This is a genomic window from Pseudohongiella sp. (assembly GCF_011050365.1).
Lineage (GTDB): Bacteria > Pseudomonadota > Gammaproteobacteria > Pseudomonadales > Pseudohongiellaceae > Pseudohongiella.
The window spans coordinates 115344-173014 of record NZ_DRFV01000009.1; the positions used below are offsets into that span (position 1 = coordinate 115344).

Sequence of the window (57671 nt, forward strand, 5' to 3'; positions counted from 1 at the left end):
TGCCTGCACAAATTTCTCGCCGACAACGGCGCCCATGGAGCCACCGATAAAACCAAACTCGAACGCCGCCACGATCATCTCGACCGACATCACCTGACCTTGCACCACGATCAGCGCATCACGTTCGCCGGTGCTTTTTTGTGCCGCAGACAGGCGGTCCTTGTACTTTTTCAGATCCCTGAATTTCAGAATATCAACGGGTTCGATATCCGTGAACAGTTCCTGCTGCCCTTCAGCATCGAGAAACAGTTCCAGGCGTCGCCGCGCGGTGATACGCATGTGGTGGTCGCACTTGGGGCACACTTCCTGGTTACGCTCCAGATCCGGCCGGTACAGCACCGCCTCGCAGCGCGGGCATTTCTTCCACAGGCCTTCAGGCACACTGGACTTCTGCTTGCCATTGCCTTCAGGGGTGGTACTGCTGTTTCGAATCGATGGGAGGATCTTGTTAATCCAGCTCATAATTGGGTCCTGTCCTGCTTAATCCTGTTGCTAACTATAACATTTCCGGCGTGTTTTTACCGGTTAGTGTGTCTGGTATCACTGATATTGGCCGGACTCAGGCTGATTCACTGTCCAATGCCTGTCGAATCGAGGCAATCAGCGCCGTACTGTCTGCGATCAGTCCGGCATCACGGGCTGCGGTTTCACTCAGCTCGCCAATCTTTTGCACCAGCGCACTGCCCACGATTACGCCGTCGCTGACCGCAGCCATGGCCAGCGCCGAAGCGGTATCCTTGATGCCGAAACCCACCATGATCGGCAGGTCAGTTGCGCTGCGCAGCCCGGCGACACGTTGCGCTATCTCACCGGTATCGCTGAGGGCGGCACCGGTGACACCTTTCAGCGACACATAATAGATGTAGCCCGAGCTGTGCTCGCAGATCGAAGCAATACGTTTGTCGGTGGTCGTTGGCGCTACCAGGAAAATCACATTCATGTCCCGCGGACGTGTCAACGCCAGCAGGCTCTCCGCCTCACTGACCGGCAGGTCAACCAACAGCAGACCGTCCACGCCCGCTTTCGCCGACTGCTCGACAAAAGCCTGGTAACCCATGGTTTCCACCGGATTGAGGTAGCCCATCAGCACTACCGGGGTGTTGTTGTCCTGCTCACGGAATTGGCGGACCACGGAAAATACCGTATCCAGCCCGGCGCCATTGCGCAGGGCGCGCTCAGCGCCCAACTGGATGATGGCACCGTCTGACGACGGGTCGCTAAAGGGCATGCCCAGCTCGATAATGTCGGCGCCATCCTGCACTAACTGGTGCATCAGGCTGACCGTGGTATCACCATCCGGGTCGCCAGCCACTATGTAGGGAATCAGGGCTTTGCGTCCCGCCGCCTTCGCGGCAGCTATACAAGAATCTATCCGGCTCATGTCTTTTCCTTTGGCGCCCTTTAGCGTCCTTTTAACGTCGTTCCCGTCCTGATATCAGGCCTTAGATGGTAATGCCATCAATGTCGGCGACAGTATGAATATCCTTGTCACCACGCCCGGACAGGTTCACCACAATGGTCTGCTCCGGTGACATGGTAGCGGCCAGTTTGCAGGCATAGGCAATCGCGTGAGCTGATTCCAGTGCCGGGATGATACCTTCCAGTCGGGTCAGGGCACGGAATGCATCCAGCGCTTCAGTATCGGTCACCGAGACGTAGTTGACGCGCTTGATGTCTTTCAGCCAGGAGTGCTCGGGACCGACACCGGGATAATCCAGACCGGCAGAAACCGAGTGGGTTTCCACGATCTGGCCGCGTTCGTCGCTCATCACGTAGGTGCGGTTGCCGTGCAGCACACCGGGCTTGCCGGCAGACAGTGGCGCCGCGTGGCGACCGGTCTCAACCCCGTCACCGCCCGCTTCCACGCCATACATGGCAACCTCTGAATCCCGCAGGAACGGATGGAACAGGCCTATGGCGTTGGAGCCACCGCCGACACAGGCCACCAGGGCATCAGGCAACTTGCCGTATTCTTCCAGTGATTGCGCGCGCGCCTCACGGCCAATGATGGCCTGGAAATCACGCACCAGCATTGGATACGGGTGCGGCCCGGCCACAGTGCCGATGATGTAGTAGGTCGAATCGACATTGGTGGCCCAGTCGCGCAGCGCTTCATTAAGAGCATCCTTGAGCGTGCGCGAGCCGGAAGTCACCGGTATCACATTGGCGCCCAGCAGCTTCATGCGGTACACGTTGGCAGCCTGACGCTGGACGTCCTCGGCCCCCATGTAAACATGACACTCCAGCCCCAGACGCGCAGCGACTGTGGCACTGGCAACACCGTGCTGACCGGCACCGGTTTCGGCAATGATGCGTGGTTTACCCATGAACTTGGCCAACAGAGCCTGTCCAATGGTGTTGTTGATTTTGTGCGCGCCAGTGTGATTCAGGTCTTCGCGCTTGAGAATGATCTTCGCACCACCGTATTTCGCGGTCAGGCGCTCAGCCAGATACAGCGGCGACGGCCGGCCGACATAGTGCTTCATGTCGTGGTCGTACTCTTGCCAGAATTTGGGGTCCTGTGACAGTTTGCGATACACCTGATCCAGCTCTTCTACCGCAGCCATCAGGGTTTCGCCGACAAATACCCCGCCGTAGCGACCAAAATGGCCAGCTAGGTCGGGACCGCTGAACAGATCCTGTTCGGGTGTTGCTACTGTCTCAGATACGGACACGATTTACCTCGTTGAAAAATGCCTGTAAACGTTGCGGGTCTTTGATACCCGGCTCTTTTTCCACACCACTGCTCAGATCCAGCGCCCAGGGGTGCACTTCTTTGATGGCGCGCGCTGCGTTGTCCTGCGTCAGACCACCGGCCAGTACGATCGGCAGCGGGCTGCGATCGACACAGTGGCGAGCCACCGTCCAGTCGAATCTTTTACCGGTGCCCCCGGCCTGCTCCGGATCATAGGAGTCAAGCAGGATGGCTGACGCCTGCCGGTGAGCCTTCATGGCAACCATCGGATCAGTGCCCGAGCGCACACGAACAGCCTTCATGTAAGGCATGGCAAATGACTGACAAAAATCCGGTTCTTCTTCGCCGTGAAACTGCAGGCAATCTAGGCGCAGGCAGGCAAGCACATCATCCACCTGTTTACGCTCCGGATTGACAAACAGACCGACCAGGCTGACAAAGGCGGGCACGGCTGCGCGAATGGCCTGCGCCTGTTGCAGGTCGACCCCACGGGGGCTGCCGGCATAAAACACCAGACCCAGCGCATCGGCGCCAAGCTGGGACGCCAGACGGGCATCCTCGGGCCGGGTTATACCGCAGATTTTCACACGCGTACGTCTTTGCACCGGATCTCCTTCACCAGTCAGGCAAACGCTACTATCAATTTCAAGGCGTAGGATTTTATCAGAGTTCATCGTCGACTGCTTAACCAAAGCACGACCAATGCGGGTCTGGCGCCTATAAAAAACAGGGGCCCAATGGCAACACCGGCAAACCGAAGCGTTCGGGGTATCCAACATTGACCAGGTACAATCCATCGGGCCTGGCCGTCACTGCATTCTGAGTGCGATCCCGGGTCGCCAATACCTGTCTGACCCAGTCAGACGGCTGGCGACCGGCGCCCACTTCCAGCAAGGCGCCGGCAATATTGCGCACCATGTGCAGCAGAAAGGCGTTGGCTTCGACCTCCAGAACGATAAAGCGGCGCTGACGGGTGACGCTGATTTCATTGATGCAGCGCATCGGCGTGCGCGACTGGCAGCCGGCGGCGCGAAAGGCACTGAAGTCATTCTCCCCCAGCAAGTGCTGGCCGGCCTCGTGCATCGCGGCCACGTTCAATTCATCCTTGACGTGCGTCAGTTGTTGAATGAGGGCCGTGGGTTTGATGGCACCGGTGTAAATGACATAACGGTAGCGACGGCTGAGTGCGGAGTGGCGGGCATGAAAGTCATCAGTCACCACACGTGCCCACTGCACCCTGACCTGGGGCGGCAGATGACTGTTGGTGCCACGAATCCAGGCCTTCTCGCCGCGATCGACGCCTGATTCGAAATGTACGACCTGGCCGCTACCATGTACGCCGGCATCGGTGCGGCCGGCACAGTTAACGGTAATGCTCTGGTCGGCGACATGTGACAACGCCTTTTCCAGTGCCGCCTGCACAGTGGCGATAGCCGGCGCGGACTGGCGTTGCCAGCCATGGAAGGCGGCGCCGTTGTATTCGACGCCCAGAGCAATTCGGGTGGTTGCAGTCATGATGGTTCGTCAGGCCTGATGTCAGAGCCTTTCCAGCAGGGATTCGGCAGTGCTGCGCTGGGCTTCGGTGCCCTCTTTCACGACTTCCGCCAGAATTTCACGGGCACCATCGCTGTCACCCATGTCGATGTAGGCGCGCGCCAGGTCAAGCTTGGTTGCGGCTTCATCACTGTCAGACAGGAAGGCGAAATCTTCATCATCGTCCTCCTCGTCAGCATCGAAGGAGTCTTCGTTTGACATAAAGGCCAGGTCATCAAAATCGTCTTCGATAGTGTCATCACCAGCGTTGTCTGCGGTTTCGGGCTCCGCTATCGATCCGGTTTCCGGTTCCGGTTCCGGTTCCGTTTCTGGCTCTGGCTCTGGCTCTGGCTCTGGTTCTGGTTCCGGCTCTGGTTCTGGTTCCGGCTCCGGTTCTGGTTCCGGCTCTGGCTCTGGTTCCGGCTCTGGTTCTGGTTCTGGTTCCGGCTCTGGCTCTGGTGCCGGCGCCACCGAATCCGTGTTGTCAGACGCGACATCATAAATGTCGTAGTCCGAATCGCTATCGGTCACTGTTGCTGTGTCGGCATCGGGCCAGGACAATTCATCATCGTCTTCGTCGATTGCGGTCAAATCATCCGGTTCAGCGGCTTCATCGTCGGCATCACCGATATCTTCTTCCAGATCGAGATCGGTGTCGCCCCAGTCAGGTCCTTCGTCATCGTCATCATCAGCACCCGTGCTGTCGCCGGCTTTCGGTGTCACGGCGGCGGCAGAGTCGGGCGACGCCGTTTCAGCAAACGGGTCATCAGCATCAGGATCCACTTCCAGGGTATCGTCCAGCGCAAACTCGTCGTCAAAAGTGCTATTTTCGTTATACGCCATATCGTCAGACACCGGCTCATCCAGTGTCAGATCACTCGCCTCACCTTCCACCTCATCATCTGCCGACTCTTCGTCAAACGTACCCGAAGGCGTGTAAGTGACGCCATCGTCATCCTGATCTGCTTCGCTGTCAGCTCTGGCTTCGTCCGCCTTCTCGTCCGCTTCGTCGGCGGCAGCCGCCGCAGCCGCGACGCCAGAAAACAGCAGTTCATCGTCGCTGTCGTCGCCCAGCGACATATTGTCATTTTCACGCTGCGCACGCTGTTCATCAGTGAGGCCGGCGCGGTTGCGGCGCATCAGTACCAGTACCAGCAACAACACCAGCACCGCGGCGGCGGCCAGCAAAGCCCACGTATTGCTGATCAGCAAATTGAAAAAGCGTTCTACCGGGCCGGCATCGGGCGCCATGGTGATTGTTGTGGTCTGTTCCTCGTCAGTGCTGACCGCGGGGTCAGTGGCAGCGGATTCAGCCTCGGCCAGCTGTGCCTGCAACTGGGCCAGCTCTAGATCACGCAGACGGATTATTTCCTGGGCAGATGTGATTTGCTGTTGCAACATCGCCAGGCGGGAATCAAGTTCGGTGTTTTCCAGGTCGAGCCGGTCCAGCTCTTCCTCACGCTGCGCCATACTGTCTTCCAGCGCATCAAGCTGTTCATCATTGCGGGCGATGGCCTGTTCGGCAGACTGCGTGCTGGCGGCGGACGCCGACGCATCGGCGGACTCCTGCGTATCATCGTCAGCCGTCACCACGCGCAACTGGCCCTGCTGGGTGCCCGGCGCGGCCGCGCCCGGACCGGCGGTGACCGGCTCACTGGCCACAGCACCCGGTTGCCGGAATTCAACATTCTGCCGGGTCACTTCGGCGATGGCCTCGGCGGCTGCCAGCCGACGGATTTCATTGAGTTCCGGTACCCGCAGCACTTCGCCACGCTTGACCCGGTTGATGTTGTTGCCCAGAAAGGCATCGGGATTAAGACGCTGCAGAGCCAGCATGGTTTGCTGAACACTGACCGAGTCGTCCGGTCGCGCACGCAAGGCCAGTTCCCAGAGGGTATCGCCGGCATTGACCGTCAGTGTGCTGGCATTGGCAAGATCGTCCGGGGCTGCAAGTGGCGCGGGCTGAGCAGATTGATCCTGATCTTCAGCCTCGGCGGGGGCTATGCCGGACGTGCTGCCGGGGTCGTCTGATGCCGTGTCAGTCTGCGCTGCGACAACCGCCGCCGGCTCTGGCTCAGTACCGGTTTCGCCCTGGTCATCAGTGGCAACGTCGGTTGCCGGCTCAGCGTCGGGTGCTGCCGGTTCAAACACCGATTGCACCGGCGCGGCGCTGAGCTGTTGGTCGCTCTGGGCACTGAAGGCGGGTGATTCCAGTCGCAGGGTGTACTCGGTCAGTACCCGCCCCGCTGGCCAGCGTGTATCCAGCACCAGATTCAAAAAAGGCTCTTCGATGATCACCGGGCTGCTGATGCGCAGGATGGGAGCGCCGCCAGCGAATTCGACCGTGATATTGAGATTGTCCAGCACCGCAATGCGCTCGGCATCAAAGCGCTGAAAATCGGCGGCGGAGGCCACCATGGCGGAGATATCGGCGGTGGTCAGACCCTCGCTATCCAGGAGCTGAATGCTGGCCTGGAGCGGTTCGCCGGCAGCAGACTCCAGAGTGATATCACCCAGGCTGAGCGCATGAACCTGCGTGACTGCGGACAGCAGCAACGCAGCGATGATTGGCAACAGCCTTTTAACCATATTATTTTCCTTTAAGCGGCTCTGGGCAGTTTTCCTTTACGCGGCTCTGGGCAATTTTCTTTTACCCGGCTCTGGGCAGTTTTCCTTTACCCGGTTTTGAGGCAGTCATTGCGAGGGCCGGCGCTATCGCTCCGGACCCTCGCAAGTATTCATGATAAGTAGTCTTTTATCAACACCTCGGCGATCTGGATGGAGTTCAGCGCCGCGCCTTTGCGTACGTTGTCACCCACGATCCACATATCAATGCCGTTGGGGTGGGATATGTCCTTGCGGATACGACCCACCAGTACCTCATCCTTGCCGGCGGAGTCACTCACGGCGGTGGGATAACCACCATCCTTGCGCTCATCCATCAGTTTGACACCCGGCGCATTGCTCAGCAGCGCTCGCACGTCTTCCACGCTGATCGGCGTTTTGGTTTCCAGATGCACGGCTTCGGAATGCGAGAAGAACACCGGCACACGCACACAGGTGGCGTTGACCTCAATGCTCTGGTCGAGGATTTTTTTGGTTTCCCAGGACATTTTCATCTCTTCCTTGGTGTAACCGTTTTCCAGGAACACATCGATGTGCGGCAGCGCGTTGAAGGCAATCTGCTTTGGATAGACACTGCATTCCGCCTCTTTGCCATTGAGCAACGCCGCCGTTTGCGCGGCCAGCTCTTCTATCGCTTCTTTGCCGGTGCCTGACACCGCCTGATAGGTCGACACATTGATACGGGTGATGCCCACTTTGTCATGAATCGGCTTCAGTGCCACCAGCATCTGAATGGTGGAGCAGTTCGGGTTGGCGATGATATTGCGTTTGGTGTACTGCGCAATCGCTTCCGGGTTGACCTCGGGCACCACCAGCGGAACATCTTCGTCACGGCGGAAATGCGAGGTATTATCGATGACAATACAACCCGCCTTGCCTGCTTTCTCGGCGTACATTTCGGAAATGTTGCCGCCAGCCGAAAACAGGCCAATCTGCGCCTGCGAAAAATCAAAGTCAGCCAGATTCTGAACCGTGACCGGCTTGCCGCGGAACATCACTGTGCTGCCGGCAGAACGCTCACTGGCCAGCGGGAACAATTCGCCCACCGGGAAATTGCGCTCTTCCAGAATACTGATCAGGGTCTCGCCTACAGCGCCTGTTGCGCCCACTACCGCTACATTATAAGTCTTCATAAAATTCTCCTAGTAAACCCATGGCAGGCCTTTGGTTCCGGCCCTCAATCACGCTGCTGTCACTGAGCTGGCACTCAGGCCGGTGGATTGAAGTACCATGGTGATTTTTCCCGCCACCGGGACTCGAAGCCATTGATGGCATCGGCGTCTTCCAGGGTCAGGCCAATATCGTCCAGACCGTTCAGCAGGCAATGCTTGCGGAACGCGTCCACCTCAAAACTGATGGTGCTGCCATCGGGCCGGGTGATGGTTTGCGCCGGCAGGTCCACAGTCAGTGTGTAACCTTCGGCGGCAGTCACCTCTGTAAACAGCTCATCAACAATTTTCTTATCAAGAACAATGGGAAGAATGCCGTTCTTGAAACAATTGTTGAAGAAAATGTCGGCAAAACTGGGCGCAATCAATACCCGGAAACCGTAGTCGTCCAGCGCCCACGGCGCGTGCTCACGGCTGGACCCACAACCAAAGTTTTCACGCGCCAGCAACACGTTGGCACCTTTATAACGCGGCTGATTAAGCACAAAATCCAGGTTCAGTGGACGTTTGCTGTTATCCGCATCGGGTTCGCCCTTGTCGAGATAACGATGTTCGTCAAACAGATTGACACCAAAACCGCTGCGCTTGATCGATTTCAGGAACTGCTTGGGAATAATAAAGTCAGTATCAACATTGGCACGATCCAGCGGCAACACCACGCCGGTTTGTACATCAAATTTTTTCATAGTCTTGGTCTCAAAATTCTGGAGCTCAAATTCGCTTGCGATCTCTTGGTCTTGCCGCAGCTGTTGCCGCAGCCCGGGGCGCTCAGTGAGCGCGATCGGATTCCAGCAGGATATCGCGCACATCAACAAAGTGGCCATGGATGGCCGCGGCGGCTGCCATCGCCGGACTGACCAGATGGGTACGCCCGCCAAAGCCCTGACGACCTTCGAAGTTACGGTTGGACGTCGACGCACAATGCTTGCCTGCCGGCAACTGGTCGGCGTTCATGGCCAGGCACATGGAGCAGCCCGGTTCGCGCCATTCCAGACCCGCCTCGACAAAGATCTTGTCCAGGCCTTCAGCTTCCGCCTGCTTTTTAACCAGCCCGGAACCGGGCACCACCAGCGCCAGCTCAATCGTACTGGCGACCTTGCGGCCCTTGACGACGGCGGCTGCAGCACGCAGATCTTCAATGCGTGAATTGGTGCAGGAGCCGATAAACACCACATCCAGCTTGATGTCCTTGATGGCGGTGCCGGGCTTCAGACCCATGTATTTCAGCGCCTGACGGATGCTCTCGGCGCGGCCACTGTCAGCCTCCTGATCCGGGTCGGGCACCACACCGGTGACCGGCGCAACCATTTCCGGTGACGTGCCCCAGGTGACCTGGGGAATGATGTCGGCAGCATCCAGCACCACCACGCGGTCGAATTGCGCATCGTTGTCACTGGTCAGTTGCAGCCAGGCTTCAGCGGCTTTGTCGAACATCTCGCCCTTGGGAGCAAACGGACGGCCCCGAATGTAATCCACCGTGGTCTGGTCCGCAGCAATCAGGCCCGCACGGGCACCGGCTTCAATCGCCATGTTGCAGATGGTCATGCGCCCTTCCATGCTCAGTGAACGAATCGCTTCGCCGCCAAACTCGATGGTATAACCGGTACCACCGGCAGTGCCGATGTTACCGATGATGGCCAGCACAATATCCTTGGCGGTGACGCCCGGATTCAACTGACCATCCACCCGTATCAGCATATTCTTCATCTTGCGCTGAATCAGGCACTGGGTCGCCATCACATGCTCTACTTCCGAGGTACCAATACCGTGCGCGAGTGCGCCCAGCGCGCCGTGGGTGGAGGTGTGGGAATCGCCACAGACGATGGTCATGCCCGGCAGTGTGGCGCCCTGCTCTGGCCCCACAACGTGCACAATGCCCTGGCGCTCGTCGTTCATGTCCAGCTCAAGGATGCCAAATTCACGGCAGTTATCATCCAGGGTTCGCACCTGAATGCGTGACACCGGATCCATGATGCCTTCCAGGCCGCGGCTGCGCTCACTCTTGGTGGTCGGAATATTATGATCCGGCGTGGCCAGGTTGGCATCGGCGCGCCATGGCTTACGCCCGGTCAGACGCAGTCCTTCAAAGGCCTGAGGCGAAGTCACTTCGTGAATCAACTGGCGATCTATGTAGATCAGTGCCGTGCCGTCATCACGCTGTTTGACCAGGTGAGAGTCCCAAAGTTTGTCGTACAAGGTTTTTCCAGCCATGAATAGTTCCCGATTTAACCTGTCAAAAAACAACTGTTAATAATTAATCAAAATTCTAACTTAATTACTTAACCCAATGATAAATCTAAATTACCGGCGTTGAGCAGCGTACATCAAAGTTCTGTGCCCGGTGCCGCAGCAGGTGATCCATCAGCACAATGGCCAGCATCGCTTCAGCGATCGGCACCGCGCGAATGCCGACACAGGGGTCGTGACGCCCGGTCGTCACCACTTCCACCGGATTACCTGCGACATCAATCGCACGTCCCGGCAGGCGCAGACTGGATGTCGGTTTCAGTGCAATATGCGCGACGATATCCTGTCCGCTGGAGATACCGCCCAGCACCCCACCGGCGCTGTTGGACAAGAAGCCTTCCGGCGTCATTTCATCACGATGCTCGGTGCCTTTCTGGCTGACCGAATCAAAACCGGCGCCGATCTCTACACCTTTGACGGCATTGATGCTCATCAGTGCGTGTGCGATATCCGCATCCAGCCGGTCAAACACCGGCTCGCCAAGCCCCACAGGTACACTTGACGCCACCACGGATATCCGGGCGCCGATGGAATTACCTTCCTTGTTCAGCGCCGCCATGTAAGCTTCCATCTCCGCTACCTTGCCGGCATCGGGACAGAAAAACGCATTCTGCTCCACCTGATCCCAGTCAAACTGCTCAGCTTTGATCGGGCCCAGCTGGCTAAGATAGGCGCGTACCTGCACACCGAACTGCTGCGCCAGATACTTCTTGGCGATGGCGCCGGCGGCCACCCGCATCGCGGTTTCGCGCGCCGATGAGCGCCCGCCACCACGGTAGTCACGGAATCCATACTTCTGCTGGTAGGTATAATCAGCATGAGCCGGCCTGAATATATCCTTGATATTACTATAATCTTTTGATTTCTGATCGGTGTTTTCGATCATCAGTCCAATCGGCGTACCGGTGGTTTTGCCCTCGAACACACCGGACAGAATTTTCACCGCATCGGCTTCTTTCCGTTGCGTGGTAAACCGCGACTGTCCCGGCTTGCGACGATTCAGATCGCGCTGCAGATCTTCCTCTGACAACGCCAATCCCGGCGGGCATCCGTCAACAATACAACCCAGCGCCAGACCATGACTTTCGCCAAAACTGGTGACCGTGAACAACTTACCTATGCTATTACCGGACATGTGTCGGAGCCCCAGCGCGAGATTACAGAAAATTTCAGCGTGTCGAAAAGGCGCAAATTATACACGAATTCAGCGTTCGGCACGAATCAGCGCATCACGGGCAATGGCCAGGACACCTTCGCCACCGCTGTCAAACTCCAGCCAGGTGACCGGCCACTGTGGATAACGCTGGTCCAGCAGGCTCCAGGTAAACCCCAGCTCCAGTACCAGCACGCCGGCAGGCGTCAGATGTTTGCTGGCCTGTCGCAGTATCTGTAAAGGAATGGCCAGACCATCCTCATCGGACAGCAAACCCAATGCCGGCTCTCGCTGGTATTCCGGTGGCAGCTCTGCCACCTCCTCTGCCGATACATAGGGCGGATTGGAGACGATCAGGTCATAAGCGCCCGACACGTCAGCAAACAAATCCGAGCACACGATTCTGACCCGATCCTGCAGCCCGTGCCGGATGATATTCTGCTGCGCCACGGCCAGTGCATCGGCAGAGATGTCTGCCAGATCGACCCGGGCTTCGGGAAACACCAATGCGGTCGCGATACCAATACAACCACTGCCGGTGCACAGATCCAGCACCCGTGAGGGTGGCGCGCTGAGCAAAGGCTGATACTGCTGCAGAATCAACTCCGCAATTGGCGAGCGCGGCACCAACACACGCTCATCGACGTAAAACGGCAGACCGGCGAACCAGGCCTCGCCCAACACATAGGCCATGGGCAGCCGCTCATCACAGCGTCGCCGGGCCAGCGTTTCGATGCGCTGCCACTCAGCTGTCGTCACCTGCCGCTGCGCCACCGCCTGCTGGCTGCTGTCATCATCACCAAATGGCAAACCCAGCACGGTGAACACCAGATACACCGCTTCATCCCAGGGGTTGTCCGTACCATGGCCATAATACAGCCCGGCGTCTTCAAACATGCTGCAACTTTGCTCAACACAGGCTTGTACATTCATTGTCGGTTTCCTGCTGCATCGCGCGTGCCTGACGGCGATGCTAAAAATCACTTTACGCTTGGGCAGCGATATCGTAGGGTATGTCTCCTTTTTTGACCAAGCCCTTTTAACCAGCCCCCTATAAACTACACAGGACTGAATCGCTGTCATGACCATTGAAACAGCCTACAGTGAAATCATCAGCGCCATCGGCGAGGACCTCTCGCGTCCCGGCCTGCGCGACACCCCATTGCGCGCAGCCAAGGCCATTCAGTTTCTGACCCGCGGTTACCAGCAGGACATTGATGAAGTTATCAACAATGCGCTGTTCCCGTCTGAGTCCGAAGAGATGGTGATCGTCAAAAACATTGAATTATATTCCATGTGCGAGCATCACATGCTGCCTTTTATTGGCAAATGTCATGTCGCCTATCTGCCCAAGGGCAAAGTCATCGGGCTGTCCAAGATTGCCCGCATCGTTGACGTATTTGCCCGTCGCCTGCAGATCCAGGAAAACCTGACCAAGGAAATCGCCGAGGTGATCGTGCAGAAGACCGGTGCCGGCGGCGCAGCCGTGATCATCGAAGCCCAGCACATGTGCATGATGATGCGGGGAGTGGAGAAACAGAACTCGGTGATGACGACCTCGTGCATGCTGGGCGCCTTCCGCAGCAGCCAGAACACACGCAACGAGTTCCTGTCGCTGGTGCAGCAGCGCTAGGGCCGCAGCACCATCTCGATGCGCTGACCACAGGGGCCGGGGCGACAGACTGGGGCCAGCGGCCCCAGGCCCTGGGCCTGCAGGCGATCCGCATCAATACCGGAGGCAGCCACCCGGTCCACTACCGCTTGCGCGCGTTGCCTTGAGCGCGCCTGCAGCTCGCTTAGCGAACCGCTGTCCTGCAGATGCCCGACAATATAAACCTCGAGCAGGGCGTCACGGCCAAGCACATCCACAATCAGATCGATACCGTCGACATTGACCAGCTCATCGCTGTCATTGAAGCTCAGGTCGGTGATAACCACGGCCCGCTCGCGCGCCAGTCGTTGCTCCAGCGCTTGCGGGGTGGTATTCAGGCCTTCGCGTTGCTCAGCCGCCAGCTGCGCCGGCAGTTCCAGGAAGTCGATATGGGCATACATGCGACGGTTGGCCCGTGTCACCACATAGAGAGCCGCGTAACCATTGATCTGTTCCCGCTCCCGCATACTCTGATAGGTGCTGGCCGAATAGAACTGGTTGGCTTCCGGTCCGTACAGAATGCGGTTGTCAAACACATCATTGGCCCAGAAATTACTGCTGCCGCACCCCCTGCCCTGACAGCTGAACAACGCCTGCTGCCCCTGTCTCAACAATTGATCTCGATAGAACCGGAAAACTTCATCGGTGAGGAAACCACCGGGAATTTCATAGGTGATCCGGTACAGGTGCCCCTGAAAACGCTCTGACCGGCTTGGCGCTACCGTACCGGCAGCCCGCTGCATGCGGCCCAGTGGCAGGTTATAGACGGTTGATGGTTGTTCCCGGTAGTCAACAATAGTGGACCCGGGGAAACGCTCAACGCCAGGGTAGTCCGATGACCCGGCGACGTCGGCATGCACCAGCGTCGAGCTCAGGGCCAGCAGCGCAGCCAATAACAACCCGCGCAAACAGTAATCAAACATCTTTTGCCTGCTTGTCGACGACATCGGTGACACCCATCTCGGGACCGGTGTCGGTGTCGGCCTCAGCCCCGGGTTCGGCGGGCGTTGCGGTCTTGATGTCAGCAGTAGTCTGTGTTGTCGAGGCGTCCGACGCTACCGGCTTGCCGGTGAAAGCTTTGGGAGTTTTGCTGGTAGACCTGGTGGCGCGCCGTGCTGCCGATTCCGCCATGACTTTGGCTGCAGATTCGGCAGCGGTTTCGCTGCCTGCTGCCGGTGTCTGTTGTGCTGCCGGCTGCGAAGCAAAATCGGCGGTATCGGCGGTGGTCACATCATCGACTTCGTCTTCATTCGCCAGCGGAAACTGTGCAAACGGAAACGGTTTTTCTTCGCTGTTATAGGTCAGGAATCCGAGAATCTGGGACACATACAGCGTCAGGCTGCTGCCCAGACGGCGCAGATTGACATTGTCATCACCGGTAATCAGGCTGAACAGAATCTGCGCCAGCATCAGTACCAGCAGGATAACACCGGCCACATAGAGCGCCAGCACAAAGCCGGCCATGAACAGCACGCGCAACCACGCTGAAGGTTTCTTTAGATTTTCCACATAGTCGTCAGACATGTCCCGGGCTCCTGTTGTGATCTTTGTCGCCAAACTGACACCAGGTGTTACTTCAAGCTGTCCCTGTCAATTCAGCGTTTTACTTTGGTGTGCCTCGTACTCTACATCCAGCGCGCCTTCACCCAGCATCAGGGCCGAGATAACCTGGCTGACCGGTTTGCCTTCATAAACAATCTGATATAAACCCGACGCCAGAGGCATGTAGATGCCCAACTCGTCGGCCTTTTCCTTGACCAGTTTCAGGGTGTTGACACCTTCTGCGACCTGCCCGATCTCGGCCACGGCCTCCTCCAGCGATTTGCCCTGCCCCAGGGCAAAGCCTACACGAAAATTGCGACTCAGCGAAGACGAACAGGTTACGATCAGATCGCCGACGCCGGACAGGCCCAGGAATGTCATCGGGTCCGCTCCCAGCTCCCGGCCAAAGCGCGCCATTTCGGTCAGGCTGCGGGTAATCAGCATACCGTTGGTGTTTTGTCCCATGCCCATGGCTGAAGCAAGACCCGCAATGATGGCATAGATGTTCTTTAATGAGCCGCCCAGTTCAACGCCGAACATGTCGTCATTGGTGTAGACCCTGAAATACTCACTCTTTAATACGTCACGCACGCGGTCACGGACCATGTCATCGTTACTGGCGATTACCGTGCCGGCGAGGTTGCGCCTGGCAATCTCACTGGCCAGATTGGGTCCGCTGAGCACACCGATACGGGCGCCCGGTGCTTCCTCGCGCATCACCTGGCTCATCAGCAGAAAACTGCCTGCTTCGATGCCTTTGGTCGTGCTCACCAGTATGGTATCGGCAGTCAAAGCGGGCAACATTTTTCGCACCACCGTGCGGAAATAGGCGCTGGGCACAGCGACAAAGACCAGGCGGCTGCCACTGACCGCCTGCTCGATATCAGCGGTGGCATGCACGTTCTCATCCAATTGGTAACCGGGCAGGTAATGCGGGTTTTCGTGGGTCCGGTTGACCTCGTCTACCAGGTCGGGGTTACGCATCCAGAAGTTTACTTTATAACCGTTGGCGGCGACGATATTGGCGATCACTGTGCCAAAACTACCGCCTCCCAATACGCTGACTGTATGCGTGGGCATTTCCTGTCTCCCGCTCGAAAGTCCGTTCAGTGTTCAGAATACCCGATTGAGGCCGTCCAGCGCCGCAATGCGATAGGCTTCTGCCATGGTCGGGTAGTTGAATGTGGTATTGAGGAAATACTTCATGGTGTTGGCGGCGCCTTGCTGCTCCATGATGGCCTGGCCAATGTGGACAATCTCCGAGGCCTGGTCACCGAAACAGTGGATGCCGAGAATTTCCAGGGTCTCGAAATGGAAAATCAGCTTCAGCATGCCCACCTGCTCGCCGGTTATCTGGCCACGCGCGGTGTTGTTGAAGAAGGCCTTGCCCACTTCATACGGAACCTGGGCAGCGGTCAGCTCCTGCTCGGTCTTGCCCAGCGTGCTGATCTCGGGGATGGTATAGATTCCCGAGGCGACACGGTCAATGGCGACAAACTCATCAGGATCCACGATGGCGTTGCAGGCGGCACGGCCCTGATCGTAGGATGCGCTGGCCAGCGAGGGCCAGCCGATAATATCGCCGGCAGCGTAGATGTTCTCCTGCGCCGTCTGATATCGCTCATTGACCTGCACCTGCCCGCGCGCATTGACCTTGATACCCAGCTTGTCCAGCCCCATGCCATCGGAGTTACCGGTTCGACCGTTGGCCCACAGGATGATGTCGCTTTTTATTTTCTTGCCTGAGGCCAGGTGAGTAACAACGTATTTGTCGTTGTACTCAATGGACTCATATTCTTCGTTGTGGCGGCTGCGCACGCCTATATCACGCAAGTGATAACTCAACGCGTCGGATATCTCCCAATCAAGGAAGGACAGCAGCGATTCCGCGGGATTGATCAGTTCCACCTTGCAGCCCAGGCCACCAAATATGGACGCGTATTCACAACCGATGACGCCGGCGCCAATGACAGTGACTTTCTTGGGTGAGTGATCCAGCGTGAGTATCTTGTCGCTGTCAAACAGGCGCGGGTGCGTGAAATCGACACTCTCCGGCCGGTACGGGCGCGAGCCGGTGGCAACAATGAAATGCTCGGCTTTCAGCGTCGGCCCTTTGTTGCCCAGCTTGATGGTATTGGCATCGAGGAAGGTCGCATGTCCGCGTATCACTTCAACATCATTCTTCTCGTAGTAATTGCTGCGCAGATACACCTGCTCGTCAATCACCCGGTCAGCGTGACACATGATTTCCTGAAAACTGGGTTTGTGCAGTGTTGCGAACTCGCGCAGCAAAGGGTTGGAGCGAAACTGCATGATCTGTTTGACGTAGTGGCGCAGTGCTTTCGACGGGATCGTGCCCAGGTGCGTGCAGTTACCTCCTACCTTATCGCGGTCGGAAATCAACGCCACGCGCCTGCCGTGCTTTGCTGCGTTGATCGCCGCGGATTCGCCAGCCGGACCGCTGCCGACCACAATAATATCGTAGGAATTCTTTGCCATTGTCCAGACTGCTCCTGTTGTTACTACTTCGACACTTCCTCGCACTTGGCCGGGCTTCCGCCACACAGCTCACAAGTGCCTTCAACACCGGCATTGTTCAGGCCGCCGCAGGAACCCTTGATGGGCTCGCGACCGAGCAGCACACCCACTGCCATACCTCCGACGACCATCAGCATAATTACAAAACTTGCGATCAAGGTTGTCATGTCCATCCCTCCAGATTGTTGTCAGGTCACACGTCGTCGTCCGACAGATAGTTTGCAAAGCGTGCTGTATAACGACTGTCGAATCCCTCGTCATCACGGCGTTTGGTAATAAAATAGGCCGCCAGGTCCAGGCGCTGTGCCAGCTCGTGAGCACGCTCAGCCCCCATCACCATGAAGGCGGTGGCCAGCGCATCCGCCATGATGGCGGTATCCGTAATCACGTATACCGCCGCCAGGTCGTGGCTGACCGGGCGACCGGTGAACGGATCAATCTCATGCGAGAATCTTACACCATCCTGTTCAAAAAAATTGCGATAATCTCCTGATCCGGCGATGGCAACCGATTGTCCGTCAATCACAATGATGTCATGCACCTCCGGTGCACCCTGCCCCGGCTTCTCAATCGCCGGCACCCAACTGCTACCGTCCGGCTTGATGCCGCGGATGCGCAATTCGCCACCGATCTCGATAAAATAACTTTCCTGGCCCACGGAATCCAGATAATCAGCGATGACATCTGCACCATAACCTTTGGCGATCCCGCTGAGATCAACGCGCACATCGCGCAGCTTGCGCAATTGCGGCGGCTGCTGACTCACCTCCAGATAACGATAACCGGTCTGTTCGCGCAATTGCGCGATTTCGACATCGGTTGGAATGCGCGGCGAGCCCGCCATCTCCTGCACCGGACCGAAGCCCCAACGATCAACCAACGGGCCCACGGTGACATCAAAATAGCCTCCGGTCAGCTCGCTGACCACCTGCGCCTGCGCCATGACATCGGCAAGCTCAGGGGAAACATCCATCCATTGACCGACCCCGAAACGATTGAAACGGGACAGCTCCGAATCCGGAGCATACGTCGACATCAATTCACGATCAATGCGATACAGACGCTGTTCAATGCCCTCGGCCAGCTCACTGTCCGAGACAGCCTCCGGAAACCCGGCAACCAGGACACTGTAACGGGTGCCCATGGTGTTGCCGTCAAGTTGATAAACCTCAGCCGGGCTTTCCGGACCCAGCCACAGCCAGGCCAGGAACAGACCCATAAATGCCAGGGTAAAACTGAAACGACGAAGGTACTTCAGATGGTACTTCAAGCACACTCTCCGACCACAGCCTGTTAACCAAAAAAGAGGGGAGCAGGACTGTCAGCACAGCACCCTTGCTCCCCCGGTTTACGTCCTGGATCCAATAAGTGCCACCCGGGTGGCACAGCATGAATCAGGAGAACTCATCCAGTGCGATATTTTCGTCTTCCACGCCCAGATCTTTCAGCATCTTGATACAGGATGCGTTCATGATGGGCGGTCCACACATGTAGTACTCACAGTCTTCCGGCGCCTCATGATCCTTCAGATAGTGATCTTTCACCACGTTGTGAATAAACCCGGTGTAACCGGTCCAGTTATCTTCCGGCTGCGGCTCTGACAACGCGACATGCCAGACAAAATTATCGTGTTCTTCGGCAAGCTTGTCGAAATCCTCCACGTAGAACATTTCTTTCTTGCTGCGTGCACCGTACCAGAACGATATCTTGCGCTTGCTGTTGAGACGGCAAAGCTGATCAAAGATATGTGAACGCATTGGTGCCATACCCGCACCACCACCGATAAAGACCATTTCGTTATCGGTCTCTTTAGCGAAGAACTCACCGTAGGGACCAAACACCTTGATCTTGTCACCCGGCTTCATGTTGAAAATATAGGACGACATGATGCCCGGCGGGTAGTTGGTGCGCGGTGGCGGTGTTGCCACGCGGATGTTGAACTTGATGATGCCGAACTCTTCCGGATAGTTGGCCATGGAATATGCACGGATGGTGGTTTCATCGCACTTTGAGGTCAGGTTAAACAGACCAAATTTTTCCCAGTCATCGCGGAAGCGCTCTTCAATTTCAAAATCCTTGAATTGCACTTCATGCGGTGGGATCTCCAACTGCACATAACCACCGGCGCGAAAGTCGACGACCTCGCCTTCCGGGATCTTCAGCACCAGCTCTTTGATAAAGGTCGCCACGTTGTGGTTGGAGATAACCTCGCATTCCCACTGCTTGACGCCAAAGAACTCAGGATCTACCTCAATCTTCATGTCCTGCTTGACGGCTACCTGGCAAGACAGGCGCCAGTTTTCCTTGGCTTCACCCATGGTAAAATGACCGGCTTCCGTTGGCAGCATGGAGCCGCCTCCGTCAAGCACCTGGCATTTGCACTGCGCACAGGTACCACCGCCGCCGCATGCTGAAGACAGATAAATACCGGCATCGGCCAGCGTGTTGAGCAACTTGCCACCGGCAGGCACGGTGATGGACTTGTCCGGATCACCGTTAATTTCGATTTTTACATCACCGGAGCTGACCAGCTTGGCCCGGGCAGCAAGAATCAACATCACCAGCAACATTACCACGACGGTAAACATCAATGCGCCAGCTACAATCGTTGTGATATCCATTATTTCTGAAACCTTTTCACTTCAACGTGGGTTACAAAATTATTTAAAGCGACAGACCACTGAAGGACATAAAGCCCAGTGACATCAAGCCAGTGCTGACAAACGTGATACCCAGACCACGAAGACCTGCCGGCACATCACTATATTTCATTTTTTCGCGAATACCGGCCAACAGCACAATCGCCAGCGCCCAGCCGAACCCGGCGCCAATACCGTACACAACACTTTCCGGGAAAGTGTAACTACGCTCAACCATGAACAGAGAGGCACCCAGAATGGCACAGTTCACAGTGATCAATGGCAGGAACACGCCCAGCGCGTTGTAAAGCGCCGGCACAAACTTGTCCAGGAACATTTCCAGAATCTGCACCATGGCTGCAATTACGCCGATGTAACACAGAAAGCCAAGGAAACTCAGATCCACATCAGGCAGACCGGCCCAGGCCAGCGCGCCATCTTTGAGCAGGTAATGGAAAATCAGGTTATTGACCGGCACAGTAATGGTCTGCACAACCACAACAGCAATACCCAGGCCAATCGCAGTCTCCACTTTCTTGGACACCGCCAGGAACGTACACATGCCCAGGAACAGCATGAGCGCCATGTTTTCCACAAACACGGCGGTGACAAAAAGACTCAGATAATGTTCCATCAGTGCGCCCCCTTCTGTGCCGTATGCGGCGCCATGACAAACTCATCTTTCTCGACTTGCTCAGCGTATTTGTTACGCAGAATCCAGATAAAGAAACCGATGATGAAAAACGCACTGGGCGCCAGCAGCATCAGGCCATTGGGCTGATACCAGCCACCATTGGCCACCGTTGGCAACACCGTGAAGCCGAGCAGCGAACCCGAACCAAACAGTTCACGCAGCGTACCCACCACAATCAACACCACGCTGTAACCCAGACCGTTGCCGACGCCGTCTATAAAGCTGGGTATCGGAGGATTTTTCATGGCAAAGGCTTCGGCCCGACCCATGACAATACAGTTGGTGATGATCAGACCCACAAACACACTGAGCTGCTTGCTGATTTCGTAGGCAAATGCCTTCAGGAACTGGTCCACCAGGATCACCAGCGAGGCAATAATGGTCATCTGGATGATGATACGGATGCTGCTGGGCATCTGATTACGAATCATCGAGATAAACAGGTTGGAGAACGCGGTCACTGTGGTCAATGCAATACACATCACCAGGGTGACGGACAGGCTGGTCGTCACCGCCAGCGCCGAACACACGCCCAGAATCTGTAATGCGATCGGGTTATCCGCGAATATCGGCTTGATCAGAATTGTTTTGTTCATAGACATTGTTTAACCCTCTTCAGCTCCGCACTTCATTTCGCAGGAAAGGCGCAAAACCGCGCTCCCCGAGCCAGAATTCGATCATGTTCTCAACGCCGCGGCTGGTCAGCGTTGCACCTGACAAAGCGTCAACCTGGTGCTCACCCTGACCACCACCTTTTACGACACGGAATGCCACTTCATTGTCTTCGTTGTAGATCTCTTTGTCCGGCCATTGTGCCTGCCAGCGCGGATTGCTGATCTCGCCGCCCAGTCCCGGTGTTTCCTGATGATCATAGAAACCGATACCGCGCACGGTGTTGCCATCACTTTCCAGTGCCAGATAGCCGTACATGATTCCCCACAACCCATAACCACTGACCGGAATGACCACACTCTGGTACTCGCCCTGGTCATTCTGAATCACGTAAACCGTGGCGTAATCGGCTCGGCGGCGGATGGATGCAACATCTTCACTGCCACTGAGCGCTTCGGATATGGCCGGGTCGTTCTTTGCTGTCTGCTGATCGTAGGTCTGGGGATTCAGCCCCAGCTCCTGCATCTCTTCCTCGGTCAGATAGCGCCCTTCATCCAGATCCACCATACGCGGCGTGAACTCTTCGAACATGCCAGCCACATCGGCATTGGTATGCACGTTGGGATCAAACACACCCGCAGCGATCAGGATGTTCTTGTTGCGATCCAGTATCTCGTTGGCGGTCTGCATGGGCTTGAGGATAACGGCCGCGCTTGATATGACAATCGAGCACACCACACACAGGCCAAGTGCCACCTTCAGGGTATTCTTTACGGAGTTCACATTAGACGACATTGCGGGCAATCCTCCGTTTGATATTGGCCTTCACGACAAAATAGTCGATCAGCGGGGCTGACAGGTTGGCGAACAGAATGGCGAGCATCATACCTTCTGGATACGCTGGGTTCAGCACTCGGATCATCACCACCATGAAACCGATCAGCAGACCGTACACCCATTTGCCGGTATTGGTCATGGAAGCGGACACCGGGTCGGTTGCCATAAACACCATGCCAAAGGCAAACCCGCCCAGCACCAGATGCCAGTACCAGGGCGTGGCAAACGCCGGATTGCTATCAGAACCAATCAGGTTGAGCAGGGTCGAGAAAATCACCATACCCAGGAAGGTGCCGAGTATGATGCGCCAGGATGCAATCCGGGTGATCAGCAGCACCGCGGCGCCGATCAGAATCGCCAGCGTTGACACCTCGCCGATGGAGCCTTGCATACGTCCGATGAATGCGTCCATCCAGGTCAGCTGTTCACCGGTTGCCGCCATCAGTGCCGGCAGGCCGTCGGTCGCGATCTGGCTCAGCGCCGTGGCACCTGAGAAACCGTCTACTGCGGTCCACACCGAATCACCCGAGATCTGCGGCGCATAGGCAAAGAACAGGAAGGCACGGCCGGTCAGTGCCGGGTTGAGGAAGTTCTTGCCGGTACCGCCGAACACTTCCTTGCCCACAATAACACCGAAGGAGATACCCAGGGCCGCCTGCCACAATGGCAGTGACGCCGGCACAATCAGTGAGAACAGGATGGAGGTGACAAAAAAACCTTCGTTTATTTCGTGGCCACGCTTGACGGCGAACAGCACTTCCCAGAAACCACCAACGATAAAGACCGTGGCGTAGATAGGAATGTAATGCACGGCGCCGTACCAGAAGTTATCCCAGATACTGTTCGGGTCATTGCCCGCCAGCAGGCCCAGAATCGCCCCGCGCCAGCCATCAAGCCCTTCCAGGCCCATGTTGATTATGGCCATATTGGCCTGATAACCGACATTGTACATACCGTAGAACATGGCCGGAAAAGCACACAGCCAGACCGTGATCATGATACGTTTCAGGTCGATACCATCACGCACGTGAGAACCGGCCACTGTGACCTTGCTCGGACTGTAAAAAATGGTATCCACCGCTTCATACAGTGCATACATTTTTTCGTACTTGCCGCCCTTTTCGAACTGCGGCGCTAAATCATCGAGTATTTTGCGCAGACCCATGTGTCAGATTTCCATTAAGTCTCTTTTTCGATTCGCGTGAGATTGCCACGCAGAATCGGACCGTATTCGTATTTACCCGGGCACACATAGGTGCACAGACCCAGATCATCTTCGTCCAGTTCGAGAGCACCCAGACTCATGGCGGTTTCAATATCGCCAACAATCAGGGAGCGCAGCAACTGGGTAGGCAGGATATCCAGCGGCATGACTGTCTCGTAAGTGCCAACTGGCACCATGGCGCGCTCGCTGCCATTGGTGGTAGTGGTCATGTCAAGCTTCTTGCCCCTGAACAGGCTGCTCAGGTAAATACCCATATTCGAATGCCGGTTGGCACCCGGCGACAGGTAGCCGAACATTGGCCGCTGCCGACCTTCAAGCAGCACGACCACCTGCTGGTGGTGTCGCCCTAAAAAATCTTCCGGTGCCGCTGCCTTGCGGCCCGCCAGCACAGAGCCACTGACAACTCGGTTCTCGCCGTCTTTCAGCTCACCTTCTGTCAGTTCGGTGAGACTGGCACCCAGTCGCGTGCGCAGCAGGCGCGGCTGTTTGACCTGAGGACCGGCCAGCGCAAAAAAGCGCTCTGTCCACAGTTTGCCGGTGGCGAACAGTTTCCCGCTCGCGATCACGTCCTGGAATCCCATGGTCCAGACCCACTTGTTAAGACTGACCGGATCCAGAAAGTGGATGTGAGTACCACTCAAACCTGAAGGATGGGGTCCGGAAAAGGCTTCAATGACAACGTTATCGGCAAAGGCTTCGTTTGCCAGACCCTCAAAGCTGCCATCCCGGTGACACAGGTACACCTTGCCTTCGGTCAAACGGGCCAGCACATTCACCCCACGGACAAAATCCTGCGAATATTCGCGGGCGACCACTTCAGGGTCCAGCGCCAGCGGGCTGCTGTCCATCAGGTTGATGAAAATGGAGTCGGGCTTGGTCTGCGGATCGGGCACCTTGCTGAACGGGCGGGTACGCAGCGCCGTCCACAGCCCGGATGCCACCAGATTTTCCACCACCTTGTCGCGCGCCAGCGACGCGATCTCGGCGTCCGGGTAGCTGGCGAAGGTGACGGCATCGTCATCGGCGTCGTCCAGCTCAATGACCAGCGACAGGAATACCCGTCGCTCACCCCGGTTGATCGCTTTCACAACACCGGTACCGGGCGCGGTATAAACCACGCCTGGTGTCTTCTTGTCAGTGAAAATGGTTTGTCCCAGTTTGACCCTGTCGCCTTCCTTGACGTCCATCGTAGGCTTCATGCCTATGTAGTCTTGTCCCAGGACCGCCACCGTACGAACCGGTCCGGCGTCATGAATCGCCTGCTCCGGAGCGCCATTGATAGGTAAGTCCAACCCGCGCTTAATTCTGATCATTCATCAGGCCTAGTAATAATTTTCAGGATTAACAGTTGTTTGTCATGCATGTGCATCGCAACGCTTGCTGCGCCGCTGTTTTTGAGAGATATCTCTACCGATAAAGAGTGATTGGCGATGGCCGCCAACGATCGGCACAGGTATCGGCAGGTGCCGTCAAAACGCGCCCAAATTATAGACGCAAGCACGCTGATTTGCCAGCATTTTTTATTGCTGGAAAATCAACCGGCACCCGATTATCCGAGCGCCGGTTGCTCCGGATCACGCCTCGCGCGGATAGATCCGGTAGCTGACGCCGGCCATTTTGTAGACCATGCGCACTACCTGGTTGCAGTAGCCGAATTCATTGTCATACCACAAGTACAACACACAGCGGTTGCCATCAACAATGGTGGCAGTCGAATCCACAATAGCCGCCTCGCGCGAGCCGACAAAGTCGCTGGACACAGCGTCAGGGTCCTGGGTATAGCTGATCTGATCCTGCAGCGGCGAGTGCAGCGCCAATACACGCAGGAACTCGTTGATTTCCACTTTACTGGTCTCAGTGCCCAGGTTGAGCATCAGGATGGCCATCGACACATTGGGGATGGGGACCCGGACCGCGTTTCCGGTGAGCTTGCCGGCCAGCTCGGGCACAGCCTTGACCACAGCCTTGGCAGCACCGGTTTCGGTCAACACCATATTCAGCGCAGCACTGCGGCCGCGGCGGTTACCGGTGTGGTAGTTGTCGATCAGGTTCTGGTCATTGGTGTAAGCGTGTACGGTTTCCACGTGGCCACTGACCACGCCAAACTTGTCATTGAGCACCTTCAGGACCGGCGCGATCGCATTGGTCGTGCACGAGGCTGCCGTGATGATGGTGTCGTCCGGGCTGATCTGGTCATGGTTGATGCCGTAGACGATATTCTTCAGGTTGCCCTTGCCCGGCGCGGTCAGCATCACCTTGCTGACACCTTTGGACTTCAGGTGCAAAGACAGACCTGCCTCATCACGCCACTTGCCGGTATTGTCAATAACCAGTGCATCACTGATACCGTACTGCGTGTAGTCAATGTCATCAGGGCCGTTGGCGTAAATAATGTGAATGACATTACCGTTGGCAATCAGGCAGTTATTGTCCTCGTCAATACGAACGGTACCCTGGAAGGCCCCGTGTACCGAGTCGGTTGTAAACAGGCTGGCACGCTTGATCAGATCGCCTTCCTGGCCCGGGCGCACGACCACGGCGCGCAGACGCATGACCTCGCCGGTGCTGGTGCGCTCGATCAGCAGGCGGGCAATCAGACGCCCTATGCGGCCAAAACCGTACAGCACAATATCCTGCGACTTTTCACTGGGCGGTGTTTTCACGCCGACCAGATACTTCAGCTCGTCAGCGACGTATGCATCCACATCAGGCGCCTTGCCACTTTGCTGCAGCTCCATGTATTTGACGGTGAGCTTGCCCAGGTCGAGCTGGCAATGCCACAGATCGAGCTTGGCCAGCGCCATCAGCACGGGGTGACTTTCAAACTCGGACATCTCGTTGCGGCCAACCTGCCGCACGAACCGATGAGACTTCATGATACTGGTCACAGATTTGTTATGCAGCGCGCGGCCGTATATGAATACGCCGACGTTGCGCTCGCTGTACAATCGCCCCACCACAGGAATCATTTCCTGGGCGAGCGCCTCTCTCTGCTTCCAATCACTGAAATAATCGTCCGGGCTGGGTCGTGTCACGTGGGGTACCTGTCTGCTCGTCGAGTGAATTAAAGAACGCGTGTCACGCCGCTGAATTTACTCAGTGACGACACCGGCTCTGAAGACGGCGCATATTATCTTGTTATTGACGCGTCGGTGCAACTTTATCGGCCGCTTTGGCGGCGCTATTTATACGTTTGTCATCAGGCTATTCGTTGCCTGCGGGCAACACGGCCGGTTGGGATTAAACGGCGATTGTGCCAGAATACGCGCCCACTGCCATCATCAAGCCCGACACCATGCCTGCATTCGATATTCTACACCCCAAACTGCCTGCCGCCAGGCACACCGTGCAGTGGCAACCGCTGCCCGACAGTCAACTCAGCCTGGCGCTGGTGCAGGCTGCCCGACAGGCCCCCGGTCCCGTCCTGGTGATCACCAACAGCAGCGAGGAGGCTGAGCAGTTGCGCCGCGAGCTGCAGTTTTTCAGCGCTGGCGACGACACGCAAGAGCTTCCGGTCTACACCTTCCCCGACTGGGAAACCCTGCCTTACGATACGTTTTCGCCACACCAGGACATTGTGTCCGAGCGCCTCAACGCCCTGTATCACCTGCCGGACATGCGCCGCGGCATTCTCATCGTTCCGGTCAACAGCGCCATGCACCGTCTGCCACCACAAGCCTATGTGCAGGGCAACAGCCTGCAACTGACCACTGGCGAGACCCTCAACACCGATGTGCTGCGCCAGCGCCTGGTCGATGCCGGTTATCAGTATGTTGATTCAGTGTATGAGCACGGTGAATTCACTGTGCGCGGCGCCATCATGGACATCTTCCCGATGGGCAGCAAACTGCCGTATCGCATCGACCTGTTTGATGACGAGATTGAATCACTGCGCATTTTTGATCCGGAAACCCAGTTGTCGCTGGAAAAAGTGCCCGCTATCCGCCTGCTGCCGGGCAAGGAGTACCCGCTGGACGAAAGCGGCAGACGCGGTTTTCGCACCCGGTTCCGGGAACTGTTCGATGTCGACACCCGCGACTGCAGCTTGTACCAGGATATCAGCGAAGGCATTCAGAGCGCGGGCGTGGAATATTACCTGCCGCTGTTCTTTGACCATCTGAGCCATCTGTTTGAGTATCTGCCCGCCGATACCCTGATTGTGCGCAGTCGTCAGCTGGAACCGCCGGCGCTGCGCTTCTGGCAAGACATCGAATCGCGCTACGAAGATCGCCGCTATGATCGGCAGCGCCCTATTCTGGCGCCCGCGACCCTGTTCCTGTCGCCTGAAGATGTGTTCCGCCACATCAAGAATTTCAGCAGTATCACCTTGCAGGACAGCGACAGCCAGAGCACGGCCAGCAACAGTGACTTTCCCAATCTGAGCGCTGACAACAGCCGTGCCGAGCCCATGCAGGCTCTGCAGACCTGGCTACTGGAACACCCGGGATATCGTGTACTGGTCTGCGCCGAAAGCGCCGGTCGACGTGAAGTAATGACCGAGCTGCTCCGCACTGCGGGGCTCAGCCCGGTACCGGTGGACTCCTGGCGTGATTTTGTTGACGGCAGGCAGCCTTTCGCGATCTGCATTGCCTCGCTGGACAAGGGCCTGCTGTTGCCATCAGAAAAACTGATGATGATTACCGAAACGCAGCTACTGGGGCGCAAGATCGCCCAGCGCCGTCGTCGACGCCGGGCCCAGGATAACACTGACTTCATCATCAAGAGCCTGACCGAGCTGCACCTGGGTGCGGCGGTGGTGCATATCGATCACGGTGTTGGTCGTTACTGCGGACTGCAGACACTGACCATCGAAGACGAAACCGCCGAGTTCCTGACTCTGGAATACTCCAATCAGGCCAAACTGTATGTGCCGGTGGCATCATTGCACCTGATCAGCCGGTATGGCGGCGCCGATCCCGAGCTGGCACCATTGGACAACCTGGGCAGCGACCAATGGCAGAAAAACAAACGCAAAGCCGCCGAAAAAATTCGCGACGCCGCTGTTGAGCTACTGGATATTTATGCCAAGCGCGAATCGCGTGGCGGTTTCCCCTTTCGCTGCGACGACATCGACTACGACAAGTTTGCCGCCAGCTTCCCGTTTGAAGAAACGCCTGATCAGCTTGATGCCATCAATGGTGTCATCGCCGACATGCAGTCGGCGCGCAGCATGGACCGACTGGTGTGTGGTGATGTCGGCTTTGGCAAGACCGAGGTCGCCATGCGGGCCGCTTTTATCGCTGTGCAGAATCACAAGCAGGTGGTCATGCTGGTACCCACCACTCTGCTCGCCCAGCAGCACCACGACAGTTTCCGTGACCGCTTTGCTGACTGGCCAGTCAATATTGACCTGATCTCACGCTTTCGCTCGGGCAAGGAGCAGGATGCAACGCTGGCCAAAATTCGCGACGGCAAGGTCGACATCATCATCGGCACCCACAAGCTGCTACAGAACTCGATCAAGTATAAGGATCTGGGCCTGCTGATCATTGATGAGGAACACCGTTTTGGTGTGCAGCAGAAAGAGCGCATCAAGGCACTGCGCGCGGAAGTCGATATTCTGACGCTGACAGCAACACCGATACCGCGCACGCTCAACATGGCGATGTCCGGTGTGCGCGATCTGTCGCTGATTGTCACGCCACCGGCCAAACGCCTCTCGGTGAAAACCTTTGTCCGCGAACAGCAGGACAGCCTGGTCAAGGAGGCCATCCTGCGCGAGCTGCTGCGTGGCGGCCAGTTGTTTTATCTGCACAATGAAGTCAAAAGCATTGAACGCACTGCTGAGCATATCCGCACGCTGGTGCCCGAAGCCCGGGTTTGTGTGGCGCATGGCCAGCTTCCCGAGCGCGAGCTGGAAGTGATCATGGCGGACTTCTATCACAAGCGTTACAACATCCTGGTGTGCTCAACCATTATTGAAACCGGCATCGATGTACCCAGCGCCAACACCATCATTATCGACCGCGCCGACAAGCTGGGCCTGGCGCAGCTGCATCAATTACGTGGCCGGGTCGGACGCTCGCATCACCAGGCCTACGCCTACCTGCTGACGCCGCCGCAAAAGGCCATGTCCGGCGATGCGCTAAAGCGTCTGGATGCGATCACCGCCGCCAACACATTGGGGGCCGGTTTCACACTGGCCAGTCATGACCTGGAGATTCGCGGTGCTGGCGAGATTCTGGGTGAAGAACAGACCGGCCACATGCAGAAGATCGGCTTTACGCTGTATACCGAAATGCTGGAAGAAGCGGTCAAAGCCATTCGTGAGGGGCGCACACCCAATATTGATCTGGTATTGCAAAGTGGCAGTGAAATCAATCTGCGCGTCCCGGCACTGATCCCGGAAGATTACCTGCCCGACATCCACACCCGCCTGATCATGTACAAACGCATCGCCGGTGCCCGTGACGATGAGGAGCTGCGTGACCTGCAAATAGAAATGATAGATCGCTTTGGTTTATTACCCGATGCCGCCCGCATCCTGTTCTCGGTAACCGAACTCAAACTGCGCGCCGAAGCCATGGGCATCAGCAAGATTGACGCCAGCGCACAAACCGGACGTATCGTGTTCCGGCAACACACCACTGTGGACCCGTTGTCGATCGTGCAACTGGTACAAAAGCATTCGCGCATTTACAAGCTGTCAGGACCCACACAGCTGGGCTTTACCCACGGACAGGAGAAAGCGGTCGCCCGTATCGAGTTTATCAACAAGACGCTGGACCAGCTGAGGCTGACTAAGTAACGTCGGACCCCGTCGCTGTTTTCGGAGATCGCTGCGTCGGCTCGTCCGGTCCACGCCGCAGGCGGTCGAAATACACCCGGGCGGCGGCGGTCACCTTGCCGGAGAGCAGGAAGGTGACTGTCATGGTGGGCACGGCCATCAGGGCGTACGCCGAATCAATAATGGCAAACACTGCCTCCAGCGGAATAATGGCGCCCACCAGCACCAGCAGGGTGTAATAATATTTATAACTGTCCTGCAGATGGGCACCTATCAGGTAACCAAGACACTTGGCACCATAATACCAAAAGGTGAACATGGTACTGGACGCAAAAATCAACACCACAAAAGCGATCAGGTAGGCGCCGATATTGCCGGGCAGAACCTGCGAGAATGCCATTGCGGTCATGGTGACACCGTCGGTCAGACCGTCCTGCCACACGCCGGTCACCAGGATCACCAGCGCGGTGCAGGTACACACGATCAGGGTATCAATCACCGGCCCCATCATCGCCACCAGGCCTTCACGCACCGGCTCTTCGGTTTTGGCAGCGCCATGCGCCATGACTTCGGTGCCAATACCCGCTTCATTGGAGAACGCGCCGCGCATGACACCGATAGTCATGACACCGACGAGACCGCCTCCCACCGCCTGCGGCGAGAACGCCTCGCGCACAATCAGCCAGAGATAACCGGGCAACTCACTGACGTGCACGGCCAGCACCAGCAAGGTCATCACCATGTACAGCACCACCATCGACGGTACCAGACGGACGGCGACATAACCGACGCGCCTGACACCACCAAAAATGACCGACGCGACCAGGGCTGCCGCGAACAAACCAAATATCAGGTTGAAAACAAAGGAATCGTTGCTCTCAACCAGGCCGGCAGGCACAAACACCACTTCACGCATCACCTGTGTGAGCTGATTGATCTGCACAATTGGCAAGGTACCGATCAGCGCCGCCGCCGCAAACATGGTTGCCAGCCAGTGCCAGCGCTTACCCAGTCCCTCGCGGATGATATACATGGGGCCGCCCTGCACCTGGCCCAGGTTATCCTTGCCGCGGTACATGACGGCCAGGGTGCAGGTGAAGAACTTGGTCGCCACCCCGACCACGGCGGTCACCCACATCCAGAACACGGCACCGGGGCCGCCCAGACCAATGGCCAGCGCCACACCTGCGATATTGCCCATGCCCAGCGTGCCTGACAGCGCGGCCGACAGTGCCTGCAGGTGACTCAGGTCACCCGGATCATCCTTGTTGTCGTAACGGCCGGTCAGAATGGCAATGGCGTGCGGGAAGTAGCGATAGGGCTGAAACCGGCTGATCAGTGCAAAATACACACCGCCACCGACCAGCAGAATGATCAAGGGCATGCCCCACAAGAAACCCGCCAGCGCCTGCAGGCTCTGTGTCATAAAATCCATGTCCGATTCCGCCCTTGTTGTTTGAGTTTTTACAATGGGTTGTACTTGATTCTTTTAGAGTACCAGACTCTCTCCGTCCTGAAAAACCAACGCGCCATTTTACATCGCCAGACAATCTGCCGACATGCCCGACATTGACTAGCCATAGCGGCTGAGCAAGAATAGTCATCCCGGAAGGAACCCTGAAGTACAGGCTCACTACACCAAGCGACCGACGCATTCCAGGCCCACGATGGAAAATAACCGAATATTGATCATTGATGATGACCCCGACGTCAGCCAGACCCTGCATGACATGGCCGAAGCCCTTGGCTTCGAGGTTATCACCACCGACAGCAAACTGTCCTTTTTTGCACAATTGGCACTGTTCGAACCCGGTATCATAATTTTTGATCTGGCCCCACTGGATCAGGATAACCTGGCACTGGTGGAGCAACTGGCAGACATAAACGACAAGGCGCAACTGGTGATTGTCAGTGGCGTGAGCAATGAGTCGCTGAATGTGATTGCAAAAAACGCGAATGATCGCGGACTGAGGTTGCTGGGTATTTTGCAGAAACCGGTGCCGGTCGCTCGCATGCGTCAATTGCTGACCCTGTACCTGAGCGCTGATCAGCGCAAGACACCGGCGGGCAACAATTGGCAGCAACAACTCGACAACAGCGACTGGATGCCTACCCAGGAAGATCTGATCGATGTTATCGAAAACGATCTGCTCACCCTGAATTATCAACCCAAACTGGACTGCAGCACCGGCAACCTGCTTGGCTTCGAGGCCCTGGCGCGATGGGACGTGCCGGGCAAGGGCAGTGTGACACCTGATGTGTTTGTGCCGCTGGCCGAGAGCAGCCACCTGATGAGCGTGCTGACCTGCAATATTGCAAAACACGGGCTGTTATGGCTCAGCAAAATTCAGCGGTCGCCGATTCTGTCCAATTGCAGCCTGCAGCCTGAATATTCACCGGACAAACTGACGTTGGCGCTCAATCTCAGCGCCCGATGTCTGGAGGATACCGACATGCCTGACAAGCTGGCGGAAATCTGTCATCAGTTCCAGGTGGACCCGGCCAGCGTCATCCTGGAAATCAGTGAATCCACTGTCATGCATAACCCCGACAAACTGCTGGAGATTCTGACGCTATTTCGTGACAAGCACTTTCAATTGTCGATTGATGACTTTGGCACCGGCTTCTCATCCATGCTCCACCTGGTGCGACTGCCCTTTACCGAACTCAAGATCGACAAGTGCTTTGTTGGCAAGGCGGACGTGTCAGAAGAAGCGCGCGCAATCATCAAATCCAGCGTCGACCTGTCAAAAAGCCTGGGTATCAGATCGGTGGCGGAAGGCGTGGAAAGCCAGTCAATCAGGCAGTTTCTCACTGAACTGGGTTGCAATGCCTTTCAGGGCTACCTGATTTCCAAACCGGTCAGCGAAGACAGTCTGCTAGTGTGGAGCAAGCAGTATTGCGAGTCCCTGCATTAGCAGCCGGTTGTTCCGGTGCAGACTGTCATACGCGAAGGCGGGCCCAGGGTATGGACTCTTTCGGCAGCGCTTTGCTCAGCAAGGGGCCCTGCAGCTCTTCACAGGCCAGCGTTCGCAGCATGCGCAAACCGGCACTGTTCCTGACGCCGTCGGCGACTGACACCAGGCCACGAGAGTGAATCAGTTTGACCATGGCCGCCAATTGGCGCCGCTGGTCACTGTGCACCAGTGCGGCTTCAATGAGCTTCGCGGAAAACTTGATGCCATCCACCGGCATCATGAACATGTCCTGCACGGTTGAGCCGCCATCTCCGAAGTTCGACACCACTACCGATACATGATGGCTCTGCAATCGTTGCAGATACTGCACCGTTTTTGCGTCCGCGTTACGCAGTGATTTTTCGCTGACTTCAATGGCAAGCCAGCCCGGTTTGTACTTGCGCTTGATGGACTCCGCCAGTGCATACGCCAGCACCGGTGCGCTCAATACATCATTGATGGTGACGTCTACCGTCACGCGGAACTTGAGGTCCTTTTTTGCCCACTCCTCGGCATCGGTAAACGCCAGTTTTAACATCCAGGCACAGAAACCCTGAATGGCGGGGACTTCCTCCAGCATGGCCTTGAAGTCCTCCAGCTGTAGCTCTCCGCGTCTCGGGTGCTTCCAGCGCACCACTCCCTGCAATGCCGAGAAATACCCCGTGCGGGTATTCAAGCGTGGCTCGTAATGCAAGGTGATCTCATGGTTTTCCATGGCCGCCTGTATTTGCAGACTGCTGTAGCGCTCACCCAGATTGTGAATGGCATCGACAGTCGGGCTGGCCTGGAATTCCTCATTACTCCGGTGCGCTGCTATCGCCATCTTCGCGGCGTTGTCGAGCAGGGATTGGGGCTCGACTTCACGGCCCTGTACACGTTTGCGATGCAGTCCGGTAGTCGCCGTCAGACTGTACTCCTCGCCATCAAGTTTGATGGGAGTCGCCAGCACTTCCTTGACCAGCTTCTGCACATCAGATATTTCCCGGCCCTGCCCGGCCTGAATGCCCAGCAGCTCGTTGCCCGACAACTGGCTGACATAAGCACCCGCACCCAGCCTGGTCTGCAACTGCTCAGCCAGCGAGCGCACCAGCTGATTGACGGTATCCTGACCTGCGCTTTGACGAATTTGGTCGAGATTGTTGAGCCGGACGTTAAGCACATCCAGGTCCTTATCCGTCAGACTGCCGGACTTGAGCACTTTTTCCAGGTGTTTGATGGTTGCTTTGATATTAGGCAGGTCAGTGCCGGCAACCTGATGCTGAGCTGCGTAGAGTTCCGCCTGTAGCCATTTAATCAGCCGTTGCAGCAGCCCCCCTGACAGTCCTGCGACGAACAGGCCCGTGGTTCTGACCCAGAACGCAACACCAACATTGTCAATGCCGGCAAACACACCACCCGGACTCATCAAGACGGCACATACCAGTGCCGTGACCGTCGCCACAATCGGCCCGCTAACCAGTCCGACCAGAAAAATCACCAGCGCTATCCAGCTGCCGAAATCAGACGGCAAACCGCCGCCGAGAAAAGCCAGTCGCATCAGTATCGCGATGTAGACCCACAACACGATGCACACCAATATCTGCAGCTCCGCCGAGAGCCGGTAGAACTCGCCAAAGGCGGTATTGACCATGCTGATGTAACGCCGGGTGCGGGCCATAAAGAATCAGTTGCTCCCTGCTTTCGTGTTCACCGTGCCGGATTGACTAACCCGGGCCACTAAGCAAGAATGGTAGCTCACCTGCACGCAAGGCTCCAATGAAGAATTCCGTCGTTCACGCATATCCAATGCCCTCTTTTCTTCGTCTGATGCTGATCGCCCTGGCACTGGCGGCCGCCGTGCCTCCGGCAATGGCACAGGACGGCAACCGGTGGTATCAGATTGAAGTCACCGTGTTTGCCCATGAGAACAGCAATATTCTTCAGGAACAATGGCCTGCTGACGCTCCGGCGCTGAATGACGCGGCGCGAACACGCGAGCTGGACAGTTTGCTGCAACACCTGACGCCGGATGACTGGGCGACGCCGCAACCATCCACACCGGACAATACCGCAGCCGATGCAGCCCGGCCCGCAGCCGGGACACCACCGCTGTCAGCGGGCCCGGAAGCATCGCGCAGCAGTGACTATCGGCTGCCGGATACAGAACGTGACGCTTTTGTTGCCCTGCCGGCATCCGACCATGATTTTACCCAGACCAATCGCGCCCTGAACCAGTCGCCGGACTACCGGGTTCTGACTCACCTGGCCTGGCGCCAGCCCGTGATGCGCGCCGACGCCGCGATACCCATTGCTATCGTTGGCGGGCGCCGGTTCGACGATCAACACGAGCTGGAAGGAACGCTGACAATCCGCTTCAATCAGTCACGGGACCGGGTCATGCTCGATACCGATCTGACACTGACACAGTTCAGCACCCAGCCGCCCGATACCGGGGCTTTTGACGCGCAAGCCTTTGGGTCTCAAACCGCCGACAGCAACACACCGCGTCAGTTCTTCGCGTCCCGGGTGTTCCCCATGCAAGACTCCCGCGCCATGCGCAGTAATGAATTCCACTACCTGGATCACCCGGCCATCGGCGTACTGGTGCAAGTGTTCCCCTATGAGCCGCCGGCGCCGGTCAGCTCATTTCGGGAAACCGGCTTGCCGCAGTAAGCAGCAAACGATGAATCTGATCCATGCCCTGAGCCAGAACTGCGCGAATAGCGGGCATGGTAATGACATCGTCCGACAGACCGGCGGCCCAGTTCACCGACAGACACACACTGGCGTAGGCCAGTCCCAGCTCACGCGCCAGCGCTGCCTCCGGCATGCCGGTCATACCGACCATGTCGCAGCCATCATTCTGCAGACGCCTGACTTCGGCGATGGTCTCCAGTCGCGGGCCCTGCGTGGCGCCATAAACGCCGTGCGGCCATACCGGCAGTTGCAGCTGACCGGCGCTCGCCAACAACAGCTCACGCAGCTCATGCGAATACGGTCGGGTAAAGTCGATGTGGGTAACACTGGCCGTGAACCGGTCAGCAGACTCGATATCAACTGCGTCGCCATCAAAAAACGTGTGGGCGCGGCCACTGGTGTAATCAATGATCTGCTCGGGCACTGCAATCACACCCGGCCCCATCTGCCGGTGGATGCCGCCCACCGCATTGACCGCCAGTACCGAGGTCACACCCAGCTCGCGCAGGGCGAACATATTGGCGCGATAGTTGATACGATGGGGAGGCACCGTATGGCCTTCGCCATGGCGAGGCAAAAAATGCACGGTGCCGGCAACTCCGGGCAAATGACCACAGGCAATATCAACGGCGGTGTCCTGGTAAGGCGTTTGCACTCCGGCAATGCGCTTAACCTCAAAACCGGGCAACTGATTGAGGCCCGTACCGCCAATAAACGCTAACATAAACCGTCTCCTTTTCTCAGGCGGCAGTATACCAACGAAAACCCGACAGTGGTGTTGACAGCATGCGCAAAACTATTCCTAAAATGGCTACTTCGACGTATCGGTCACGGAATACCCGATGAAACGACTTTTGAAGCTGCTTTGGCACCAGCAACAGCGACTGCCCGACGGACTGTCCCGCGCGCTCTACAAGCAGATGCGGAAACGCGGTTACGCGCCCGCGTATGAGTTCAGGACCGATTTTTATGGTCTCCAGTATGACGGCAATCTGAGTAACAACATCGATTTTGCCATCTATTTTTATGGCGCGTTTGAAAAGCCGCTGCTGTATTTCATGCGCGATGCCTTGCACGCCATTGCCGGCTACGAAGGTGTCTTTGTTGATGTCGGCGCCAACGTAGGGCAACACTCGCTGTTCATGTCGCAACGGGCCAGGTCTGTCATCGCCTTTGAACCCTATGCGCCGGTGCGGGAGCGCCTGGCACGCCAGATTCGACTGAATACGATTCGCAATATTACCGTGGAACCTTTGGGGCTGAGTGACGAGACGGCCCACCAGGCGTTCTACGCACCCACCGGCGACAACGCCGGTATCGGCTCATTTGATGTCAGCACCACCGATAAGGGCAACACCTTGCTTGGCGATCTCCACGTGATCCGGGGTGACGATTATTTTACCCGTAACCCGCCCGACTACCTGCATCTGATCAAGCTGGACGTGGAAGGTTATGAAAAGCCGGCTTTGCAGGGCCTGCAGAAAACCCTGCAGCGTTACCGGCCGCTGATTATCTGTGAATTGACCTACGGCAACGCACTGTCGTTCAAGAGCCGTGACGAAATCGTGCAGTGCCTGCCGGAAAATTATGTGTTGCTGCAGTTCAACAAGCGCAAGTCAGATGGCAGCAAGGACAGGCGCAAAGACGGTCGCTCGAGAATCAGCGGCGCTTATGACCTGATTCCGTACGAGGGACCGCTGGACAAGGGCCAGGATGACCTGATCGCCTGTCCGCTGGAGTACCGGCAGACGATTCCCCGCGTTGGACAGTAGGTGCTCCTCTAAGCGCCTCTCCGTTCGGACGACGGCCCGGCCAGCGGGTAGCAGGGCCTTGTGCAACCGTCGAGGGGAGTTGGCATCTCGCCGACTTGCACGAGGGACGGGGATCGGAGGGAACGCTGGGAACCAATCAGGCCATGTTTTCTTCTTTGCCCCTGCACCCGATCAGCGGGAGGACTGTCTGAGTCCCGAGCCCGCGGAGCGAGCGAGGTCGAGTTCCGCCCCGCCGGGTGCAGGGGCAAAGAAGATGGTCGGTTCACAGTGTCCCTCCGATTCCCGGCCCGCCCTCGATTAAGATCCATGAACTTTCAGCTGGCCGGGCCGCACTCAAACGAAGCCGGCAGTTTCAATTCTGCTGCCGGGCGTACCAAACAAAAAAAGGCCACCTGAAAGGTGGCCTTTTGTGTTTGGTACGCCCGGCAGGAATCGAACCTGCAACCCCCGGCTTAGAAGGCCGGTGCTCTATCCGATTGAGCTACGGGCGCAAAGCAGGCTCTGCTCCGCTGCTGACAACCCGGCCTGTCTCCCTGCCGGAGAGCAGACCTTTGCGGGATGCGCTGGGAATATGGGGTGGCTGATGGGGCTCGAACCCACGACAACCGGAGTCACAGTCCGGGGCTCTACCAACTGAGCTACAACCACCATAAATCAACTGTCGATCGCTTTGACTATCTGTTGGTAAGGTCTTGTCGACCCAGTACGTTTGCGAAATTGGTCGGGGTAGAGAGATTCGAACTCCCGACATCCTGCACCCAAAGCAGGCGCGCTACCAGACTGCGCTATACCCCGATCTCGCCCCGAAAACATACCATCGTCATCGCGAGGTCGGCATAATACTCATGGCGGGCATCTCCGTCAACGATTGATTGGAATTTCTACTCCCTTTCAATACGCCAGCTGCTACCATCAGCGCCGTCTTCCACCACCACTTTCATGGCATTGAGTTTGTCGCGAATCTCGTCCGCCAACGCCCAGTTTTTGTCCTGCCGGGCCTGCCGTCGCTGAGCAATCAGGGCGTCAATTGCGTCAGCATCCACGTCATCTGCGCTGCTACGCAAAAACGCATCAGCCGAGCCCTGCAACAACCCGAGCACTCCACCCAGTTTCACCAGCAATCGCGCGAGTTCACCGGCATGGACAGGGTCCAGCTCACGTACCTTGTTCAGATCACGCGCCAGATCAAACAGCACGGCAACCGCCTCCGCAGTGTTAAAATCATCATTCATGGCCTCACGGAAAGCTTTTTCGTACTGACTGTTGGTCAGGGCCCGGGCTGATTCGGCGTCGGCAGCACGCACGGCCAGGTACAAGCGTTCCAGTGACGCCGCGGCCTTTTCCAGCCCCTGATCGGAATAATTGATCGGGCTGCGATACTGGCTCGCTACCAACAGGTAACGCACCACTTCGGCCGGATATCTGGCCAGCACGTCGCGCACGGTAAAAAAGTTACCCAGCGATTTGGACATTTTTTCATTGTCGACACGCACCGGACCATTGTGCATCCAGTAATTGGCAAAATGTTTACCGGTAGCCGCTTCCGACTGGGCAATCTCGTTTTCGTGGTGTGGAAACATCAGATCAGAGCCACCACCATGAATGTCAAACGACTCACCCAGGCAGCAGGTCGACATCGCCGAACACTCAATGTGCCAGCCCGGCCGGCCGTAACCCCAAGGCGAGTCCCAGCCCACCTCTTCATCTCTGGCGGCCTTCCACAGGGCAAAATCACGCGGATCACGTTTCAGTTCGCCGACCTCGATACGGGCGCCGGCGAGTAATTCTTCCGGGTCCTTGTTGGACAACTTGCCATAACCCTCGAACTGACGGACCGCGTAATACACGTCGCCGTTGCTGACACGATAGGCATAATCCTGTCTGATCAGCTTCTCGATCATGGCTATGATCTCGGTAATATGTGCCGTGGCCCGCGGCTCTTCATCAGGCTTCAGCACAAACAGCGCGGCTTCGTCTTCGCGTGTGGCGGCAATAAAGCGTTCAGTCAGATCGGCAAAATATTCGCCATTCTCTTTCGCACGACGCAGGATCTTGTCATCGATATCGGTGATATTGCGCACATAGTTGACGTCATATCCCAGGTAGCGCAGGTAACGCACCACCACATCAAATGCAACGAACATGCGGGCATGACCAATGTGACTGTAGTCGTACGTGGTCAGGCCACAGACGTACATGCTCACCTTGCCCGGCTGCAGGGGCTGAAAGCGCTCCTTCTTGCGGGTCAAGGTATTGTAGATCTTTAAATCGTTGCTAATCATCCTGAAATCTTCGCCCATGAGTCGCGCAGGCTGACCGTGCGGTTGACCACCAGTTTGCCTGGCGCGCTGTCCACACGATCAACACAAAAATAACCTTCCCGCTCAAACTGAAAACTTTCCTCCGCTGCCGCGGAGGCCAGTGAAGGCTCTGCCAGGCAACCAGTCAACACTTGCAGAGAGTCCGGGTTCAGACAATTCTTGAAATCTCCCGACGCTTTGTCGTCGGGGTTTTCATTCAGGAACAGTCTGTCATAAATACGTACTTCCGCCGGCACCGCTGCGGCAGCCGGCACCCAGTGAACCACGCCTTTGACCTTGCGGCCGACCGGGTTCTGTCCCAGCGTCTGATCATCGTAGCTGCAGCGCAGTTCAACGACCTCACCGGCATCATCCTTGACCACCTCGTCACAACGGATCACATAAGCGCCCCGCAAACGCACTTCAGACCCTGTGGTCAGACGTTTGAAACCCGGTGGCGGGACTTCTTCAAAATCACTGCGATCAATAAAAAGCTCATTACCAAACGGCAGTTCACGGTGCCCGATATCTTTTTTAGGATGCCTGGGCAGTTGCAGTATCTCGTTTTTGTCCGCCGGATAATTCGTCAGGGTAACTTTTAACGGACGCAGTACACACATGGCACGCGGGGCATGGGTATCCAGATCTTCCCGGATGCTGTGCTCCAGCATGCCGACATCAACGATGCTCTCACTGCGGCTCATGCCGATCATGTCGCAGAAGTTGCGAATGCTGTGCGGGGTAAAGCCGCGACGACGCAGTCCGGACAAAGTGGGCATGCGCGGATCATCCCAGCCCGAGACCAGGCCAAGCTCTACCAACTCTTTTAGCTTGCGCTTGCTCATCACCGTGTAGTTGATGTTCAGCCGCGCAAATTCGGTCTGCTGTGGCAACACATAGTCAGTGTCCGGCGTTTTATTGCCCAGTGCGATACAGGCCGAATTCAATGACTCATCCGGCAGGGCCTGCAGAATCCAGTCATACAGTGGCCGGTGATCCTCAAACTCCAGGGTGCACAACGAGTGTGTGACATGCTCCAGGGCATCGGAAATGCAATGTGCATAGTCGTACATCGGGTAAACTTTCCAGGCTTCACCGGTTTGGTGATGGTCGATGCGGCGGATGCGGTAGATGACCGGGTCACGCATATTGATATTGGGTGAGGCCATGTCTATTTTTGCCCGCAGGCTGTAGCTGCCGTCAGCAAACTCGCCGGCTCGCATCCGCGCAAACAGATCCAGACTGTCGTCGATGCTGCGATCGCGCGACGGACTGTCACGACCAGGTTCGGTGAGGGTGCCGCGATATTCACGGGCCTGTTCCGGCGTCAGACTGCACACGTAGGCCTTGCCCAGGCGAATCAGCTCAACGGCAAAATCACACAGATACTGGAAATACGCTGACGTGTAACGCACATCGCCCTGCCAGCTGAAACCCAGCCAGCGTATGTCCTCGCGAATAGCGTCGATATACTCCTGACTTTCTTTCTCGGGATTGGTGTCATCAAAACGCAGATTGCAGGCGCCCTGATAGCCCGCATCCAGGTATGACTGCGCCAGACCAAAATTCAGGCAAATCGACTTGGCATGACCGATGTGCAGAAAGCCATTGGGCTCCGGCGGAAAACGAGTCTGCACACGACCACCGTGTTTGCCCGCCGCCAGGTCCTGATCCACCATATGCCGGATAAAATGTGACGGACCCCTGCTGTCAATCTTGTCAGCGTTCGCGGGCATTTCAGCGTGATCGGTTTTACTGGCGTCTGTCATAGTGGCAATTCTGCTTTCTCAGGAGGCTTAAAGCCATTAGTATACGTTTAGTGGCCTTTATCATCTACAACTAACCCGAATACAAAATACAAAATACAAAGAGTACAGAGCATCATGATTGTTTTTAAAACCAACTACGGCGACATCCAGATTGAACTGGATTTTGCCAACGCCCCCCTGTCAGCAGCCAATTTCCTGGCCTATGCCCGTAGCGGCTTCTACGATGGCACCATCTTCCACCGTGTTATCGACAACTTCATGGTTCAGGGCGGCGGCTTCAGCTCGGGCATGGAGCAAAAGGACAATGGCGAACCGATTCAGAACGAAGCCGACAACGGCCTGAAGAACGAGATTGGCACACTGGCGATGGCCCGCACCTCGGACCCGCATTCAGCGACCTCACAATTCTTCATCAATGTCGGTGACAACGGCTTTCTGAACCACAAGAATAAAACCTCGCAGGGCTGGGGTTATGCCGTTTTCGGTAAAGTCACTGACGGCATGGATGTGGTGAATCGCATCAAACAGTGTAAAACCGGTTATGTTGGCGGTCATCAGGATGTACCATTGGATGAAGTCGTTATCACCGCAACGGAAGTGACTTACCCGGACAATCTCTGAGTATGAGCGACGAGTATGAGTAAAAGCCCGAACAAAACCCTGTTCATCTCCGATCTGCACCTGGACACGGACACCCCGACCATACTGCAAAGTCTGCTTGTGCTGCTGCGCACGCGGGCCACCGGGGCCGATGCGATCTACATTCTCGGGGATTTGTTCGAGGCCTGGGTGGGTGATGATGATCAGAGTGACGTGGCCGACGCCGTTGCCGATGCCCTGATGACACTTAGCCAGGCCGGTGCCGGCATCTACCTGATGCATGGCAATCGCGATTTCCTGATTGGGCAGGATTACGCGGCCCGCTGCGGCGCCACTCTGCTGGCAGAACCCACGGTGATCGAGTGTTATGGTCGGCGGGTCGCGCTGGTGCATGGCGACAGCCTGTGTACCCGCGACAGCGCCTACATGGCGTTCCGCAAGCAGATGCGTGATCCGGCCTGGCAGCAGGCGTTTCTCGAACGGCCATTGCTGGAGCGACACATGGTAGCGCAGCAGATCCGTCAGAAAAGTCAGGATGCCAACAGCCACAAAGCTTCCGACATCATGGATGTCACTCATCAGGAAGTCGTCAAGTTGCTGGAAACCCTGCAGGTCAACATCCTGATTCACGGCCATACCCACCGACCCGGCATTCACACCATCCGCCTGCACGAAGCCATCAATGGCAGCGATGAGGCCGTGCGTATTGTGCTCGGAAGCTGGGACCAAAAGGCATGGGTGCTCGAATTCAGCCCTGAGGGCTACGATCTCAAGCCGCTGGCACACCCTGAACCGGCAGCAGAGGCCGACCCGGCAAGATCTGCAAAAGCGTGACCTGACATGGATGCCATCAGAGCATCTTCAGGGCCAGGCGTTCAGGAAGACAGTTCGGGAAAGTACCGGGTTTGATGTGCCTCACACAGGCGCAGTAGCTGTACATCCATATCCTCTGCCAGATCGGCCAGTGTCAGATGACGCCATTCATCACGAATTTCGACACCATAACCCGACAGATCCTGAATCTGGCGGTGCCGCTTTTTCAGCAGACTGTGCAGCCAGCTGGCCGGTGACATAGCCGGGTTGCAGGGCACTGCCTGACGTTTAAGGCCTGCGGCCAGGGTCTGCGGGGAGCGGATGATAAAGCGGTCCTCCACAATAGGTTGCACCAGCGCCTCCAGACGCTGCAGTACCGCCCACTTCTCCTCTTCCGAGTAGGCATTCCAGTCGATCACTTCAAACGCAAAACGCTTGCAGCCCCGACAGATGGGGTCGCCCACCGAGGTGGTAGAGCAAATTCCGATGCACGGCGTTTTCACCGCTGCTTTAGTCATAACGTGTCTCGGCCTGTTGGGTCGGCAAAGCTGCCTGTTTGGTCTGATAGTACGGCATGGGTGGACGTACAACTGGAAATTTTCACCATTTTACACTAAAATCAGCACCCATTTTTCACCGCTTACCGAATCTATCATCATTACCGAACCAGAGGGGATAACTGTGTTAGAAGCATACCGCAAACACGTGGCCGAACGCGCTGAAATGGGTATTGTGCCCAAACCACTGGACGCAGCGCAGGTTGCCGAACTGGTCGATCTGCTCAAGAGCCCGCCGGCTGGCGAGGAAGACTTCATCCTGGATCTGATCACTAACCGGGTGCCGGCAGGTGTTGATGAGGCCGCGTATGTCAAAGCCGGTTTCCTGTCCGCTCTGGCCAAAGGCGAAGTAAACTCCCCTTTGATCGATAAAAAACATGCCGTCAAGCTGCTGGGCACCATGCTCGGTGGTTATAACATCACCACTCTGGTAGACCTGCTCGACGACAAGGAGCTGGGCGAAGCCGCTGCCGAAGAGCTCAAGCACACGCTGCTGATGTTTGATGCCTTCCATGACGTGGAAGAGAAAGTCAAAACCGGCAACGCCAATGCCAAGGCGCTGATGCAATCCTGGGCCGATGCCGAGTGGTTCCTCAACCGCCCGGAAGTGCCGAAGAAGCTGACCGCCACAGTTTACAAGGTGCCTGGCGAAACCAATACCGATGACCTGTCTCCCGCGCCTGATGCCTGGTCGCGCCCTGACATTCCATTGCATGCGCTGGCCATGTACAAGATGCCACGCGAAGGTGTCACCAACGCCGCCGAACAAATTGCCGAATTGAAGAAAAAAGGCCATCCGGTAGCCCTGGTAGGCGACGTCATGGGAACCGGTTCGTCACGCAAATCTGCCACCAACTCGGTGCTGTGGAACATCGGCGATGATATCCCGCACATTCCCAACAAGCGCGACGGTGGCATCTGCATCGGCAGCAAAATCGCCCCGATCTTCTTCAACACCATGGAAGATGCCGGCGCCCTGCCTATCGAGTGTGATGTGGAAAACATGAACACCGGTGATGTTATCGACATTTATCCCTACGAGGGCAAGGTGCTGGCACACGGGACCGATGAGCCGGTCTGTGACTTCGAATTAAAAACCGATGTACTGCTTGATGAAGTGCGCGCCGGTGGCCGCATCCCGCTGATCATTGGCCGCGGCCTGACCGACAAGGCACGTGCCTCAATGGGCCTGCCGCACTCAACCGTGTTCCGTATCCCCTTCCAGGTTGCCGACAGTGACAATGGTTTCACGCTGGCACAGAAGATGGTCGGCAAGGCCTGCGGCGTCAAAGGTGTGCGTCCGGGCAGCTACTGCGAACCCAAGATGACCACCGTCGGCTCCCAGGACACCACCGGCCCGATGACCCGTGACGAGCTGAAAGATCTGGCCTGTCTGGGCTTCTCGGCGGACCTGGTGATGCAGTCGTTCTGTCACACCGCCGCGTACCCCAAGCCGGTCGACATCGACACCCAGCACACCCTGCCCGACTTCATTCAGACCCGCGGCGGTGTCGCCTTGCGTCCGGGCGACGGCATCATCCACAGCTGGCTGAACCGCATGCTGCTGCCTGATACCGTTGGCACCGGCGGTGATTCACATACCCGTTTCCCGCTGGGTATCTCCTTCCCGGCCGGCTCCGGCCTGGTCGCCTTCGCGGCAGCCACCGGCGTGATGCCGCTGGACATGCCGGAATCGGTGCTGGTCCGTTTCAAGGGCGAGATGCAGCCGGGGATTACCCTGCGCGATCTGGTTAATGCCATCCCTTATGCTGCGATTCAGTCAGGCGACCTGACGGTGGCCAAAAAAGGCAAAAAGAACATCTTCTCCGGTCGCATCCTGGAAATTGAAGGCTTGCCGGATCTGAAAGTTGAACAGGCGTTTGAGCTGTCTGATGCCTCTGCCGAGCGTTCCGCCGCCGGCTGTACCATCCGTCTGGGCGAAGAGCCGATCAAGGAGTACTTCCGCTCCAATGTCGCTCTGCTGCGCTGGATGATCAGCGAAGGTTACGGCGATGCCCGTACCCTGGAGCGTCGTGCCCGTGCCATGGAAGCCTGGCTGGAAGATCCGAAGCTGATGGAACCGGATGCCGGTGCCGAGTATCACAAAATCATCGAAATCGACCTGAACGAGATCAAGGAGCCGTTGCTGGCCTGCCCCAACGATCCGGACGATGTAAAAACACTGTCCGCTGTGCAGGGCACCAAGATCGATGAAGTGTTTATCGGTTCGTGCATGACCAACATCGGCCATTTCCGCGCGGCCAGTGAAGTCCTGAAACAGGTGGAGGGCACATTGCCGACACGTCTGTGGATTTCCCCGCCGACCAAGATGGATCAGCACCAGCTGACTGAAGAAGGCATTTACAGCGTCTTTGGTGTTGCCGGTGCGCGTACCGAGATGCCGGGCTGTTCGCTGTGTATGGGTAACCAGGCTCGGGTCGCACCCAGATCCACGGTGATTTCAACGTCGACGCGTAACTTCCCCAACCGTCTGGGCGATGGCGCCAATGTTTACCTGGCCTCCTCGGAACTGGCAGCGGTGGCGTCGGCGCTGGGCAAGATCCCGACCATGGACGAGTACATGTCATACATGGGCAACGTGAAAACCATGTCGGATAACATCTACCGTTACCTGAACTTCAACGAGATCAAGTCCTACATGGAGGCCGCCGAGCGCCAGAAAGCGATTCCGGTAACCAACATCGCTGACGTCGCCTGACCTGTTCCCTCCGGTTCCGGTTGCTTCTTTTTAGAGAGCGGGCCGGGAATCGGAGGGACACTATCAATGCTTTCGTTATAGAGCGGCCCGGGCAGTGGGTATGAGACTCCTGCCCGACCGCCTCCTTTTGTCATTCACCGGGCGGTGCGGAACTCGACGTCGCGGCTGTGCCGCTCCGGACTCAGACAGTCCTACCGCTTTTTCCGGTGAATGCCAAAAGGAGAAACGCGGCCTGATTGGGCATGAGCCTCATACCCACCACCCGAGCCTTGTGAATGAATTCCGAGTTCTGTCGCCGCAGGCTTGCACGAGGGCCGGGTAGCGGGTAGCTGAATTCAGCCCAATCAGGCCGCGTTTTTCCTTTTGCGGATCACCCGATCAGCGGGAGGACTGTTTGAGTCCCGAGCCCGCGAAGCGAGCGAGGTCGCCCGTTTTTTAAATCATAGGCGCCCCGCCGGGTGATCCGTGAAAGGAAGCGGTCGGGCTGAATCTGCTACCCGCTGGCCGGCCCGATCTCAAAAAGGGCACACCCGCTGGCCGTCCGGCACTCAATCCAAACCAGAATAAAAAGGGCGTCGGGGACCGTGCAGCAACTCCCCGACACCAAAGGTGAGTTCTGTCAGCGCTTCTCAACCCAATAATCTGTCACCACCCCATCGCGAATCTCCAACGCCAGGGTCTCCGCCGTTTCCTTCTCGATGTTGATATTGAACAAAAGGAACAGACCGATTTCCGACTCCGACTCCGACGTGTTGCGATAACGCCACACCTCCATGCCATTGTCATAAGTGCTTACCCGGTCCGGGGCACCAAAATTGTTTCGAATCCAGCCGGCATCAGTTCTCCCGACTTCAACCCGATCCAGCTCCCCCTCACTCCACTGCTGATCACCGATGCTCTCCCGCGAATCGACGACGAACAGACAGCCCGTCATGCTTGCTGCCACCAGTACCAATGCTATCAATCTGATCATGCTGTTTTTTCTCCATATTTATTTGCGGCTTCAGCCAATGTTGTGTCAGCTTCCGATATTTTTTCAGCCTTGATTAGTGAATAGCAGCTTCCGTGCCAACATTCGAACTCACCTCAGGCTATTGATTTATAATGTTTTTAAAAATATTGGAAAAAACCACAACAATGCCAACCACCTATTTTTCTCATTGGCGACTATCTGTTGGTGAATTTCACCAACTCTCCGCATGACACTGAAACACGTCACGACTGAATGGAAACTGAATCGACAACACGGTGCATGGCAGCAACGGCGCGGCAGAGTGACGTGACGCGCAACAAAGCGCACCCTATACTGAAACGCTACAATTTCACGTATCTGGATATCACTATGAAAAACTGGAACTTCAACCTGAAAAAACCCATGGTCACCGCTTTGTGCAGCGCCCTGCTGTCCTGCGTGTCGATGCCGCTGCTGGCACAGGATGAGATCATCCGTGGCGAGCTGCCGCCGATGCCGCAGATGGAATGGGTTCCGTCGCCGGCAGATTATCAGGTAGAAGAGTTTGCCACCGACCTGCAGGTGGTCTGGGCAATCAAGTTTGCTCCCGATGGCAGAATGTTTGTCACTGAAAGACCCGGACGTGTCCGCATCATTTCTGCCGACGGCGTGATGGACCCGGAGCCCTGGTTGTCCATTGAAGAACGTATTTTCTTTCAGGGCGAAAGCGGCCTCACCGGCCTGGCATTTCACCCGGACTATCCGGCAGACCCCCGCGTATATGTCATGTACACCTATATGACCGACGAAGGCCCATACAACCGCATCAGCTATTACACCGAAAGTCAGGGCCGGGCGGGTGCGGAAACCATCCTGTATGACGAACTCGCTGCCCAGGCGCGGGGTGGCAGCCACAGTGGCGGCACGCTGCAGTTTGGTGACGACGGCATGTTGTATGTGGCCACGGGCGATGCCTTCGAGCGCCAGCGCTCCAATGACCTGGAAGACCTGTCAGGCGCCGTGCTACGCATCACACCCGAAGGCGAAGTGCCGGCAGACAACCCCTGGCCGGGCAACCCGATCTGGGCGCATGGCATGCGCAACCCCCACGGTCTGAGCTGGCAGCCCGGTACCGGCAATCTGTTTGCCGGCGACCACGGCCCCACCGGCGAAGACCAGTTAATGGCCCATGACCGCATCATCGTCCTGGAAGGCGGACGTCATCATGGCTGGCCGATCTTTGTCGGTGCCATCGACTCACCGGACTACGTCGATCCGATCCTGACTTTTGTGCCCTCATCACCGCCCGGGGACGTGATGTTTTATACCGGTGACCTGATGCCTGAATTAAAGAACGATCTTTTTGTATCCGTGCTCGGCTTCCAGCCACAGGACCGACAGAACCTGATGCGCATTCGTTTTCAGGACCCGGCTGACCCCACCCGGCCTACCCACATGGAGCGCTGGTTCAATGATGGTGATGGTAACAGTGTCTATGGCCGCCTGCGGGCGCTGGCGACAGGTCCAGACGGATCGATCTACGTGGGCACCAGTAACCATGACGGGCGTCAGATGACACCCGATCATCGCGAACAACCCGACCGTATACTTCGTATCACACCTGCCAACTGAAATGTAAAGGTAAAAGAAAGGGGACGGAGGAGTTTATCTCCTCCGTCCCCTTTCTTTCCTTTCTTTTACCCGCCCCCTTTACTTCTTTAGCTTAGCTGGACTTCAGGCTCTTGCTGACCACTTCGTAAACATCCTTGGACAACTCGGGGTCTGCCTGCACACGCTCGAGCTGTGCTTTCATCAGATGCTGACGTGCCGGGTTGTATCTTTTCCAGCGCGTCAGCGGTGTCAGCAGCCGCGCCGCTATCTGCGGGTTCAGACGGTTCAGGATAATGACCTGATCGGCAAGGAAGGTGTAGCCTTCACCGCTGAGATCGTGGAAGTTGACTGCGTTCATATTGCAGAAAGCACTGATCAGGGCGCGCACCTTGTTGGGGTTGCGGATATCAAACGCCTCGTGTGTCATCAGCGCTTTCACCTGCTGCAGGGTACCCGGACGTGATGCGATGGCCTGTACACTGAACCACTGATTGACCACCAGTGACTCGTGCTGCCAGCGTTGATAGAAATCAGCCAGCGCCTGCGCACGCAACGGCTCTGCCTCCGGTGCACGGCTATTGATCAGCAGGCGCAGCGCCGCATCCACGTCGGTCATGTTGCCGGCGTCAGTAAACTGCCCGGCGCATACTTCCAGCCAGCCTGGCTCCTGTGTGCGCACCAGGTAGGCCAAGCAACAATTTTTCAGCGCACGCCGGGCAATGCTTAGCGCATCAGGGCTGTACGGCGCATCAGACTGGCACAACGCGTACAGCTCGGCAAACGTTTCCGTGTGCGTCGCCGCCAGTGTATCGGCCAGCATTTCACGCACGACGTGAATACCGTCAACGTCAATTTCATCAGACAACTCGCCCAGATAGGCCTCCGATGGCAGACTCAGTAACTGCGCCAGCATGGCCTGATCCAGTTCGCCCGCGCCGCGCGCATCATCGACCGCGCTGCGCAGCACATCACCCACGGCATTGATCAGACGCACATCAATCTGCGGCTGCTCACCGGCCTGCTGTTGCGTCAGCATCTCCTGGATCACGGCGACGGCGAGATCCTGGGCTGCACTCCAGCGATTAAAACCGTCGCTGTCACGGGTCATGATAAATAGCAGGTCATCACGCGAGCAATCAAAATACAGTTTCACCGGCGCCGAGAATCCGCGCAACAGTGACGGCACAGGCTTGCTGCGAATGCCCTTGAACACAAAACTCTGCACCTCGCGCGTCACCTCCAGCACGCGTTCGGTCGGGGCAGTCGCAAGCGCCCCCTGATCGCCATCCAGCACCAGCGGCAACTCATTGCCATCAGCATCCAGCAGACCCATGCGCAAGGGAATATGCAAGGGCTCTTTGTGTGATTGATCAGGCGTGGGCGGGCAAGACTGTCTGACCAGCAACTCATAGGTCTGCGCTGACGCATCGTAATTGTCGCTGATTTTAAGCTGTGGGGTACCCGCCTGCGTGTACCAACGCCGGAACTGGGTCAGGTTCATGCCGCTGGCATCTTCCATCGCGCACACAAAATCTTCAGTAGTCACCGCCTGTCCGTCATGACGTTCAAAGTACAGGTCAGAACCGGCGCGGAAATTTTCCGGGCCCAGCAGCTCACGAATCATGCGCACAACTTCAGCGCCTTTTTCATAAATGGTGAGGGTGTAGAAATTCGAGATTTCCATATAGGAATCAGGTCGCACCGGATGCGCCATGGGCCCGGCATCTTCGGCAAACTGCGCGGTGCGCAGGAAGCTGACGTTTTCAACACGTTTCACGCTACGCGATCCCATGTCAGCGGAGAATTCGGCATCACGAAACACCGTGAAGCCTTCCTTCAGGCTGAGCTGGAACCAGTCACGACAGGTGACCCGGTTACCTGACCAATTGTGGAAATACTCATGCGCCACCACCGATTCCACGCGCTGGAATGCCAGATCAGTGGTAGTGGCCGGGTTAGCCAATACGCAGGACGTGTTGAATATATTCAGGCCCTTGTTTTCCATGGCGCCCATATTGAAATCATCAACCGCCACGATCATGAAGATGTCGAGATCGTATTCGCGACCGTAAACTTCTTCATCCCAGCGCATGGCATGTTTCAGTGAGGCCATGGCGTGATCGCATTTGTCGAGGTCTTTCTCTTCCACAAAGATGCGCAGGGAAATGTCACGCTGCGTGCACGTGGTAAAGGTGTCCTCGATGTGCCGCAGATCACCGGCAACCAGAGCGAACAGATAACAGGGTTTGCGGAACGGGTCTTCCCAGCTCACCCAGTGTCTGTCATTGTCCAGATCGCCGCGCGCAATATCGTTGCCATTGGACAACAGTACCGGGTATCGTTGTTTATCCGCGACAATGGTGGTGGTGAACACCGACATCACATCAGGTCGGTCCAGATAGTAAGTGATTTTGCGAAAGCCCTCTGCCTCGCACTGCGTACAAAACATCGTGCGTGATTTATACAGACCCTCCAGACTGGTATTTTCCTGAGGTTTTATCAGCGTGACGCATTCCAGCACAAAACCCTCGTCCAGTGACTGGCTGGCAAACGACGACAGCGCCCTGATGGTCAGAGATTCGTCGGCAATCTCGTAATCGTCCGACGTCAACTCTGTGCCATCAATGCGCAGTGATTCCAGCACCATGTCCTGGCCATCAAGCTGCAGTGTGTCCTGGTCATTGCCTGCCAGCTCGGGATTGCGACCAATCAGCAACCGTGAGGAAACGCGGGCCTGCGTTTCCTCCAGATCGAAATGCAATTCTGTTTTCTCAATCAGAAATGCCGGAGCCGTGTAGTCTTTAAGAAAGATTGTTCTGGCCTGTGCGTCTCGCATACTCTTTTTACCTCTTGGAGCCGTACTCTATGAACAGCTCAATTCTATGTGGTAGCCGGCGTAACGACGGATATTGATAACGCCGCCGTCGAACATCAGATACTGACCCCGGATGCCAAGCAGTGTGCCTTCCACTAGGGGGTCTTTGTCAAAATTATAGGATGTGATCTTGTCAGGAAAACCCTGAACCGGATAACTGATTTCGATTGGGTCGATACCGTTCAGCACACTGATGGCGTGAAAACCAAAGCGCTGTGTCAATTCCTGCAGATCGTCATGGCAAAGGTCGAGCAAGCGTGCTTTTTCAGCATGCAGATCAACCACCTGGTCACCTTCGCGCAGCATATCACGCCAATTGGTCTTATCGGCGACGTGCTGTTTGAACATCACTTCCAGCGCGCCGCTTTGTAATCGGGTTCTGACCCTGACTATCGGCAAGGCCTGCACTGCTCCCTGATCAACCCAGCGCGTGGGAACCTGGGTGGCCCGGGTAATGCCCACCTTGATGCCGGAAGAATTGGCCAGGTAGATGATATGATCCTGCATGCAGAATTCTTCGCCCCAAGCCGGCTCGCGGCAAGTGCCGCGATCATAGTGGCATTTTTCCGGATGAATAATGCAACTGTCGCATTGTGCCAATGACTGGAAACAGGGGTAACAATAACCTGAATTAAAACTCTTGTTGGTATTGCGGCCGCAATGCACGCACTGAATCGTGCCGGTGTAACGCAGCCTGACAGTTTTGCCCAGCAGCGCGTTCATCGGTGTGACTGTGTCTGCCAACGGCAGGCCATAGTCTACCGGCGCCTGCAGTCGACTGTGCATTTTGCGCATCAGGCCATGGGCCAGTACATCCATCCCTTGTTCTCTCCCCTGTTCGTTCGGCAGCTGACTGCAGCCGGCTCAGTGTTTGGTCACATTGATAGGCATAACCTTGTTGTGGTCCTGCTCCGTTTCCGCAACCGGGTCATCACATTCAGTTGTTTTCAGGCCGGTACGGTCGATGTACCCAACGCGCTGTTCTTCGGGCAGGCATTCCTGTTCATAGGCGATAATGGCCTGCATACAGTATTCCAGTTGCTCCGGACTCAGTTTGCGCCCGTCCGGCCAGCGTCCGAGCTCCACCGCGGTTTTCAGATTCATATGCACTTCAGGATTCATCATTGCCATAATGTCCTGCAGCGATTCGATATTTTTGTCAGACATAAGATTCCTCATCTGCTACTCAACAACTTGCCCAGCACCGCGCCGGCCGCCATACCACCGAGCAAACCACCGGCATGCGCGGCGGTGGCGATCATGCCCGGAGCCAGCACACCCATTAATACCAGCGCCACCAGAAACACCATGATCATGGCAGTGGGCAAACGCAATGCTGACTGTGGCTGCGTGGTCTGCCACATCCATATAAAACCAATCAGGCCATAGACCACGCCCGACATGCCACCAAACATGCCGTTGCCCGACCACAGGTATTGCGCCATGTTGCCGACGAACGCGGTCAGCAATATCAGTCCCAGAGTACGCCACCAGCCCAGTACCGGTTCTATCATGCGACCAAAGTACCACAGCCATAACAGATTAAAGATCAGGTGCACGGCGCCGAAATGCAGCAGCGCCGGCGTCATTGTGCGCACAAACACCAGCGGCGATTCCAGCACACCGGTCTGGCGCAGGTCCGGAAAAAACAGACCGCGCACGGCCATCGGATCAGCCCCCAGATTACTGACCAGCGCGACCAGCAGACAAACCCCTATCAGGACCATGCTGACCGGTGCCAGCCAGATCGCCCGCAACAGGTTCTGTAAAAAACTCTTGCCGGAAAACAGCGGCACGGCAGACGCTGCATCAGACTCCGCGGGAACATCCAGCGCATTGGCCTGCCACTGCGCAAACATATGGGCTATCTGCCCTGCTTCATACTCGGAGCGCGCCCACACCACCAGGTTACCGGATTCTTCAGTGATGTGATGCGGTATTGAGCGGGACTGCAAATAGCGGACAAAAGGACGCAGATCCAGCGCGGCGTCAACGGCAACGGCTCTATGCATCGTCTCTGACCAAACGATTGCCCCAGCCCAGTTTGCTGCGGCACACTTCGTAGTAATTGTAGTCCAGCGGATGAATCAGCCGCAGCGGCGTTGTCTTTTTGCGGATAATGATTTCATCACCCGGTTCAGTATGAAAACGCACCACGCCATCGCAGCTGATCACCGGCGAAATCGCCCGCTGCTTGACAACCCTGACCCGGATTTCATTGCCGGCATCAACCACCAACGGACGACTGCTGAGGGTATGGGGGTACATCGGCACCAGTACCAGGGCATTCAGGCTGGGGTGCATAATGGGACCGCCGGCTGACAGCGAATACGCCGTGGAACCGGTTGGCGTTGCCACAATCAGGCCATCGGACTGCTGGGAATTGACAAACTGGCCAGCGATAAACAGCTCAAACTCTATCATTTGCGCGGCAGTACCCGGATGTAACACGACATCATTCAGAGCGGTACCGCCGGGCAACAGATTGCCATCACGGGACACTTCAAACTCCAGCATGAAACGGGATTCTTCGTGATAGCGGCCGTCCAGCACAGCACCCAGCGTCTCCTCGATTTCATCGGGACGGATATCGGTGAGAAAACCCAAACGGCCCCGGTTGATCCCCAGCACCGGAACATCATGATTGACCAGGCCACGGGCGGCATTGAGCATACTGCCATCACCACCGACAACCACTACCAGATCGCTTTCAGCACCCAGCTCGTGACGCTGACAGACCGGCAACGAGGTGGACGGCAACAGTTCGGCAGTGCTGTGTTCCAGCACGATATCCAGTTGGCGCGAGTGCAGAAACGCGATCAGCCGCCCCAGGGTATCCACCACACCGGAATGCCCGGGTCGCCCGACCAGGCCAATCTGTTTAAATGTCGCCATAACAATGCGTCCCACCGGCTGCCTGAATGTGATTGTTGATTCGCGAAATCAAACGCTGGCAAGTATAACACGGGGACTGCGGCGGGCGATTGCTGAATGGCAGGCGGTCAGGGCGTGGTTTTGATGTCAATCACCATGGGCTCCGGGGTGTATATCAGCTCCCCCGAGTCCAGCAGACGATAGGCCACAAAGAGCACGATCGGCGTACCGGCAAGCTCTGGCAAAGGTTTGAAATCATTCAATATATGCAGATACTCAACCGAGCTTAAAGTGTCGGCAGCGGCAAATGCGACCAGCTTGTCAACATCACCCTGCCAGTCAAACACCTCGCCCCGGGCAGTCAGTTGAACAAAGCCGAGGCCGGCACTGCTGAGATCTGCCAGCACATGAAAGTGGCCACGACGCCCGATATGGGAGGGGGTGATATAAAACTCGGCGGTGATGTCCATGGTTTGCGACAGGCCCACCGATGCAGCGTTACTGAGGCCCTTATCGGTGCTGGCCGCCATGCCGATATAGGTCGCAGTGGGACTGCCATCAGTCGAACCGGCGAGCCGGCCCCGCCGATCAGCCACTCGTGTCGGCATGAACCCGGCAACCTGGAAGCGCACCAGATTGAGTGCCCTGACCGCATCGGCGCCAAAGCGCTCATCGCGATGATCAACACCACACGGCAGTCCCGCACAGTCAAGTTCCGGACTGGAGAACAGGGGTAGTCGCTGGCTGGCACTGAAAGCATTGGGATTGGCCATCACGGTAGCAAAACTGTGATCAACACCATGACCGGTGGCAAAACGGAAGGTGCCGCCGCCGCCGTCCTCGCGATGCGAATGGGTCAGCCCCATGTTGTGACCAAATTCGTGCGCCAACACCCCGCTGACCGGACAATCAATGGCAGCCAGGGAATAGGCAAAGTCACGGTCATCAAAGGCAGTCAGATCGCCGTTGGTGCGATAACCACCCAGGTTGGCCAGGCCACACATGGCACTTTGCGCTGCCAACGGCCGGAAGACCACCGTCAGATCCGCGCCGTAGCGTTCACGCAAGGCGGCGACATGAGCAAACGCCGGATGCTCGCCATAGGTCAGCTGTTCCAGCATGGTATGCATACCGGCCTGTGCCGCAGGGTAGTCGACGCCACCATGGTAAACCGGACGCAGCGTGATACCGATGCCACTGTCGTGATAAATCTGGTTCGCCACACTGATCAACTGATTGATCCGGGTAATCGTGTGAACGCCATATACCGCCTGCGCGTCCGGGGTATACAGCGCCATGACATCAATAACCACATTGCCCAGTCTGTCGATGTGACTTTGACTGGCCAATTGCTGGTTAAACGGGCTCATACTGCCTTGTCCACCCGCGCCGACAACATCGTTGACGACATTGAGATGGGCATCGCTGCGGATATCGCCCATGATCACAGTACTGACCACACGGCCGGGTTCGGTGCGGGGCCCGACACTGACGATAAAACTCAGCGAGCGACTGGCCCCCGGGGCCAGCGAACCACTGAGCTCACAACTCAGCACCGGCTGTGGTGGTGATGACTGCGTCGTGCGAGGACGACAGGCTGGCGCGCTGACCAGCGTGGCATCTTCCAGAATAAAATAAATATCGGCACGCAGGCCCGAGACGGTGCGGCTGCTCTGATTAGCAAATTCGACAACAACCTCGATTTCCGCCGGCTCACCGAGGGTTACCACATCCCGGCTAAAACGCTGACTAATCTGCAGGCCAGCCTGTGAGCCGGCAATAGCCGGACTTGCCGCAACCGGTCCTTGCAATGTCAGTGGTTCAGTCTGACGCTGGCGCGCCGGATCCTGACGCGGAATGACAAAGTCTGACTCGGCACCTGCGCCCAGCGTGCCATTTGGCTGATAGAACCAGCCATTCAGGGTGTGATTGCCCTCGGCCGCTATCACCCAGCGCTGGTTTTCGATACCAAGATCGGCAAACAGCGAATTGTCTCCCAGGGTCAGGACAAAACCCAGGTCCTGCGCCACACCCACGCCGCGCAGCACCCGGTCACCATTGATGTAGGAGGCCTCGTGAGTAATCCGGCCGTGCAGAACGTTCAGCGTCTGACCTGAGGCGGTCAGCACCAGGCCGTTGCCAGGCAGTGTGAAATGAAATTCGTTGCCTTCCTGCAAGGCTGCCAGGTCGCTGCGGGTAAAGCTGACCGGCGCGGCCACAGTCGCGGTCGCCGGACGTGCCGGCCAAGCTGTCTGATCGGCGTGCGCCAGCCCTGTTCCCAACGTCATCAAAACCAGTGCCATCGCCACCAGACCGCGCCGGATCAGGATCGACAGCCGGTGTGGCCGGGGTAGCAACCAGAGGCGATGGCGGGCGTGAATTGTTGGCAAGATTGGCATAAATTGACACATAAAATCAGCAATGGTGGATAGCATACCTCGCCGTGGGAAATTTTACCACACTGCGTCGGCAGCAGGACGCAAACCCCCGGTGTGTAAGGCCAGAAGGCGGCTGCCGGGTGCATACAGGCCGGCAGCGATACGTTTGTAAAGTGCCTGCAACAACTTACCGGTATAGACCGGCTCCAGTGGAATATCGTGCATGCGCTGAAAATTCGCGACAAAGTCCAGCAGGTCCTGCCCGGCGCGCGCATAGCCACCGCCGTGATAGGCCGTTTCCAGGCACCAGTCCTGGTCAGTGGTGGATGAATCCAGTCGCGCCAGCCAGCTATTAATGTCAGCACGTAAAAAGTCAGCCCCCTTGAGCACGGCGATGCCACGGACAAACGGTCGCGGCACGGCCGTTTGAGGGGTAAGCACAGAAGGCGGCAGAGACGACAACCGGGAGCGCCGCAGCAATCGCAGACCGCTGAGCAGACCCGCCAGCGTGGTGCCGGTGCCGCAGGCCAGCGCAATTTCGCAGTTATCCAGATCAGGCACCCGCGCCGCCAGTTGTGTCGCCATGGCCTGACAACCACGCACGCCCGCCTCATTGGCGCCGCCTTCGGGAATCAGATAAAACGGACCATAAAGCTGTCGCAGTTCGTCTACGAAGTCCTGGTCGCTGCGACGCCGGTAATCGGTGCGACTGACCGGAATCAATTGCATACCCCTGGCGCGGGCAAATGCCAGCGTGGCATTCAATGGCGTCACCAGTTCGCCCCGGATGACGCCACAGGTGTCGAATCCGGACTCTGCGCCGGCTGCGGCCAGGGCGTAAATATGATTGGAATAGGCGCCGCCAAAACTGAGCAGTCGCGTCGCACCCTGTTCGCGGGCCAGCATCAGGTTTTGCTGCAGCTTGTACCAT

At 56.9% G+C, this 57671-nt stretch carries 47 protein-coding genes and 3 tRNA genes (2 of these 50 cut by a window edge); 9 read left to right on the top strand and 41 right to left on the bottom strand.

The window, feature by feature from the left end; all coding sequences use genetic code 11:
• From accD to prmB, 11 genes are all read right to left on the bottom strand, one after another.
• A protein-coding gene (accD, locus tag ENH71_RS08255) for an acetyl-CoA carboxylase, carboxyltransferase subunit beta (RefSeq protein WP_294132408.1) crosses the window boundary here: on the bottom strand, positions 1–465 show its 5' portion. 420 nt of this gene lie to the left of the window's left edge; only the first 465 of its 885 coding nucleotides appear in the window; its start codon is at positions 463–465; its stop codon lies off the left edge, out of view.
• A gap of 94 nt (positions 466–559) precedes the next feature.
• Positions 560–1381, bottom strand: a complete 822-nt coding sequence (gene trpA, locus ENH71_RS08260) for a tryptophan synthase subunit alpha (RefSeq protein ID WP_294132372.1) — start codon at positions 1379–1381, stop codon at positions 560–562.
• 61 nt (positions 1382–1442) lie between these two features.
• A complete protein-coding gene (gene trpB, locus ENH71_RS08265; protein WP_294132373.1) occupies positions 1443–2675 on the bottom strand; it encodes a tryptophan synthase subunit beta in 1233 nt (410 codons plus the stop codon).
• The gene (locus ENH71_RS08270) at positions 2662–3300 is read right to left on the bottom strand and encodes a phosphoribosylanthranilate isomerase (RefSeq protein WP_294132375.1); all 639 of its coding nucleotides are present in this window, start codon (positions 3298–3300) and stop codon (positions 2662–2664) included. The genes trpB and ENH71_RS08270 overlap by 14 nt, the downstream gene beginning before the upstream one ends.
• A gap of 112 nt (positions 3301–3412) precedes the next feature.
• Entirely contained in the window at positions 3413–4210 is a 798-nt protein-coding gene (gene truA / locus ENH71_RS08275; protein WP_294132378.1) for a tRNA pseudouridine(38-40) synthase TruA, read from the bottom strand.
• Positions 4211–4231: 21 nt separating this feature from the next.
• Positions 4232–6817: a FimV/HubP family polar landmark protein gene (locus ENH71_RS08280; RefSeq protein WP_294132380.1), complete on the bottom strand. Its 2586-nt coding sequence runs from the start codon at positions 6815–6817 to the stop codon at positions 4232–4234.
• A gap of 149 nt (positions 6818–6966) precedes the next feature.
• Positions 6967–7986: an aspartate-semialdehyde dehydrogenase gene (locus tag ENH71_RS08285; protein WP_294132382.1), complete on the bottom strand. Its 1020-nt coding sequence runs from the start codon at positions 7984–7986 to the stop codon at positions 6967–6969.
• A 74-nt stretch (positions 7987–8060) separates the two neighbouring features.
• A complete protein-coding gene (gene leuD / locus ENH71_RS08290; RefSeq protein ID WP_294132383.1) occupies positions 8061–8708 on the bottom strand; it encodes a 3-isopropylmalate dehydratase small subunit in 648 nt (215 codons plus the stop codon).
• Positions 8709–8790: 82 nt separating this feature from the next.
• Entirely contained in the window at positions 8791–10233 is a 1443-nt protein-coding gene (leuC, locus tag ENH71_RS08295) for a 3-isopropylmalate dehydratase large subunit (RefSeq protein WP_294132385.1), read from the bottom strand.
• Between the two features lie 85 nt (positions 10234–10318).
• Positions 10319–11404, bottom strand: a complete 1086-nt coding sequence (gene aroC, locus ENH71_RS08300) for a chorismate synthase (RefSeq protein WP_294132390.1) — start codon at positions 11402–11404, stop codon at positions 10319–10321.
• Between the two features lie 69 nt (positions 11405–11473).
• Positions 11474–12355: a 50S ribosomal protein L3 N(5)-glutamine methyltransferase gene (prmB, locus tag ENH71_RS08305; RefSeq protein WP_294132393.1), complete on the bottom strand. Its 882-nt coding sequence runs from the start codon at positions 12353–12355 to the stop codon at positions 11474–11476.
• A 148-nt stretch (positions 12356–12503) separates the two neighbouring features.
• Here prmB and folE point away from each other — a divergent pair, with 148 nt between their 5' ends.
• Positions 12504–13055 (top strand): GTP cyclohydrolase I FolE, encoded by a 552-nt coding sequence (folE, locus tag ENH71_RS08310; RefSeq protein WP_317622371.1) that lies wholly within the window; start codon positions 12504–12506, stop codon positions 13053–13055.
• Here folE and ENH71_RS08315 read toward each other — a convergent pair.
• The 13 genes from ENH71_RS08315 to ENH71_RS08375 all read right to left on the bottom strand — a co-directional run bounded on the left by ENH71_RS08315 (position 13052) and on the right by ENH71_RS08375 (position 26195).
• On the bottom strand, positions 13052–13996 hold the full coding sequence (locus ENH71_RS08315) for a DUF4892 domain-containing protein (RefSeq protein WP_294132395.1): 945 nt from the start codon (positions 13994–13996) through the stop codon (positions 13052–13054). The two genes, folE and ENH71_RS08315, sit on opposite strands and share 4 nt — an antisense overlap.
• Complete coding sequence (locus ENH71_RS08320) at positions 13989–14597, bottom strand: DUF4389 domain-containing protein (protein ID WP_294132398.1); 609 nt, start codon at positions 14595–14597, stop codon at positions 13989–13991. Before ENH71_RS08320 ends, ENH71_RS08315 begins: the two co-directional genes overlap by 8 nt.
• 66 nt (positions 14598–14663) lie before the next feature.
• Entirely contained in the window at positions 14664–15695 is a 1032-nt protein-coding gene (locus ENH71_RS08325) for an NAD(P)H-dependent glycerol-3-phosphate dehydrogenase (protein WP_294132401.1), read from the bottom strand.
• 33 nt (positions 15696–15728) lie between these two features.
• The gene (gene sthA, locus ENH71_RS08330) at positions 15729–17114 is read right to left on the bottom strand and encodes a Si-specific NAD(P)(+) transhydrogenase (RefSeq protein WP_294137667.1); all 1386 of its coding nucleotides are present in this window, start codon (positions 17112–17114) and stop codon (positions 15729–15731) included.
• A gap of 23 nt (positions 17115–17137) precedes the next feature.
• Positions 17138–17320: a (Na+)-NQR maturation NqrM gene (nqrM, locus tag ENH71_RS08335; RefSeq protein ID WP_294134691.1), complete on the bottom strand. Its 183-nt coding sequence runs from the start codon at positions 17318–17320 to the stop codon at positions 17138–17140.
• 26 nt (positions 17321–17346) lie between these two features.
• Complete coding sequence (locus tag ENH71_RS08340) at positions 17347–18423, bottom strand: FAD:protein FMN transferase (RefSeq protein WP_294134689.1); 1077 nt, start codon at positions 18421–18423, stop codon at positions 17347–17349.
• Positions 18424–18547: 124 nt separating this feature from the next.
• On the bottom strand, positions 18548–19774 hold the full coding sequence (nqrF, locus tag ENH71_RS08345; protein ID WP_294134687.1) for an NADH:ubiquinone reductase (Na(+)-transporting) subunit F: 1227 nt from the start codon (positions 19772–19774) through the stop codon (positions 18548–18550).
• 43 nt (positions 19775–19817) lie between these two features.
• A complete protein-coding gene (gene nqrE / locus ENH71_RS08350) occupies positions 19818–20426 on the bottom strand; it encodes an NADH:ubiquinone reductase (Na(+)-transporting) subunit E (protein ID WP_294134686.1) in 609 nt (202 codons plus the stop codon).
• On the bottom strand, positions 20426–21088 hold the full coding sequence (locus ENH71_RS08355) for an NADH:ubiquinone reductase (Na(+)-transporting) subunit D (protein ID WP_294134684.1): 663 nt from the start codon (positions 21086–21088) through the stop codon (positions 20426–20428). Before ENH71_RS08355 ends, nqrE begins: the two co-directional genes overlap by 1 nt.
• Positions 21089–21101: 13 nt before the next feature.
• Positions 21102–21893 carry a Na(+)-translocating NADH-quinone reductase subunit C gene (locus ENH71_RS08360; protein WP_294134682.1) on the bottom strand — a complete coding sequence of 264 codons (792 nt, stop codon included), beginning with the start codon at positions 21891–21893 and terminating at the stop codon, positions 21102–21104.
• Complete coding sequence (locus tag ENH71_RS08365; RefSeq protein ID WP_294134681.1) at positions 21883–23100, bottom strand: NADH:ubiquinone reductase (Na(+)-transporting) subunit B; 1218 nt, start codon at positions 23098–23100, stop codon at positions 21883–21885. The genes ENH71_RS08360 and ENH71_RS08365 overlap by 11 nt, the downstream gene beginning before the upstream one ends.
• A gap of 14 nt (positions 23101–23114) precedes the next feature.
• The gene (locus ENH71_RS08370) at positions 23115–24473 is read right to left on the bottom strand and encodes a Na(+)-translocating NADH-quinone reductase subunit A (protein ID WP_294134679.1); all 1359 of its coding nucleotides are present in this window, start codon (positions 24471–24473) and stop codon (positions 23115–23117) included.
• Positions 24474–24734: 261 nt separating this feature from the next.
• Positions 24735–26195, bottom strand: a complete 1461-nt coding sequence (locus tag ENH71_RS08375) for a glyceraldehyde-3-phosphate dehydrogenase (protein ID WP_294134677.1) — start codon at positions 26193–26195, stop codon at positions 24735–24737.
• A 260-nt stretch (positions 26196–26455) separates the two neighbouring features.
• On the opposite strand from ENH71_RS08375, the gene mfd reads away from it, so the two are divergent.
• Positions 26456–29908 carry a transcription-repair coupling factor gene (mfd, locus tag ENH71_RS08380; RefSeq protein ID WP_294134699.1) on the top strand — a complete coding sequence of 1151 codons (3453 nt, stop codon included), beginning with the start codon at positions 26456–26458 and terminating at the stop codon, positions 29906–29908.
• Here mfd and ENH71_RS08385 read toward each other — a convergent pair.
• On the bottom strand, positions 29901–31322 hold the full coding sequence (locus ENH71_RS08385) for an alanine/glycine:cation symporter family protein (RefSeq protein ID WP_294134675.1): 1422 nt from the start codon (positions 31320–31322) through the stop codon (positions 29901–29903). The two genes, mfd and ENH71_RS08385, sit on opposite strands and share 8 nt — an antisense overlap.
• Before the next feature lie 232 nt (positions 31323–31554).
• Between ENH71_RS08385 and ENH71_RS08390 the strand changes: the two genes are divergently transcribed.
• Positions 31555–32805: an EAL domain-containing response regulator gene (locus tag ENH71_RS08390; protein WP_294134674.1), complete on the top strand. Its 1251-nt coding sequence runs from the start codon at positions 31555–31557 to the stop codon at positions 32803–32805.
• 25 nt (positions 32806–32830) lie between these two features.
• Here ENH71_RS08390 and ENH71_RS08395 read toward each other — a convergent pair whose 3' ends face one another.
• Positions 32831–34501: an EAL domain-containing protein gene (locus ENH71_RS08395; protein ID WP_294134672.1), complete on the bottom strand. Its 1671-nt coding sequence runs from the start codon at positions 34499–34501 to the stop codon at positions 32831–32833.
• Positions 34502–34629: 128 nt separating this feature from the next.
• On the opposite strand from ENH71_RS08395, the gene ENH71_RS08400 reads away from it, so the two are divergent.
• Positions 34630–35496 carry a CsiV family protein gene (locus ENH71_RS08400; RefSeq protein WP_294134668.1) on the top strand — a complete coding sequence of 289 codons (867 nt, stop codon included), beginning with the start codon at positions 34630–34632 and terminating at the stop codon, positions 35494–35496.
• On the opposite strand, the gene ENH71_RS08405 is transcribed toward ENH71_RS08400, so the two are convergent.
• Positions 35462–36244 (bottom strand): S-methyl-5'-thioinosine phosphorylase, encoded by a 783-nt coding sequence (locus ENH71_RS08405; RefSeq protein ID WP_294134666.1) that lies wholly within the window; start codon positions 36242–36244, stop codon positions 35462–35464. The genes ENH71_RS08400 and ENH71_RS08405 overlap by 35 nt on opposite strands.
• Positions 36245–36362: 118 nt before the next feature.
• Between ENH71_RS08405 and ENH71_RS08410 the strand changes: the two genes are divergently transcribed.
• Positions 36363–37292: an FkbM family methyltransferase gene (locus ENH71_RS08410; protein ID WP_294134664.1), complete on the top strand. Its 930-nt coding sequence runs from the start codon at positions 36363–36365 to the stop codon at positions 37290–37292.
• Positions 37293–37706: 414 nt separating this feature from the next.
• Here the strand turns inward: ENH71_RS08410 and ENH71_RS08415 are convergent.
• The 5 genes from ENH71_RS08415 to ENH71_RS08435 all read right to left on the bottom strand — a co-directional run bounded on the left by ENH71_RS08415 (position 37707) and on the right by ENH71_RS08435 (position 41328).
• Positions 37707–37783, bottom strand: a tRNA-Arg gene (locus ENH71_RS08415).
• An 81-nt stretch (positions 37784–37864) separates the two neighbouring features.
• Positions 37865–37940: transfer RNA gene (locus ENH71_RS08420), tRNA-His, on the bottom strand.
• Positions 37941–38010: 70 nt separating this feature from the next.
• A tRNA-Pro gene (locus ENH71_RS08425) sits at positions 38011–38087 on the bottom strand.
• Between the two features lie 86 nt (positions 38088–38173).
• A complete protein-coding gene (gene cysS / locus ENH71_RS08430; RefSeq protein WP_294134661.1) occupies positions 38174–39574 on the bottom strand; it encodes a cysteine--tRNA ligase in 1401 nt (466 codons plus the stop codon).
• The gene (locus tag ENH71_RS08435) at positions 39571–41328 is read right to left on the bottom strand and encodes a glutamine--tRNA ligase/YqeY domain fusion protein (protein WP_294134697.1); all 1758 of its coding nucleotides are present in this window, start codon (positions 41326–41328) and stop codon (positions 39571–39573) included. The genes cysS and ENH71_RS08435 overlap by 4 nt, the downstream gene beginning before the upstream one ends.
• 147 nt (positions 41329–41475) lie before the next feature.
• Here ENH71_RS08435 and ENH71_RS08440 point away from each other — a divergent pair, with 147 nt between their 5' ends.
• Positions 41476–41982: a peptidylprolyl isomerase gene (locus tag ENH71_RS08440; RefSeq protein WP_294134659.1), complete on the top strand. Its 507-nt coding sequence runs from the start codon at positions 41476–41478 to the stop codon at positions 41980–41982.
• A 15-nt stretch (positions 41983–41997) separates the two neighbouring features.
• Positions 41998–42795, top strand: coding sequence for a UDP-2,3-diacylglucosamine diphosphatase (locus ENH71_RS08445; protein ID WP_294134657.1), 798 nt, complete (start codon positions 41998–42000; stop codon positions 42793–42795).
• 41 nt (positions 42796–42836) lie between these two features.
• On the opposite strand, the gene ENH71_RS08450 is transcribed toward ENH71_RS08445, so the two are convergent.
• Positions 42837–43292: a DUF1289 domain-containing protein gene (locus ENH71_RS08450; RefSeq protein WP_294134656.1), complete on the bottom strand. Its 456-nt coding sequence runs from the start codon at positions 43290–43292 to the stop codon at positions 42837–42839.
• A gap of 163 nt (positions 43293–43455) precedes the next feature.
• Between ENH71_RS08450 and acnB the strand changes: the two genes are divergently transcribed.
• On the top strand, positions 43456–46050 hold the full coding sequence (acnB, locus tag ENH71_RS08455; protein WP_294134653.1) for a bifunctional aconitate hydratase 2/2-methylisocitrate dehydratase: 2595 nt from the start codon (positions 43456–43458) through the stop codon (positions 46048–46050).
• Positions 46051–46669: 619 nt separating this feature from the next.
• Here acnB and ENH71_RS08460 read toward each other — a convergent pair.
• The gene (locus tag ENH71_RS08460) at positions 46670–47023 is read right to left on the bottom strand and encodes a hypothetical protein (RefSeq protein WP_294134650.1); all 354 of its coding nucleotides are present in this window, start codon (positions 47021–47023) and stop codon (positions 46670–46672) included.
• Positions 47024–47392: 369 nt separating this feature from the next.
• Here ENH71_RS08460 and ENH71_RS08465 point away from each other — a divergent pair, with 369 nt between their 5' ends.
• Complete coding sequence (locus tag ENH71_RS08465; protein ID WP_294137669.1) at positions 47393–48634, top strand: PQQ-dependent sugar dehydrogenase; 1242 nt, start codon at positions 47393–47395, stop codon at positions 48632–48634.
• A 91-nt stretch (positions 48635–48725) separates the two neighbouring features.
• Here ENH71_RS08465 and pepN read toward each other — a convergent pair whose 3' ends face one another.
• The 7 genes from pepN to ENH71_RS08500 form a co-directional block, all read right to left on the bottom strand.
• Positions 48726–51449 (bottom strand): aminopeptidase N, encoded by a 2724-nt coding sequence (gene pepN, locus ENH71_RS08470; RefSeq protein ID WP_294134646.1) that lies wholly within the window; start codon positions 51447–51449, stop codon positions 48726–48728.
• A gap of 27 nt (positions 51450–51476) precedes the next feature.
• Positions 51477–52307 (bottom strand): DUF2797 domain-containing protein, encoded by an 831-nt coding sequence (locus ENH71_RS08475; protein ID WP_294134644.1) that lies wholly within the window; start codon positions 52305–52307, stop codon positions 51477–51479.
• Between the two features lie 45 nt (positions 52308–52352).
• Entirely contained in the window at positions 52353–52619 is a 267-nt protein-coding gene (locus ENH71_RS08480; protein ID WP_414704708.1) for a YeaC family protein, read from the bottom strand.
• A 44-nt stretch (positions 52620–52663) separates the two neighbouring features.
• Positions 52664–53500, bottom strand: a complete 837-nt coding sequence (locus ENH71_RS08485; RefSeq protein WP_294134641.1) for a rhomboid family intramembrane serine protease — start codon at positions 53498–53500, stop codon at positions 52664–52666.
• Positions 53493–54383 (bottom strand): NAD(+) kinase, encoded by an 891-nt coding sequence (locus ENH71_RS08490; RefSeq protein WP_294134639.1) that lies wholly within the window; start codon positions 54381–54383, stop codon positions 53493–53495. The genes ENH71_RS08485 and ENH71_RS08490 overlap by 8 nt, the downstream gene beginning before the upstream one ends.
• A gap of 107 nt (positions 54384–54490) precedes the next feature.
• On the bottom strand, positions 54491–56761 hold the full coding sequence (locus ENH71_RS08495) for a zinc-dependent metalloprotease family protein (protein ID WP_294134637.1): 2271 nt from the start codon (positions 56759–56761) through the stop codon (positions 54491–54493).
• A gap of 54 nt (positions 56762–56815) precedes the next feature.
• Positions 56816–57671, bottom strand: the 3' portion of a protein-coding gene (locus tag ENH71_RS08500) for a 1-aminocyclopropane-1-carboxylate deaminase/D-cysteine desulfhydrase (protein ID WP_294134635.1). It continues 119 nt past the right edge of the window; only the last 856 of its 975 coding nucleotides appear in the window; its start codon lies off the right edge, out of view — the gene reads right to left on this strand; it ends in the stop codon at positions 56816–56818.

Coding starts and splice junctions, on each gene's coding strand:
- trpA (WP_294132372.1), bottom strand. CDS start 1,381: ATGAGCCGGATAGATTCTTGTATAGCTGCCGCGAAGGCGGCGGGACGC.
- truA (WP_294132378.1), bottom strand. CDS start 4,210: ATGACTGCAACCACCCGAATTGCTCTGGGCGTCGAATACAACGGCGCC.
- ENH71_RS08280 (WP_294132380.1), bottom strand. CDS start 6,817: ATGGTTAAAAGGCTGTTGCCAATCATCGCTGCGTTGCTGCTGTCCGCA.
- ENH71_RS08285 (WP_294132382.1), bottom strand. CDS start 7,986: ATGAAGACTTATAATGTAGCGGTAGTGGGCGCAACAGGCGCTGTAGGC.
- leuD (WP_294132383.1), bottom strand. CDS start 8,708: ATGAAAAAATTTGATGTACAAACCGGCGTGGTGTTGCCGCTGGATCGT.
- leuC (WP_294132385.1), bottom strand. CDS start 10,233: ATGGCTGGAAAAACCTTGTACGACAAACTTTGGGACTCTCACCTGGTC.
- aroC (WP_294132390.1), bottom strand. CDS start 11,404: ATGTCCGGTAATAGCATAGGTAAGTTGTTCACGGTCACCAGTTTTGGC.
- prmB (WP_294132393.1), bottom strand. CDS start 12,355: ATGAATGTACAAGCCTGTGTTGAGCAAAGTTGCAGCATGTTTGAAGAC.
- folE (WP_317622371.1), top strand. CDS start 12,504: ATGACCATTGAAACAGCCTACAGTGAAATCATCAGCGCCATCGGCGAG.
- ENH71_RS08315 (WP_294132395.1), bottom strand. CDS start 13,996: ATGTTTGATTACTGTTTGCGCGGGTTGTTATTGGCTGCGCTGCTGGCC.
- ENH71_RS08320 (WP_294132398.1), bottom strand. CDS start 14,597: ATGTCTGACGACTATGTGGAAAATCTAAAGAAACCTTCAGCGTGGTTG.
- ENH71_RS08325 (WP_294132401.1), bottom strand. CDS start 15,695: ATGCCCACGCATACAGTCAGCGTATTGGGAGGCGGTAGTTTTGGCACA.
- sthA (WP_294137667.1), bottom strand. CDS start 17,114: ATGGCAAAGAATTCCTACGATATTATTGTGGTCGGCAGCGGTCCGGCT.
- nqrM (WP_294134691.1), bottom strand. CDS start 17,320: ATGACAACCTTGATCGCAAGTTTTGTAATTATGCTGATGGTCGTCGGA.
- nqrF (WP_294134687.1), bottom strand. CDS start 19,774: ATGGATATCACAACGATTGTAGCTGGCGCATTGATGTTTACCGTCGTG.
- nqrE (WP_294134686.1), bottom strand. CDS start 20,426: ATGGAACATTATCTGAGTCTTTTTGTCACCGCCGTGTTTGTGGAAAAC.
- ENH71_RS08355 (WP_294134684.1), bottom strand. CDS start 21,088: ATGTCTATGAACAAAACAATTCTGATCAAGCCGATATTCGCGGATAAC.
- ENH71_RS08360 (WP_294134682.1), bottom strand. CDS start 21,893: ATGTCGTCTAATGTGAACTCCGTAAAGAATACCCTGAAGGTGGCACTT.
- ENH71_RS08365 (WP_294134681.1), bottom strand. CDS start 23,100: ATGGGTCTGCGCAAAATACTCGATGATTTAGCGCCGCAGTTCGAAAAG.
- ENH71_RS08370 (WP_294134679.1), bottom strand. CDS start 24,473: ATGATCAGAATTAAGCGCGGGTTGGACTTACCTATCAATGGCGCTCCG.
- mfd (WP_294134699.1), top strand. CDS start 26,456: ATGCCTGCATTCGATATTCTACACCCCAAACTGCCTGCCGCCAGGCAC.
- ENH71_RS08385 (WP_294134675.1), bottom strand. CDS start 31,322: ATGGATTTTATGACACAGAGCCTGCAGGCGCTGGCGGGTTTCTTGTGG.
- ENH71_RS08390 (WP_294134674.1), top strand. CDS start 31,555: ATGGAAAATAACCGAATATTGATCATTGATGATGACCCCGACGTCAGC.
- ENH71_RS08395 (WP_294134672.1), bottom strand. CDS start 34,501: ATGGCCCGCACCCGGCGTTACATCAGCATGGTCAATACCGCCTTTGGC.
- ENH71_RS08400 (WP_294134668.1), top strand. CDS start 34,630: ATGCCCTCTTTTCTTCGTCTGATGCTGATCGCCCTGGCACTGGCGGCC.
- ENH71_RS08405 (WP_294134666.1), bottom strand. CDS start 36,244: ATGTTAGCGTTTATTGGCGGTACGGGCCTCAATCAGTTGCCCGGTTTT.
- ENH71_RS08410 (WP_294134664.1), top strand. CDS start 36,363: ATGAAACGACTTTTGAAGCTGCTTTGGCACCAGCAACAGCGACTGCCC.
- cysS (WP_294134661.1), bottom strand. CDS start 39,574: ATGATTAGCAACGATTTAAAGATCTACAATACCTTGACCCGCAAGAAG.
- ENH71_RS08435 (WP_294134697.1), bottom strand. CDS start 41,328: ATGCCCGCGAACGCTGACAAGATTGACAGCAGGGGTCCGTCACATTTT.
- ENH71_RS08440 (WP_294134659.1), top strand. CDS start 41,476: ATGATTGTTTTTAAAACCAACTACGGCGACATCCAGATTGAACTGGAT.
- ENH71_RS08445 (WP_294134657.1), top strand. CDS start 41,998: ATGAGTAAAAGCCCGAACAAAACCCTGTTCATCTCCGATCTGCACCTG.
- ENH71_RS08450 (WP_294134656.1), bottom strand. CDS start 43,292: ATGACTAAAGCAGCGGTGAAAACGCCGTGCATCGGAATTTGCTCTACC.
- ENH71_RS08460 (WP_294134650.1), bottom strand. CDS start 47,023: ATGATCAGATTGATAGCATTGGTACTGGTGGCAGCAAGCATGACGGGC.
- ENH71_RS08465 (WP_294137669.1), top strand. CDS start 47,393: ATGAAAAACTGGAACTTCAACCTGAAAAAACCCATGGTCACCGCTTTG.
- pepN (WP_294134646.1), bottom strand. CDS start 51,449: ATGCGAGACGCACAGGCCAGAACAATCTTTCTTAAAGACTACACGGCT.
- ENH71_RS08475 (WP_294134644.1), bottom strand. CDS start 52,307: ATGGATGTACTGGCCCATGGCCTGATGCGCAAAATGCACAGTCGACTG.
- ENH71_RS08480 (WP_414704708.1), bottom strand. CDS start 52,619: ATGGCAATGATGAATCCTGAAGTGCATATGAATCTGAAAACCGCGGTG.
- ENH71_RS08485 (WP_294134641.1), bottom strand. CDS start 53,500: ATGCATAGAGCCGTTGCCGTTGACGCCGCGCTGGATCTGCGTCCTTTT.
- ENH71_RS08490 (WP_294134639.1), bottom strand. CDS start 54,383: ATGGCGACATTTAAACAGATTGGCCTGGTCGGGCGACCCGGGCATTCC.
- ENH71_RS08495 (WP_294134637.1), bottom strand. CDS start 56,761: ATGCCAATCTTGCCAACAATTCACGCCCGCCATCGCCTCTGGTTGCTA.